Below are 56,789 nucleotides of genomic sequence, written 5' to 3' on the forward strand. Positions count from 1 at the left end.
CAGGTCGAGCGGATATTCCCTGGTTTCGGGGGGCTGTTTGTTCTGGGTTTCTTCTGACATGCCTGAATTGTCTCAGGCCACGCCAGCTGTTTGAGCCATGGGGTCGCCTGCCATCTTTTTCTGCGCTCAAATCGCTACAAAATCAATAGCTGACTGCGCGCTATTTCAGGGGGCCGCAGCCATTTTTCTTTGTCAATTTGGCAAAACGCATTAAAAAAGGGAGCCCTGCAACGCAGGCCTCCCTTTTTTGCATTGAATACCGCCGGCTTATTTCGCCGGCAGGTATTTGGCCGGGTCTACCGGTTTGCCCTGGCGGCGGATTTCAAAGTGCAGCTTCACGCGGTCAGCATCGCTGTTGCCCATCTCGGCAATCTTCTGGCCCTTTTTGACGGTCTGGTCTTCCTTGACCAGCAGGGTCTGGTTGTGCGCGTAGGCGGTCAGGTAGGTGTTGTTGTGCTTGAGGATGATCAGGTTGCCGTAGCCGCGCAAGCCGGCGCCAGCGTACACCACACGCCCATCGGCAGAGGCAACGATGGCGTCCCCGGCCTTGCCGGAGATGTCAAGGCCCTTGTTCTTGGCATCGTCAAACCCGGCGATCAGGCTGCCTTGCGCCGGCCAGATCCATGCAATCTCGTCTTCGCCTGCTGCAACCGGTGCCGGACTGCTTGCAGGCGCCGATGCCGGGCGCGCCGCTGCGCTGGCCGCCGGGGCTGGCGCAGGCGCTGCAGTCCCGCTACTTGCGGTGGCGGTGCCGGAGCTGACCGGCCGCGTTACAACCAGCGGGTTTTCAGCAGTAGGCGGCACCACACGCAGCACCTGGCCGACTTCGATCAGGTTGGGGTTTTCAAGGCTGTTCCAGCGCACGATGTCACGCCAGTTCTGGCCATTTTCCAGGCCGATGCGGATCATGGTATCGCCAGGTTTGACGGTGTAGTAGCCCGGCTTGCCGGCATTTTCAAAACCGGGAAGCTGCTTGACGCCGGCCGTGTCCACCGCGCCCGCGACAGACCGGGACATGCCGGTGCCGCGGTCTTCCACGGGCGCACGGTTCAGTGAGCTGGAGCCGCATCCGGCAAGCAGCAAAACGCCCACCGCCAACAGGCATGACAAGCCCAGGCGGCCGGCCCTTTTCGTCAACGCCTGTGCGGCGGCGGGTAGCGTGGTTGGGAAAGTTGCCATGTTGCACCCTGTCGTTTGATTCATTGCTTCTTTCATCTTCAATGCTGATCTGAATGTGACCAGGATCGCTTGTTAGCTTGTACCTGATTTTAGAGGCACAAAATGTACGGCCTCCAGCAAGGTCTGCCTGATTCCCTGCGGGGTCTTGTCTATCACCACCAGCGCCTGCACGCCGCTGGCGGCCTGCAGCGGGGCCACCAGCCGCCCACCGACCGCCAGCTGGTCAATCCAGGCCGTTGGTATCGCCTCCCCGCCAGCCGCCGCAATGATGGCGGCGTAAGGCGCGCCCTTGGCATAACCAATCATGCCATCGCCAAACAGCAGGTGCACATTGGGCAGGCGAAACGGTCTGAGGTTTTCGCGCGCCTTGTCATGCAGGCCGCGCAGCCGTTCGATGCTGTAAACCTCGCTCGCTAGCTGCCCCAGCACCGCAGCCTGGTAACCGCAGCCGGTGCCGATTTCGAGCACCCGGCCGAGTTTGGCCTTGTTGCCCTGGTCGCCACGCATCAGCAGCTCCAGCATGCGGGCCACCACGTTAGGTTTGGAGATGGTCTGCCCCAGCCCTATGGGCAGGCTGGTGTCTTCATAAGCCTGGTTGACCAGCGCACTGTCCACAAAACGGTGGCGCTCGACCTGGCCCATGGCGGCAAGCACCTGCGGATCGCTCACGCCCTGGGCGGCGAGCTTTTGCACCATGCGGGCACGTATGGCGTGCGAATCCAGTCCCAAACCGCTGGGAACCAGCCTCTGCAGCCCGTTTTTATCATGATTTATGGCCTTGGCCAGCGTGGAATGAGCACCACCAGCTATGCTTTTAGTAGCAGATGGCATGCCTGTTTGAGGCTTCAGGCGAACCGGAAAAGCGGGGCGGCTGCCAGCCGCACCCGCGGTTTTCGCCGGCGCACCGGAAGCTGGCTTGCCAGGCGCCTTCATGTGCGGGCTGACGCCAGGGCTGCGGCGCTTGCTGCGGCCTGGGAGAACGACTGCGCCCAGTAAGGCAGGCGCTCATGGTCCGTCAGGTCAACCTGCAAGGGCGTGATGGCTATAAACCGCTGCTTGGTGGCGTGAAAATCGGTGCCGTCGCCCTCATCCTTTGCCGGGCCGGCACCGCCTATCCAGTACATAGTCTCGCCGCGCGGGCTGGTTTGCGTGATCACCCGTTCAGCCGCATGGCGTCGGCCCAGCCGCGCGACCTTGACGCCCTGTATCTGCTCGTCGGGCAGATTCGGGATGTTGACGTTCAGCAGCCACGGCGGCACCGTGGGCGATTGACCTTCGGCAATGACTTCCAGCGACGGGATCAGCTGTACCACCATGTCGCGCGCGCGCCGGGCAGCCACATCTATATGCGCCCAGCCTTTCTCTGTTTGTGAAAAAGCGATTGCGGGAATGCCGAACAGGTAACCCTCCATCGCAGCACCCACCGTGCCTGAATAAATGGTGTCATCGCCCATATTTGCGCCATTGTTGATGCCGGACACCACCAGGTCCGGCCGGTACCCCAGCAAACCCGTCATGGCAATGTGCACGCAGTCGGCCGGCGTGCCGTTGATGTAGCGAAACCCGTTGGCGGCCGTCTGCACGTACATGGGGGAATGCAGGGTCAGTGCGTTGGATTTGGCGCTGTTGTTCTGCTCTGGCGCCACCACTTCGACGTCGGCAATGTCTTTCAGGGCCTCGTACAGGGCAACGATGCCCGTCGCCTGGTAACCGTCGTCGTTGCAGATAAGGATTTTCATCGCCTGATTTTAGGTCACACGGGTTACGGACGTGACAGCAAAGGGCTCTGCCGGCCGCTGTTTGCCCGTCAACCTGCCTATGATGCAACATCGATCAACAACTGACCACCAACAGAGAGATGGAGATGACCATGCATGCCTGGCTTTGCGAGAACCCCACGGGCGTTGACGCCCTGACCTGGAAAGAACTGCCCACACCGCAACCCAAGTCCGGTGAAGTGCTGGTGGAAGTCAAGGCGGCAAGCCTGAACTTCCCCGACCTGCTGATCGTGCAGAACAAATACCAGATCAAACCGCCCTTGCCTTTTGTGCCCGGCTCAGAATACGCCGGCATTGTGCGGACGGTCGGGGAAGGCGTGAAACACCTGCAGGTTGGCCAGCATGTCGCCTGCCTGTCGGGCACCGGCGGTTTTGCCACCCACACCATCGCGCCAGCTGCCCTGTGCATGCCCCTGCCCGCCGGTTTCCCTTTTGTGGACGCCGCCGCCTTCATCATGATTTATGCCACCTCGCACCACGCGCTGGTAGACCGCGCCCAACTCAAGGCCGGGGAAACCGTGCTGGTGCTGGGTGCGGCAGGCGGTGTGGGCACCTCGGCCATACAGATTGCAAAAGCGGTGGGCGCACGCGTGATTGCCGCAGCGTCGACCGATGAAAAGTGCGCCCTGTGCAAATCGATAGGCGCAGACGCCACCATCAACTACAGCACGGAAAACCTGCGTGAAGCCATCAAGGCCCTGACCGACGGCAAGGGCCCCGACGTGATTTATGACCCGGTTGGCGGTGACTTTGCCGAGCCGGCCTTCCGCTCCATCGCATGGCGCGGCCGCTACCTGGTGGTCGGGTTCGCATCCGGCCCGATCCCGTCACTGCCGCTGAACCTGACATTGCTCAAGGGCGCATCCATCGTCGGCGTGTTCTGGGGCGGCTTTGCCAAACAGGAACCCAAGGCCAGCGCCGCCGCACTCGCCGAGCTGGCCCAGTGGTACGCACAGGGAAAAATCAAACCCGTCATCGACCGCACCATGCCAATGCAGGAACTCAAGGCAGCCTATGCCCACATGGGTTCACGCGGCGTCAAGGGCAAGCTGGTGATGGTGAACTGACACCAGCCAGATCTCATCCGGCCAGCGTGGCCGGAAACAAAAAAGCCCGCTATCAAATAGATAGTGGGCTTTTAAATTTCTTGGGGTGGCTGATGGGGCTCGAACCCACGACAACAGGAATCACAATCCTGGACTCTACCAACTGAGCTACAGCCACCGCAGTCCTAAATTATAGCCGTTAGTTTGACCATAAATCGCGCACCGAAAATTACTGTGTCACGCCGCTGTCTGCCTGGGCCTGCTGGTCGGCACTTGCGCGTACCGGCTTGGCGACCTTGATATCGGCCTTGAAACGCGCTTTCAGTCCGTTGTAATAGGCCAGGCTCTCGGCAGAAGTCCACCATTGCGCATACTGGTTGCGCTCCTGTTTGGCACCGGCTTCCGGTGCCGGATCGCGCGGCAGCACCTTGACGATTTTGACAATCGCATAACCCTGCGCAGCCAGGTCCACGCCGCTGAAAACCGGCAGGCTTGCGGCATCCGTCTTGAGGGCAGCTTCCACCACTTTAGGCGGCAGCTTCTGGGTATCGGCACGCGACACCACCAGCGTCTCCTGCATGGTGGCGGAGGCGGGAGCAGCCTTCCAGGCGGCGAGTTTTGCCATGCCTTCCTTGCGGGCTTCTTCTGCGCCGCGTGTGTCCAGCCAGCGCTGGCGCACGATGTCCTTGACCTCTGCAAACGGCTTGGTACGTGAGGGTGTGTACTGCGTGATGCGACCGGAAATCAACTGGTTGGAAGCCACTTCAACAGCTTCGGTATTGCGCTTTTTCTCAATCGCATCGGGCGAAAAAATCGCGTTCAGGAACTTGGCATTGGCCAGCGCGCCGGTCACGCCGGGTTGCGGCTGGCGGGTCACGGCGGTTGCCGTCTTCACTTCAAGCTTCAGGCGGTCCGCAATCGGCTTGAGGCTGTCTGCCTGCTCGTACACGCCATTGCTGAAAGCTTCGGCCGTTTCGGAAAACTTCTTTTGTGCCTGCTGCTTTTTCACGTCGGCTTCAAGCTCGGGCTTCATTTCTTCGAAGCTGCGCTGCTTGGGTGCCTTGATGTCGGTCAGCTTGATGATGTGGTAGCCAAACTCCGACTCCACGACATCGCTGATATCGCCCTTTTTCATGGCAAAAGCGGCATCGGCAAAAGGTTTGACCATGGCGTCACGCGAGAAAAAGTCCAGGTCCCCGCCATTCGGCGCAGAACCCGGGTCCTGGGAGTTTTTGCGGGCAACATCGGCAAACGAGTCCGGGGCTTTTTTAAGCTGCGCAAGCAGCTCGGCGGCCTTGGCCCTGGCCTTCTGGCGATCTGCCTCAGGCGCGCTCTTGGGCGCTGCGATCAGGATGTGACTGGCGCGGCGCTCTTCCGTTCCGCTCAAGCGCGCGGCATTCTGGTCGTAATAGGCCTTGAGCTCCGCCTCATCGACGGTGATGCCTTTTTTAATCGTGTCCACATCCAGCAGCACGTATTCAATGTTGGCCTGCTCGGGTGCCTGGAACAGGTTCTCGTGGGTTTTGTAAAACTGCTCGAGATCGGCATCCGTGGGTTTGAGTTTGGCGGCGTACTCGGCAGCCGGAAAGCCGGCGATCTGGATCTCGCGCCGTTCAAAATAGGCATTGAGCGCGGTGTCGGCCACCTGGTTGGAGGCAAAGCCGCTGCCTGCCACGCCCATCAGCACCTGGCGATTGGACAGGTCCTTGCGCACGTTGGCTTCGAATATCTCGGGGCTCATGCCCTGGCTGCCGAGCATCTGGCGGTAACGCTCCATGTCGAGCGTGCCGTCTGCGCGGCGCAGTGCGGCAATGTCAGGATTCTCATGCAATTCGCGCGCCAGGCGCTGGTCGCTGGTATTGAGTTTCAGTTTGTTTGCGGCTGCGGCCAGCACGCGGTCACGCACCAGGCGCTCCAGCGTGGCGTAGCGTGCCTCGGGCGAATCCAGCAGCTTGGGGTCCAGCGAAGGCATGGAGGCACGCAGCCTTTCGGCTTCCTGCTGGTGCGCCCTGTCCCACTCCGTCTGGGTGATGTCCTGGCCGTCGACCTTTGCAACCACGGCAGCCTGGTCCTTCGAGCGGTTGTAGCCATCCAGTCCAAACAGAATGAAGGACGGAACAATCAGCAAAAACAGCAGCGCCATGGTCCACTTGGTGTGCTTGCGAATGAAATCAAACATCTCGATTTTCCTGTACGGCCGACAAGGGGCAAAAAGAAGGGACTGGCTGAAAACCAGATGACAAGCCAGGTAAAAATTTCCGCGAGCCCAAAAGAAAAAGGCGAACCATCTGTTCGCCTTCGTTCGGATTGACTCCGGATTATCCCAGTCTGTGGTGGGTGCTGACGGGCTCGAACCGCCGACCTACGCCGTGTAAGGGCGCTGCTCTACCAACTGAGCTAAGCACCCCACAAACTTTTCAAACCATATACATCAGTTCAAAGCGTCTTTGAGCGCCTTGCCCGGACGGAACTTTGGAACCTTGGCTGCCTTGATTTTAATCGCATCGCCGGTACGCGGATTGCGGCCCGTGCGCGCAGCACGTTTGCCCACTGCAAAAGTACCAAAACCCACCAGAGACACCGAGCCTCCTTTTTTCAGGGTTGTTTTGACGGCACCAATGGTAGCTTCCAGGGCGCGCGTTGCGGCGGCTTTGGAAATATCGGCGTGTTTTGCAATGTGTTCGATCAGTTCAGTCTTGTTCACAAGGGACCCCTCGTTGATAAAAGTTAATCTGGTTGTCTCTAAAAAATATCTCCCGGGATATCGATGAGCGATATCAGCGGGAGGCGGCAGGCGCAGGTTATCTGCTGATCACATTAGAGCCATGGACTTCCAAGGTGTCAATACAGCATCGGGTTTTTACAACGTGCGGACGCGGATTCTAGCCTCATTTTTCACGCTTTCACGGCATGACTGTCTGTACACGTTGCAATTTTCCTGCCTTGCAAAAAAGACAGATCAACCAAGCGCAGCGGCAATCGCCTTGCCGACATCCGCTGTGGAGGCACTGCCACCCAGGTCGGGCGTGCGCGGTGCACCACTCTGGGGAGCAAGCACTTTTTCGATGGCAGCCAGGACCGCATCGTGCGCGTCCTTGTGCCCGAGGAACTCCAGCATCATCGCGCCACACCATATCTGCCCGATGGGGTTGGCCACCTGGCGGCCGGCAATGTCAGGCGCAGAACCGTGCACGGGCTCAAACAGCGAAGGAAATTTCCGCTCCGGATTCAGGTTGGCGCTGGGTGCAATGCCAATCGTGCCGGTGCATGCCGGACCGAGGTCGCTAAGGATGTCGCCAAAAAGATTACTGGCCACGACCACGTCAAAAAAATCGGGCCTCTGCACAAAATGCGCCGTGAGGATATCGATATGGAATTTATCGAGCGTGATGCCCGGATAGCCCCTGGCCATCTCCGCCACACGCTCATCCCAGTAAGGCATGGAGATTGAAATGCCGTTGGACTTGGTGGCGCTGGTCAGGTGTTTTTTCGGCCGCGACTGGGCCAGCTCGAATGCGAACTTCAAGACACGGTCCACGCCTATGCGCGTGAACACCGACTCCTGCAGGACGAACTCCCTGTCGGTTCCCGGAAAAGCCTTGCCGCCTATGCTGGAGTACTCGCCCTCGGTGTTTTCACGAACAATGTAAAAATCGATTTCCCCGGGCTGGCGCGGGCTGCCGTCACGGCGCACCACAGGCGCGATGATGCCGGGCATCAGGCGAGCCGGGCGCAGGTTGATGTACTGGTCAAACTCGCGGCGAAACAGCAGCAGCGATCCCCACAATGAAACATGGTCGGCAATCTTGTCCGGCCATCCCACGGCGCCGAAATAAATCGCGTCGTGCCCGCCGATCTGGTCCTTCCAGTTGTCGGGCAACATTTTTCCGTGTTTTTCGTAGTAGTCCCAGCTTGAAAAATCGAAGTGGTCAAACTGCAGGTCTATGCCGAATTTGCGCGCAGCAGCGTCCATCACGCGTATGCCCTCTGGCATGACTTCCTTGCCAATGCCGTCACCAGCGATCACTGCGATTCGTTTTTTACCCATGCTCATGGTGTGTTCCTCGGTTCAGGTTTTGAAAAAATTCAGGGCTTGTGCAAGCAGCAACCCGGGTGCTTCTTCTGCAATGTAATGTCCGCAGGGCAGGCTTGAGCCTGACACCGCCTCGGCACGCTCGCGCCAAAGAGCCAGCACATCAAAACACTTGCCTACCGCACCGTGTTCGCCCCACAACACATGCAGCGGCTGCAACAGCTTGCGACCGGCGGCCACATCGGCCCGATCATGCACAAGATCCAGGGTGGCCGAGGCACGGTAGTCTTCACAGATGGCGTGCGCCGTGCCTGGAATCTGCGCGCAACGTTCATATTCGGCAAGCGCCTGCGGCGCAAATGCCGTCATTCCCGCATGGCGCTTGCCCATCACGCCATGCAGGTAACGAACCGGGCCGGACTCTATCAATGCTTCCGGCAGGGGCGGCGGCTGGATCAGGAAAAACCAGTGCCAGTAAGCCGTGGCAAAAGCCTCGGTGGTGTTGCTGTACATTGCCAGCGTGGGCGCAATGTCGAGCAGCATCAAACGTTCAACGGCTTCGGGATGGTCCACCGCCAGGCGATGCGCAACCCGCGCGCCCCGGTCATGTGCCAGCACCTGAAAGCGACCAAACCCGTGGTGCTGCATCACGGCCACTGCATCCCGCGCCATTTCCCTTTTTGAATAAACCGCATGCTGCGCGTCACCAGGAGGCCTTGCAGAGTCGCCATAACCACGCAAGTCCATCGCAACGACCGTGAAATGCTCCGCCAGCTTTGGCGCAACCTGGTGCCACATCACATGCGTCTGCGGGTGACCGTGCAGCAAAAGCAAAGGCTGGCCGCTGCCGCCGCGCAGTGTGTGGATCCGGCCAGCGGGGCCCTGGACCGTGCCTGCAACAAAATTCTCAAACAAGATGGCGGCTTTCCGGATAAAAAAGTTCAACCGTTTTATTCAACGTTGTCATGCCCTGATGATGCCCAACGGGGCGGCCGTATTCAAGCAATAATAAATACTTTTATTATTTCCAAAAAGGAACTAATGGAGCGAAGCGATCTTGAACTGGTGCTGGCAGTGCGCGACCACGGCAGCCTGGCCGCGGCGGCCCTCAGCCTGGATATTGCGCCACCCGCGGTGACAAAGCGGCTCGCCGCACTTGAAGCAAGCCTTGGCCAAAAGCTGTTTCAGCGCACAACCCGCCGCGTCAGCCCGACGGCGGAAGGCGAAACCGTGTGTGACCGCGCAATCGTGCTGCTGCAGGGCTTCAGGGACCTGGAAGCCGAGCTGCAGGAAAGGCAGAAAGAGCCGACCGGGAAAATCCGGCTGGCGGCCACGTTCGGGTTCGGCAGGCTCTGGCTCGGGCCAGCGCTGGCACGCTTCCAGGAGCGTTACCCCAAACTGGAAGTGCAGCTGCAATTGACGGAACAATTGCCCGACCTGGCAGCAGAAGGGTTTGATGGCGCCGTCTGGTTGTGGTCGCTGCGCGGCAGCCAGGCTGCGCAATGGGTCTCCAGGCGGCTGGCACGCAACCAGCGTGTTCTCGTGGCCTCTCCGGCGTATCTCAAGGCGCATGGCGAACCTCAGGATGTACAGGCCTTGCAGCAGCACGCCTGCCTGATCGCACGTGAAAACAGCAATGCAGCCGGGCAGCCGTTTAACGTATGGCAGCTCAAAAGAGAAAAAGACAAACGGGATACTGAACGCAGCGAAGCCCGTGTGCGTGTCAACGGCCCGCTGACAAGCAATTCCGGCGAACTGGTGCGGGACTGGTGCCTGGACGGGCGCGGCATCATGCTGCGAAGCCTCTGGGACATTGCGCCGCAACTGGCCTCTGGAGAGCTTGTACGGGTGTTGCCGTCCTGGTCGATGCCCGATGCGGACATCCACTGGCTGGCGCCTTACCGGGCCGATGCGCCCCGGCGCATCCGGCTGCTGATTGATTTCCTGCTGAGCCAGTTCACAGGGGAGCCATGGAAGGTCAACCGGCCTTCAGCTTCGGCTGGGCGGCGCGCACTACCAGGCTCACACCCAGCGCCGTCAGCGCCGTCCCGATCACGGTCGAGGTCGTGATCGGTTCATCAAACAGGACCCAGGCCATCAGCGCGGTGGTAGGCGGCACCAGGTACAACAGGCTGGTGACCGCCGTGGCGGCGCCGCGCTGGATCAGCAAATACAGCAGCGAGCTGCCGCCCAGTGTCAGGGCAAGCACAGACCAGGCCATGGCACCCACGAATTGATGGTTCCAGACAATGGCCTCGTGCTCCAGCAAGGTCAAGGGCAAAGTCACCAGCAGCGCCGCGCCCAGCTGGATCGCATTGGCGCTGCGCACGTCGGTGGGCTGCACAAAGCGCTTCTGGTAAAGCGTTCCGGCCGTGATGCTGAGCAGCGCAACCACGGTAGCCGTCAGCGTCAAAGCCGTGACCTCGTGGCCGGTACCGAACTTGCGTGACACCACCAGCAGAAGACCACCCAGCCCAAGCGCAAGCCCCAGCCATTGCCGGGACGTTACTTTCTGCGCCTGCGGGCCATCGTTTCCCGAGGCAAGCCAGGACACCCACAAGGCGGTCAGAACCGGCTGCAAACCCACAATCAATGCCGTCAGACCTGAGCCCATGCCGGCCTTCACGGCTATCCAGACACCGCCCAGATAACCCGCATGCATCAGCACACCGGTCACACCAAGGTGCAGCCATTGCTGACGCCCGCGCGGCCAGGAGGCGCGTGCCAGCTGTATCCAGACCAGGAAACAGACGATGGACAAAAAATAGCGGATCGCCAGGAAAGTCAGCGGCGGCGCATAAGGCAGGCCGAATTTGGCAACGATGAAGCCGGTGCTCCAGATCAGGACAAACACGGCGGGCATGGCCCGGATCAGGGCGCTGTCGGAAGGCGTGGAACTCACGGGCGGCAGCTCATGAACAACCCGGTTTATTTGGCCCGCGCACGGATTTCCGGAATGGCTTTTTGCAGGTAATAAATCATGGACCAGACCGTGAGGATCGCCGAGATCCAGATCAGCCAGGTGCCCCACAGGTGGGTGTTGATCACGCCGAACAGCGTGCCGTCAAACAACAGGAACGGGATCGCGATCATCTGGACCATGGTCTTGACCTTGCCCAGCATGTGCACGGCCACGCTTTTGGTGGCGCCGATGATGGCCATCCACTCGCGCAGGGCGGAGATTGCGATTTCACGGCCAATGATGATGAGCGCGACAAAAACATCGGCCCGCTGCAAATGCACCAGCACCAGCAGCGAGGCACACACCAGGAACTTGTCGGCCACCGGGTCCAGGAAGGCGCCGAATGATGAAGTCTGGTTGAGCTTGCGGGCCAAAAAGCCGTCCAGCCAGTCGGTGGCGGCGAAGACCACAAACATCACCGTGGCGATCAGGTTGCGTTCAGCAGGGGCGAAGTTCAGGTAGAACACGCCCACAATCAGGGGAATCGCAACTATGCGAGTCCAGGTCATCAGGGTAGGAATAGTCCAGAACATCTTCATGCATTTTGGCATGAGCCGGACAACTCCGTGCGCCGCGGCCAAAAGTTCAATGCAGCGCGCGGTAAATTTCTTCAGCCAGTTCGCGCGAAATGCCGTCCACGGTCGCGATATCTTCAGCGCTGGCCGATGCAATCGCACGTATGCCGCCAAAACGCTGCAGCAGGCTGGCGCGGCGCTTGGGGCCTATGCCGGCAATGTCTTCAAGGCGGCTGGAGCCCGTGCGCACCGAGGCACGTTTGGCTCGCATGCCGGTAATTGCAAAACGGTGCGCCTCGTCGCGTATCTGCGCAATCAGCATCAACGCCGCCGAGTCGCGGCCAAGGTAAATCTTTTCGCGGCCATCTGCAAACACCAGTTCTTCCAGGCCCACCTTGCGGCCCTCGCCTTTTTCAACGCCGGCAATCAGGCCCAGGTCCAGGCCGAGTTCAGTGAACACTTCCCGCGCCATCGATACCTGGCCCTTGCCGCCATCGACCAGCACCAGGTCCGGCAACCTGGCCTCGTTGTTGCGGGCGGCCTCGGCCAGCTTGCTGTAGCGGCGCGTCAACACCTGGCGCATGGCGGCATAGTCGTCGCCGGGGGTGATGCCTTCGATGTTGTAGCGGCGGTATTCGGCGCTTTGCATCTTGTGCCCGTGGAACACCACGCACGAAGCCTGGGTTGACTCGCCGGCCGTGTGTGAGATATCAAAACACTCGATGCGCAACGCCGCCAGGTCTTCCATCTTCAGGTCCAGCGCCTCGGCCAGCGCGCGCGTGCGGGCCTGTTGCGAACCCTGCTCGGCCAGCAGGCGCGCCAGTTGCAGGCCGGCATTTTTCTCCGCCATTTCCAGCCAGATGCGGCGCTGTTCGCGCGGCTGGTGAACCGCCGCGATGCGCGTGCCGGTTTGTGCAACCAGCGCGGCAATCAGGTCCTTGTCCACCGGCTCGCTGCACACCAGCGTGGGCGGCACGGGCACGTCAATGTAGTGCTGGGCGATAAAGGCTTCCAGCACCAGTGCTTCGAGGGATTTGGCATTTTTCGCGGGACGTGTTTGCGTTGCCGGGCTTGCCGTTGCGCCGGATTCAGCAGGTTCAACCGGTTCGGCATCCAGCTCCGCCACATCCACGGCGTTTTCAATGTGGGTCGGAAAGTACGGCCTGTCCCCCAGGTGCCGGCCGCCGCGCACCATGGCCAGGTTCACACAGGCCTTGCCGCCCTGCACCTTCACAGCCAGGATGTCCACATCCTTGTCTCCGCCTGTCTCCATGGACTGCTGGTGCAGCACCTTGGACAGCGCCGACATCTGGTTGCGCAGTTCGGCGGCCTGTTCAAACTCCAGCTTTTCCGCGTGTTGCAGCATCTTCTGCTCAAGCCCGTTCAGGATGTCCTGGGTTTCACCCCTCAGGAAACGCTCGGCATTGGCCACGTCCTGTGTGTACTGCCCGGCCGTGATGTGGCCGACGCACGGCGCCGAGCAGCGCTTGATCTGGTACAGCAGGCAGGGCCGCGTGCGGTTGTTGAACACCGTGTCTTCGCAGGTGCGCAGCTTGAAAACCTTTTGCAGCAGCAAAATGCTTTCCTTGACGGCCCAGGCGCTGGGGTAAGGCCCGAAGTAGTGGTGTTTTTTCTCGACCGCGCCGCGGTAATAGGCAACCCGCTGAAAAGCCGGCGCCGACAGGGCCCCGCCCCCCTCTTTGGCATGCGGGCCGGTGATCTTGAGGTAGGGGTAGCTTTTGTCGTCCCGGAACAGGATGTTGAACTTCGGGTTCAGCGTCTTGATGAGGTTGTTTTCCAGCAGCAGCGCCTCAGCCTCGGAACGCACGACCGTGGTTTCCATGCGGGCTATCTTTGTCACCATGTGGCCTATGCGCGTGCCGCCATGGTTTTTCTGGAAATAATTCGAGACGCGTTTTTTCAGGTTGCGCGCCTTGCCCACATACAGCACCGCACCGTCCGCATCGAAATAACGGTAAACCCCCGGCAAGGCCGGCAGCGCCGCTACCTCGCTCAGCAATTGGGGATCGAATTCGTGTGCTTTGGTCATGGAATCAAAAGGGCGCCGATATCAGGAAACCCGTATTGTGGACAATCCTGTCATGAATCGCAGTTTGGTTACCCGGCAATGGGACATTTTTTGCAAGGTCATCGACAACTTTGGCGACATCGGCATCTGCTGGCGCCTGGCCGCAGACCTGGCTTCACGCGGGCAGCGGGTCCGGCTCTGGGTAGACGATGCGAGTGCGCTGGCCTGGATGGCACCGACGGGCTGCGAGGGCGTTCGTATCCTGCCGTGGCGCGAGCCGCTGGCCCCGGCCGACCTGGAGTGCCTCAACACAGCTCCCACCGACGTCCTTGTCGAGGCCTTCGGCTGCGAAATTGCTACTGAATTCATAGCTACCTGCGCGCATGCAGCGGAGGCCAGGGGCATAAAACCCGTATGGATCAACCTCGAATACCTGTCTGCCGAGGTTTATGCAGAGCGCAACCATGCCCTGCCCTCGCCCGTCCTGCGCGGCCCGGCGGCCGGCTGGACCAAGTGGTTTTTTTACCCGGGCTTCACGGCACAAACCGGCGGCCTGCTGCACGAGCCCGGCCTGGCCCAACGCCAGGCGGCGTTTGACCGGGCGGGCTGGTTAAACCGCCAGGGCCTGGAGGGCATAGCCAGTCACGGTGAAACACTGGTGTCCCTGTTTTGTTACGAACCACCGGCGCTGGCCTCCCTGCTGCGCCAATGGGCCGATTCGGGCCTGAACGGCCGGCCCGTGCACCTGCTGGTCGCTGCGGGGCGCGCGCATCTTGCAGTCAAGGCCGCAATCGCCGCTGAAAACCTTCAGTTTAATGACAAAAAAGGCCTGCAGCCCCCGGCTGATGCGCGCAACCAGCTATCAATTTCATACCTCCCCTTGCTGACCCAGGTCGATTTTGACCACCTGCTTTGGGCCTGCGATCTCAACTTTGTGCGCGGCGAGGACTCCATCGTGCGGGCCCTGTGGGCTGGCAAACCCTTTGTCTGGCATATTTACCCACAGGATGACGACGCGCACCGCGCCAAGCTGGATGCGTTTCTGGACATGCTTGGGGCTCCGCCTTCCCTGCGCGCCGTCCATCACATCTGGAATACCGGCAACCCGACTGATCTGGCGGAAAAACACCCGGCGGATGGCCTGGCCAGCCTTATGGCGGATCTGCCGGCCTGGCAAAAAACGGTGCTAAAGGCGCAAGCCAGGCACCTGGCACAGGAAGATTTGACCGGCGTCCTGCTGAAATTCGTGGAAAAAACCCGTTAAAATCAAAGGCTTTGCAGAATTTGCCGGGTGATTTCACTTTCAGGCAGGCTTTGCACTCCGCCGCAGAACATGCACCAGGCACTGACGCATTGCGCATCAGGCACTGACGCGTTGAGCGGCCTACTTCAAAAATACCGCAAGCTATTGCGTTAATACTGACATGAAAATCGCTCAAGAAATCCGCGCAGGCAACGTCATCATGCACGGCAAGGACCCCATGGTCGTGCTCAAGACCGAATACAGCCGCGGCGGCCGCAACTCGGCCACCGTCCGCATGAAGCTCAAGAGCCTGCTGAACAACTTCAACACCGAAGTCGTGTTCAAGGCCGACGACAAGATCGACCAGGTCATCCTCGACAAGAAGGATTGCACCTACTCCTACTTCGCAGACCCGATGTACATCTGCATGGACTCCGACTACAACCAGTACGAAGTCGAAGCCGAAAACATGGGCGACTCGCTGAACTACCTGCAGGACGGCATGGAACTCGAAGTCGTGTTCTACGACGGCAAGGCCATTTCGGTTGAGCTGCCCACCAGCGTCCAGCGCGAGATCACCTGGACCGAGCCCGCCGTCAAGGGCGACACATCCGGCAAGGTGCTCAAGCCCGCCAAGATCGCCACCGGCTTTGAAATCGGCGTGCCTATCTTCGTGGCGCAAGGCGATGTGGTCGAGATCGACACCCGCACCGGCGAATACCGCAAGCGCGTCTAAGCAAACCGCATCAAAGGCCGGACGCACCGGCCCCCTCAACAAAAGGCTCCCCAGGGAGCCTTTTTTCTGGCCTGTACAAGGCACACCGCTCCCCGCCAATCGTTGACAATGGCGCATGGACCAAACACAAGACTTATCTGGAAGCCGCCTGGCGCACGCATGGGCCGAACTGCAAGCCCATGCCCGCGATGAAACACCGCTGGACGCCGACGCCTACCGCCTGGCTTTTGCCGACCCCGAATTTTTGCTGCGGCGTGAAACCCGTGGCATCCGCTTTCAGCTTGAAATGCTCAAGCCCGATCTGGCGCAGCATGAACAAGGCATTGAAAACACCATCGTGGTGTTCGGCAGCGCCCGCTTTCCCGCGCCGGAGCAGGCCAACGAGGCCCTGAAACAAGCGGAGGAATCCGGTGACCAGGCCGCGCTGGCCCTGGCAAAACGCCACCTGCGCAACGCGCATTACTACGACCAGGCCCGCCTGTTTGCACGGCTGGTCGCAGGCCACAGCAATGCATGCCCGCCGGCGGAACGGTTGTTCATCTGCACCGGCGGCGGCCCGGGCATCATGGAAGCGGCCAACCGGGGTGCACAGGAAATGGGTGCGCCCACCGTAGGACTCAACATTGTTCTGCCGCACGAGCAGTCATCCAACCCCTATGTCTCACATTCCCTGAACTTCAAGTTCCACTACTTTGCCCTGCGCAAGATGCATTTCATGATGCGCGCCAAGGCCCTGCTGGCCTTTCCGGGCGGCTTTGGCACGCTGGATGAGCTGTTTGAAGTCATCACACTGGTGCAGACCCGCAAGGCCAGGCCGGTGCCCATCATCCTGTTCGGCTCCGAATACTGGAAAAGGCTCTTCAACTTTGAGGTGATGCTCGAAGAAGGCGCGATTTCACCCGAGGACCTCAAATTGTTCCAGTATGTTGATGACCCGCAAGTTGCCTGGGACAGCATCAAAAGGTTTTACAAACTCTAGAGGTCGCTCAACCCGGGCGGCTCACCTGCCGCTCAGGCCTTCAGGCCCCTTACGGCCCAGGTGCCGGCCGCGACCACGCCGCCGACAATCCAGAACAGGCCGGCCACGCCCGTCAAGGCACCCGCAGCGCCGAACAGCATGGGCATCAACACGCTCGATGCGTTGATGGTCATCAGACGAAGGCCCAGGGCCTCTCCGTGGCGTTCATGCGGTGTGATCTGGTGCAGCATGCTCATCACCATGGGTTGCACCGCACCCAGTGCGAGGCCCAGCACGATGGAGCACAAGGCCATACCCAGCGCCGAGTTCATCAACGGGTAGGCCGCAAACATCAGCGCAGTTAGGATATTCGAGATGGTGATCACGTTGCGCTCGCTCAGGCGCGAGGCAACCAGCGGCAGCAACAGGCGAATGGCGGCCGCGGCCACCGCAAACGCGCCAAGGATGGAGCCAATGACAGAAGCGCTGAGGCCGCGTTCATGTCCAAGCAGCGGCAGCACAAAAGTGTGTACGTCCCATGCCGAGGACTGCAGCCAGTTGACGAACAGCAGGCGCCGGAACATGGGCTCGCGCAGCAAGTCCCATGCGCGTTGCTTTGGCGCATCGACCGCAGGCTTCTGCATGGGAAGCTCCCTGGTCCGCCGCACCATCAGCCAGCAAACCAGCGGCAGGAATGCCAGCAACATGAAGGCCACACGGTAACCCGTCAGGTCGCCTGCAGCGGGGCCAGCGTGATCGATCAGCAAACCAGCCGCAAAAGGTCCAACAAAGTTGGCCGCCGCGGGCGAGATGGCCAGCCAGCTGAACACCTTCCTGAGCTGGGTCGTCCCCGCAGCCGCACGGCCTACATGCCGCTGCAACGCGATAACTGCAACGCCGGTCGCACCCCCGGTCAGCAAGGCCGCCAGGCAAAGCACAGGAAAAACCGGAAACACGGCTGCCAGCGCCGAACCGCCGGATGCCGCACTCACGGCAATCACCAGCGGCAGGCGCAAGCCATGCCGGTCGGCAAAACGGCCGGCCGGCAAGGCCAGGAAAACCTGTGTCAGCGCGAACAGCGACAGCAACACGCCCACGGCAGCAGCGCTGTAACCCTGCTGCAACGCGAGCAAGGGCGCCGCCAGCCGCATGCCGGTCATGGCCGCATGCAGGCACACCTGCGCCACAATCAAACGAAGCAGCTCAGGTGTCATTTTTCATGGGAAACCGTGCCGTGGCCCAATCATTACAAGCAGGAAAAGCTATCAAAAAAGTAGCACGCATAACTCAGGGCGCGTCGTCTTCACGGTCGCTGTCGCCATCGACTGAAGGCAACAGCGCCTGCGCTTGCGCATCAGGAAGCGCCTCCACACTTTTAAGCGCGCGGCGCATCTGCCGCTGCCGCGTGTCGGCCTTGTCTATGGTGTCGGACGCCTTGGCAACCTGCTCCTTGATGCGCTCAACCCATTCGCCAAACCGGTTGAATTCGGTCTTGACGGCACCCAGCACCTTCCACACCTCGGAGGCCTGCTGCTCCAGCGCCAGGGTGCGAAAACCCATGTGCAGGCTGTTGAGCATGGCCAGCAAAGTCGTTGGCCCGGCCAGCGTCACACGGTGCTGGCGCTGAACTGCATCCATCAGGCCGGGGCGGCGCAGCACTTCGGCGTACAGGCTTTCCACCGGCAGGAACAGGATCGCAAAGTCGGTCGTATGCGGCGAAGCCAGGTAGTTCTCGGCAATGGATTTCGATTCACTGCGGATGCGCGCTTCCAGGGCCTTGCCGGCAAGCTCTACACCGGCCGGATCGGCACGCTCGTGCGCGTCAAGCAGGCGTTCGTAATCGTCGCGCGGAAACTTCGCATCTATCGGCAGCCAGACCGGGGAACCGTCGGCGCTGCGCCCCGGGAAGCGCACCGCAAAATCCACGCGCTGGCCGCTGCGCGGCTTGGTCTCCACCTGCTTGCCGTACTGCTCGGGGGTCAGCACCTGTTCCAGCAGGGCCTCAAGCTGGACCTCGCCAAAAATACCCCGCGTCTTGACGTTTGTCAGCACCCGCTGCAGGCTGCCGACGCCAACGGCCAGTGTCTGCATTTCACCCAGGCCCTTGTGCACCTGGTCGAGCCGGTCGGCCACCTGCTTGAAGCTCTCGCCCAGCCGGGTCTCCAGCGTCGTCTGCAGTTTTTCATCGACCGTCTTGCGCATCTCGTCCAGCTTGGCGGCATTGGTCTGCTGCAGCTGCGCCAGTTGCGTTTCGAGGGTTTCGCGTACCTCGACCATGCGCCGCGCATTCGATTCGCTGACCGACTGCAATTGTGTGGTCAGCGTGTCCGACAGGGTTTTCTGCAGCAGGGTCAACTGCTGCGCAAAGGCGTCTATCTGCGTGTTCTGCGTGCGTATGGCTTCCGAGCTTTGCTGCACCAGTGTCTGCTGGAAGGTCGCAAAAGTCGTTGCCAGTTCCTGCCGGCTGGCGCGCGAGTTGTCGCCGATCTCGCGCCGGAGTTCGCGCTCAAGCTTGTCGTTGCCCTCGGCCATGCCCGCAAGCAGTTCAGCCCGCGACTGGCCGTTGTCGGCCGGCTTGCGAAGCAGCAGCCAGGCCACAAGCAGCAGATTCACCAGCAATAGCAGGATGATCAGCCAGAGTTCCATCAGATACGCCCTTGCATACTGTCTTTCGCCATTTATTTGCCTGCCAGCTGCGCAGCATTGATGGGGGATGGAGGCACTTTTCCTTCAAAAAAGGCAATCAGGTTGTCGGCCGCCAGGCTGGCCATGGCCAGGCGCGTCGGCATGGTGGCGCTTGCAATATGGGGCGTCAGCACCACGTTGGACAGCGCGAGCAGGTCCGGATGTACCTTGGGCTCGCCCTCAAACACGTCCAGGCCCGCTGCAGCGATGCGCTTGTCGCGCAAGGCGGCTGCCAGCGCCACATCGTCCACAATGCCGCCGCGTGCGATATTGACCAGCGTTGCAGTCGGTTTCATCATGGCCAGTTCTGCCGCGCCTATGGTGTGGTGCGATGCGGGGGAATAAGGCACGACAAGCACCACGTGGTCGGCGGTCTTGAGCAGCTCTTCCTTGCTCACATAACTGGCCTTGCATTCGGCTTCAAGCGCGGCGTCCAGACGCGAGCGGTTGTGGTAAATCACTTTCATGCCGAAACCGTGCGCACCGCGCTTGGCAATGCCCTGCCCGATGCGGCCCATGCCCATGATGCCCATGGTTGAGCCATGGATGTCGGAGCCCGCAAACATGTCGTAACGCCACTTGTTCCACTTGCCGGCACGCAGGTAATGCTCACTCTCCGTCAGGCGGCGGGCCGCCGCCATCACCAGTGCAAAACCGAAATCGGCCGTGGTTTCGGTCAAAACATCGGGGGCATTCGTGGCCAGCACGCCGGCCTCCGTCATGGCGTCAATGTCAAAGTTGTTGTAGCCCACCGCCATATTGGCGCAGATCTTCAGGTCCGGGCAGGCCGCCAGCACATCGGCGTCAATGCGGTCGCTGCCTGTCGTGAAAGCCCCCTGCTTGCCCTTCAATTTTTCTGCAAGCTGGGCCTTGCTCCAGGTTTCGTCGGCCTGGTTCGACTCGACATCAAAGTACTGCCCAAGCCTGGTGATGACTTCCGGGAAGACGGCGCGGGCGACAAGTATTTTTGGTTTGCTCATAAATGGTTATCGACTTTCTTGCGTGTTATTTGAACCAGATAAAGGTCATGATGATAAAAAGCGGAATCAGGATCGCGACCGACCATGCCATATAGCCAAAAAAGCTGGGCATTTTGATGTCGCGGTCTTCGGCAATGGCCTTGACCATCAGGTTGGGTGCATTGCCAATGTACGTGTTGGCGCCCATGAACACCGCACCGGCAGAAATCGCCGCCAGGGTCGGTGCCAGCGTGGTCATCAGGGTCTGCGCATCACCACCGGCCGTGTTGAAAAACACCAGGTAGGTGGGCGCATTGTCAAGGAATGAGCTCAACAAGCCCGTGGCCCAGAAATACATGGCCGGATCGGGCTGGCCGTCGGGCCGGGTCACCGCGGACACCACCGCACCGAAAGGACCGTTCAGGCCCGCCTTGAGCATGGCGATCACCGGGATGATGGTCAGGAAAATGCCGGCAAACAGTTTGGCCACTTCCGCCATCGGCCCCCAGGAAAACTGGTTGTCCTTGTGCACCTTGTCGGCCGTCATCTTCAGCGAAAGCAGGGTGATGGCCACCAGGCCGGCGTCACGCACCAGGCCTGGCAGGCCGACTTCGGTGCCGTACACGTCAAACACCACGGACGACTTCCAGAAACCGCTGAGCAGCACCAGCCCGGCCACGCCCGCCAGCAGCCAAAAATTGAAAACGCCATCAAAACCGAAACGTGGCGTATCCGGTGTCGGGTCGACAGGCAACACGCCTTCCTTGCGGTAGTACCAGCTGTCCAGCAAGTAAAAAATGACCAGCAGGCTGCCGGTCAAAAACAGGGTCTCGGGAAAGATGTGTTTCACGGTCCAGAAAAAATCAATCCCTTTCAGGAAACCCAGGAACAGGGGCGGGTCACCCAGCGGGGTCAGCGAACCGCCCACGTTGGAGACGATAAAAATAAAGAAAACAACAATGTGTGCGGCGTGACGCCGGTTGTCATTGGCCCGGATCAAGGGGCGAATCATCAGCATGGAGGCACCAGTGGTGCCCATGAAGCTGGCAAGGACTGCACCGATCAGCAACAGCCCGGTATTCAGGCCGGGGCTGCCATGCAGGTTGCCGCGTATAAAAATGCCGCCAGCCACCGTGAACAGGGCTGTCAGCAAAATGATGAAGGGGATGTATTCTGCGACCAGCGCATGCACCAGGCTGCTGCCGGCCATCGCCGGACCGAAGGTCAGCGTGAAGGGCAGGAAAAAAGCCAATGTCCAGGCCGCAGAAATCTTGCCGAAATGGTGGTGCCAGAACGCCGGCGCCAACAGCGGGAAGACGGCGATGGACAACAGAAGGCCGGCAAAAGGGATGCCCCACAAAGGTGAAAGCTGGCCGCCATCAAAGTCTGCCGCCAGGGCGATGCCGGGCAATAGAAGCAGCCCGGCCAGGACCGCACAGCAACGCGAAGTTTTCATGATTTTTCCATGCTTGTTGTTATTGACCTGATCAGGCCCGGCTGAGCCGATTCCCGGTCATGCAATTTCAAAAACCTGCCGCAGGTAGGCCAGGTATTTTTCGTCATCGCACATGCTCTTGGACGGCGTGTCCGACAGCTTGGCAACCGGCTGGCCATTGCAGCGGACCATCTTGATCACGATCTGCAGCGGCTCATAACCCAGGTCATTGGTCAGGTTGGTGCCAATGCCGAAAGCCAGCAGGCAACGTCCCCTGAAGCGCTGGTACAGCTCGATGGTGCGCGGCATGGTCAGGCCGTCGCTGAAAATCAGGGTCTTGGTCAGGGGGTCCACGCGGTTCGCCGCATAATGCGCAAGCATGCGTTCGCCCCACTGGAACGGGTCACCGCTGTCGTGACGCGCGCCATCGAAGAGCTTGCAGAAATACATGTCGAAATCGCGCAGGAAAGCGCTCATGCCGTACACGTCCGACAATGCAATGCCCAGGTCGCCCCGGTACTCCTTGGCCCAGGACTCAAAACCAAACACCTGGCTGTCGCGCAAACGCGGACCCAGGGCCTGACAGGCCTGCAGGTACTCATGCGCCATGGTCCCGAGCGGGATCAGGCCCAGCTTCATGGCATACAGCACATTGCTGGTGCCCGCAAGCTGCCCCTGCCGCCCCGTACCCAGGCGTGTCATCAGGGTCCGCAACACCTCTTCATGCCAGGCCTTGCTGAAACGCCGGCGCGTGCCGTAATCGGCAATCTTGAGCTCGCGCAAGCCATCGGCCTGCAGCTCCAGTATCTTGGCGTTCAAGCGTTCGCGGCCCTGGCTCAGATCGGGCGTCCTGTAGGTATTGCGAAAGTAGACCTCGTTGATGATGGCCAGCACCGGAATCTCAAACGGGATGGTGTGCAGCCACGGCCCCTTGATGGAGACCTCGATCTCGCCGGTCGGCAGGGCCGTGACCTCGACATATTTTTCGTTGAGCTTGAAGATGCCCAGGAAATCAACAAAATCACTTTTGATAAACCGCAGGCTCTTCAGGTAGGCCAGTTCGGCATCCTGGAAACGCAGGCTGCAAAGCCCGCGAATCTCTTCACGGATCTCATTGACAAACGGGGCCAGCGGCGCAATGCCGGGGGCGCCCGCATTGCGACACTTGAACTTGTACTCGACCTCCGCAGCGGGAAACTGATGCAGGACAGCCTGCATCATGGTGAACTTGTAGAGGTCGGTATCGAGCAGGCTGGTGATGATCATGGGCACTTCATAAATTCATTTTTCGGGCGAATTGCTGCGTTGTGGTGTGCTCGCAATCCTCATGCACACAAGTGCATTCCGGTTGCTGCGCGCACCACGCCTTGCACTTCATCCCGAAAATCTGAATTTCTGGAAGTGCCCATCTCGCGCGCAAGCCAAGGTTTACCCTAAAAAGTCCACTTCGAACAGCAAGGTTGCGTTCGGAGGAATCACACCGCCTGCTCCGCGCGCGCCGTAACCCAGCTCTGCCGGGATGACCAGGCGACGCGTGCCACCTACCGACATGCCCTGCACGCCTTCGTCCCAGCCGCGGATGACCTGGCCGGCACCCAGTGAAAATTCGAAGGGCTGGCCGCGGTCCTTGCTGGAGTCGAACTTGGCGCCCTGCACGCCGTCCGTGTACAGCCAGCCGGTGTAGTGCACCCTGACGTTCTGGCCGGCCTTGGCGATGGCGCCTGTGCCGAGAACAGTGTCTTCGTACTGCAGGCCGGAAGGAGTGGTGGTGGTGCTCATGGCATGGTCTTTCTTGAAATGAAATGGCGTCTCTGCCCGCCCCGCATGGAGCCGGCCTGAAACGCTCGGTAAAAAAATGAAACGAAAAGCAGCAATTGCAGGCTTTTCATGAACCCCTGACTTTACCTGCAACCAGCACAATCAGCCGGTCGGCGACAGCGGCAAGCAACTGGTTTTGTTCGGCGACCAGCATGGGCATGCCGCCGGCCTTCAGGGTCAGCAAGGCGTCGCGAATGGACTCGACCAGCACCGGGGCAATGCCTTCGCAGGGCTCGTCCAGCAACAGCAGCCTCGGGCCGGTCATCAGCGTGCGGGCAATCGCCAGCATTTGCTGCTCGCCACCACTCATGTGCGCCGCCGGGCGCCTGAGCATGGTTTTCAGGACCGGGAACAGGTCCAGCACCCTCGCCTCCTGCGCCTGGGCGTCCCTGCCGGCTGCGACCTGCAGGTTTTCACGAACGGTCAGGCCGGTGAACAGCCGCCGGTCTTCAGCCACATAACCCAGGCCGGCCCGGGCCCTGATGTGTGTTTCCCAGCGCTGGATGTCCGTGCGCCCGGCCTGTGCCTGGTAGCTGATACGGCCGCGAGTTGTCACCTCCAGGCCCATCAGCGCCTTGAGCAATGTGGACTTGCCCGCGCCATTGAGCCCCTGCAGAACGACAAATTCACCGGCCCGGACCTGCAGCGACACATCAAACAGGGCCTGAGCCGGCCCGTAAAAGGCATTGAGTTTTTCCACTTCAAGCATGAATAGCTCCTGCACCGGACTCACCCAGGTAGCGCCTGCGCACGGTGCTGTCACGGGAAATTTCTTCAAAAGAGCCCTGCGCCGCAAGCCGGCCTTCAATCAGCACCAGCACACGGTCGGCAAGCCCCGCCACGGCATCCATGTTGTGCTCGGTGTAGAGTACCGCCATGCCCTGGCGCGCAAGGTCTTTCACCAGCCGCATCAGGCCGGCACGCTCCTCTTCGGCAAGGCCCGCTGCGGGCTCGTCCAGCAGCAAGAGGCGCGGGCCGGCGGCCAGGGCCACGGCCAGTTCCAGCCGCTTTTTGGCGCCATAAGGCAAACTCAACACATCCTGGTCCGCCAACGTCTGCAGGCCGGTTTTTTCCAGCAGCGCCATCGCCGCATCATGCGACTGCGTGTCCAGCGGTTTGAAAGCAGAAATGGCCCACAGCCGGCGTGGAACCTGCGCAGCGAGCTGCACATTTTGTAGCACGGTCAGCGCCTCAAAGACCTGCGCGACCTGGAATGTACGGGCGACGCCCTGACGCAAACGCGCCGCGGGCGCCAGTCTGTTCAGTAGCTTGCCATCCCAGGCGATGGTCCCGGCGGTGGGCTGGTACTGGCCCGCCAGGCAGGCAAAACAGGTGGACTTGCCGGCGCCGTTGGGGCCGATCAATGCCACGCACTCGCCGGCAGCAAGCTCAAAGCTCACGCCATCCACGGCCTTGATGCCGCCAAAGTGCTTGACCAGGTTTTGAACTTGCAGCATCAGCCTGCCCCGCCCGAAGAAACAGCGCGCCGGCCCGCACCGCGCAAGCGGTTCAGCAGCGACAGCAGGCCGGACGGCGCGGCCACCATGATCACCATGATGAACACGCCCAGCAGGCCGCGCCAGTAAGTCACGTCACGGCCCAGCTCAGCGCCGGCATAGCTCAGCAGTGCACTGCCCGCCACCGCGCCCCATAGTTGGTGCACCCCGCCGAGCAGCACCACCAGCAAGGCATCCACCGAGGTGGCCACTGCCGCCACCGAAGGAAAAACCGCACCCTTGTGCGCGGCAAACAGGCCGCCGGCAAGGCCTGCCAGAACGGCACTCTCCACGAACACCCGGTATTTAAGCCACCCCACCGACAGGCCGGATGCGGCTGCGCGCAAAGGCGCATCGCGCAAGGCCTGCAGGGCCGCCCCCATGACGGACCGGCCGAGCAGGCGCAACGCAAAAACAGAAAGCAGCGCCAGCGCCACCAGCAATGCGTAGAACAGCGGTCTGCCCTCATCACCCACCAGCGTGAGTCCGATCAGCCCATTGTCCCCGCCGGTCAGGCTGACCCATTGCGTCGCACTGGCCCAGACCACCTGCGCCAGTGCCAGCGACAGCATGGCCAGGTAAACCCCGGCGCTGCGCACCACAGCCGCGCCGAACACAGCAGCCACCAGCAGCGCAGCAGCGCAACCCGCCGCCAGCGCCACCGGCAAGGACGCGCCCCACAGGCTGTGCGACAGCGCCGCACCATAGGCGCCCAGCCCAAAAAACGCAGCATGCCCAAAACTGATCAAGCCGCCAAGGGCCATCATGGATTGCAGGCTAATACCAAAAATCATCAGGATCAGCGCATCGGCAGCCAGCGTTTGCCAGTAAGGCCCGCCCAGCCAGGCCAGACCTGCCAGCAGCACAAAAACCAGGACGATGGCCGCCGTCGGGACCGGCCCCAGGCGAAGGCCACGGAATTTTTGCGCCGCCTCGCGCGAAACCTCCAGCGAAGACAGCGACAGGCCAAACAATCCCTGCGGGCGAAACACCAGCACCACCGCCATGGTGAGGAACACCAGCACCAGCGTGGCCTGCGGAAACACGCTGATGCCGAATGCGTGAACCATCCCTATCAGCAGCGCTGCGACAAACGCGCCGCCTATGCTGCCAAGGCCGCCCGTGACGACCACCACAAAAGTCTCCACAATCACGTTCATGTCCATCTGCAGGTGTGCGGGTTCACGTGGCAACTGGAGCGCCCCGCCCAGGCCGGCCAGCGCACAGCCAAGCACGACCGCGCCCAGCATCAGGGGCTTGGGATTCACGCCCAGCGCGGCAAGCATGTGGCGGTCATGCGTGGCAGCGCGCAAACGCCTGCCAAACAGCGAATGTTTCAACAGGAGATGCAGGCCCAGCCAGACCAGCGGGCCCAGCACGATCATCACAAGCTGGTACACCGGGAAAAAATCCTCGCCGATCTGCACCGCGCCCTTGAGCCCGGGGAAACGCGGCGCAAACACCTCGTCAACGCCAAACGCCCACTGCATGGCATCGTGCATGGCCAGCGTCAGGCCGAAGGTCGCCACCAACTGGTACAGCTCGGGTGCGCCCGCCATTCGCCTCAAGAGAAAGAACTCGGCCAGAGCCCCAGCAGCAGCAGCGCAGGCCGCTCCCAAAACAATAGCTAAAAGGTAGAGCGGCGCGCTCTCACCCCAGGCCGGGAACCAGTTGGTCACCCAGTGCGCGGTGAACAGCGCACCCAGCATGAAAAAACTGCCATGGGCAAAATTGACGATGCGCGTGACCCCAAAAATAAGGGTCAGGCCGGCCGCCATCAGGAACAGGGTGGTGGCGTACGACAGCCCACCCAGCAATTGGATGACGGAAAACGTCATGCGCTCAACTTAGCCCTGTGTACACCCGCCATCAATCTAGTCCAGCCAGGTGGTGAACTCACGGGCACTGACGCGCGGCGTACGGAAGGTGTTGACCAGCGCGGTTTCGTCGGCATAGCCGAGCGACATGCCGCAGACCAGCATCTCGCCCTCGCCTGCACCTATGTGCGGCAGGATGATTTTGGCAAAGCCGTTCCACGCGGCCTGCGGGCAGGTGTGCAGGCCATGACCGCGCGCGGCGACCATGATGTTTTGCAGGAAGGCTCCATAGTCCAGCAGGCTGCCGCGGCCCATGACCCGGTCCATCGTGAACATCAGGCCCACAGGCGCATCGAAAAAGCGGTAATTGCGCTGGTGCTGCGCATGCATCTTGTCCTTGTCGCCCTTGGTGATGCCCAGCAGGCCATACAGGCCCCAGCCGTTTTCACGGCGCCGGTCAATATAGGGCGACACCCATTTTTCGGGGTAGTAGTCGTATTCCTCCTTGTACTCGGCGGCCAGCTCGGGATTGGCGCGCAAGGCGTCGTGGGCCTGACAGACTTTGTCAGCCAGCTGTTCCTTGCTGGCGCCCTGCAGCACATAGGCTTTCCAGGGCTGTGTGTTGGTGCCCGAGGGTGCGCGGCTGGCGACTTCCAGCAGATGTTCAATAGTCGCACGGGGCACAGGCGCCGGCAGGAACTCGCGCATGGACTGGCGGCTTTCTATCGCGTGGTCCACCGCATTGACGGGAGGGGAAAACACACTGCCCGAGGCATCTGCAGCGGCAAAATCGCCGGCAAGCACCGGGGCTGGGGAATTAGCAGTTGGTTTCACTTCAATGTCTCCAGTACAGAAAGCAATTCGGGCGGCAAGGCCACTGGCCTGCGCGTGCTGCGGTCAACATACACATGGATGAAATGGCCCCTGGCCGCGCAGGTCTGGCCCTCATCGGCCGGGAACAGCCCCACCTCGTAACGCACGCTGGACGAGCCGATGTGCGCCACGCGGATGCCCGCCACCACGGCCTCGGGAAAAGCCAGCGGAGCAAAGTAGTTGCATTGGGTTTCAATCACCAGGCCGATCACGCCGCCTGAGTGAATGTCGATCGCACCCCGCTCAATCAGCAAACCGTTGACGGCCGTATCAAACCAGCTGTAGTAGACGACATTGTTGACGTGGCCGTACAGGTCGTTGTCGGACCAGCGGGTGCCAATGTTGCGGAAGGCTTTGTAGGAACTGCGGGGTTCGGCTTGGGGGCGCGCGGAAGAAGTCATGAGGAACCATTTTGCCATCTGGCCCAGTACTCGAGCGCAACCCGGTAGGTGTTCACCTGTACCTGCACGGTTTCATCGATCTTCACGCCATAACCACCAGCCATTGAAAACGCCAGTGGAATGCGGCGTTGCCAGGCCCAGTCAAAGACACGCCGGTCACGTGCCTCAAGGCCGTCGTAACTCAGCTTGAGGCGGCCCAGGCGGTCGCCTTCAAACGGGTCGGCCCCGGCCAGGAACAGCACCAGCCCGGGTTCAAAACGCCGGCCCAGTTCATCCAGGGCATGCTCCAGCGCCTGCAGGTAAGGCGCATCGGTACAGCCGTCGGGCAGCGCCACATCCAGGTCACTGGACTCCTTGCGGAAGGGGAAATTCTTTTCCCCGTGCAGGGACAGGGTGAACACGCTGGGGTCATTCAAAAAAATGCTGGCCGTGCCGTTGCCCTGGTGCACGTCCAGATCGATCACGGCCACCTGCAGCGGCTTGCGTTCATGTTTAAAGCGGCGCGCCCATTCCGCCTGCATGAGCCGCGCCGCGACGGCCGCGTCGTTGAACACACAAAACCCGCCGCCCTTGTGTGCATACGCGTGGTGCGTGCCGCCGGCCATGTTCGCCGCGATGCCCTCGTACCGCCCGTTGGGACCGGCGCCCAAAGCCGCCCGCGCAGCAGCCACGGTCGCTCCCGCCGAGCGGCGCGCACGCTCAGCCATACCGGGGCTCCACGGGAACCCGATTTCACGCTGCGCCGTGGCCTCAAGCGTGCCGTGCGTGATCGCGCTTATATATGCAGGGGTGTGCGCCAGCGCCAGTTCGCCATCACTGGCTGCGGGCGCCTGGGCCATGCGCACACCAGGCAGTTCGCTGACAACGCGGTCGCGCAGCAGCCTGTACTTGGCCATGGGAAAGCGGTGCCCCGCCGGCAGCGGCAGGACAAAGTTATCGGCGTAGAAGGCTTGCAAGAGGTCGTGTGTTCTGTATCTGGAAACCCGATTGTGGCCGGTCCCCGAAAGCCTGGCGTTCAGCCCGAAATAGGGGGTTACAACTAAAATGCTGCAGCGCAACAAAAACGCTTGCAATCAACCGGAGCAGTCCCTATACTTCAGGTCATGTTGCAGTGCAGCAATTCAGCGCAAAGCAACTATTGAGAACCCAACCACCACCCGGAGATTAATTATGTTGACCGCTGAACAAATCATCGCTTCCCACAAGGCAAACATCGAAACCCTGTTTGGTCTGACCCACAAGGCCTTTGAAGGCGTTGAAAAACTGGTCGAACTGAACGTGCAGGCCACCAAGGCTGCCCTGGCAGAAACCGCCAACCACACGCAAGCCGTGCTGGGTGTGAAAGATGCACAGGAACTGCTGGCTCTGCAAGCCGGCCTGGTCCAGCCCCTGGCCGAGAAAACCGCCGCTTACAGCCGTCACCTGTATGACATCGCTTCTGCTGCCGGCGCCGATATCGGCAAGACCTTTGAAGCCCAGACCGCCGAAGCCCAGAAGAAATTCACCGGCCTGGTCGACAACGCCGCCAAAAACGCTCCTGCCGGTTCCGAAACCGCAGTGGCCGTGCTGAAAAGCGCCGTGGCTGCTGCCAACAACGCTTTTGAATCCGTTCAAAAAGCCGTCAAACAAGCTGGCGATATCGCTGAAGCCAATTTCAACACCGTGGCAGCCTCTGCAGTGAGCGCCACCAAGACCGCCACCAAAAAGCGTTAATTCGCTAATGGCGCCTGTCTCCGGGACGCTGCCCCATCAAGTGCGGGCAGATCCCTGAACCAGTTGTCTCCTCGGGTCCTTCACGAAATCCATTTTCACGGACCCCTTAAAGCCTGACCGAAAGTTCAGGCTTTTTTTTGCCTGGACTCTCCCCTCCACAAGGCTCTCGCGCAGCCGCCTTATGGCGCCAGCATGCTGGAGCTGCCCAGCGCCGCCGCCTCGGCTGCGCAGTCACGCCCTGGCGTGCTGCCCTGCGCACGTGCCCTGGCGACCTCAAGGCGGGCGGCGTCAACCTGCGCATTGAACACCGGGTTCGCATGCAGCCTGGCCACCGTCGCGGCGCCTATCAGCCGGCCCGCCTCGATATCGCTTTGCCAGTGCACGCCGCAAATGCCGCGGCTTTGGGAAAAGGCCCGGCCGCGCTGCAGCAAGGCGTCACTGCGCTCGGGCGCAACTTCCGTCAACACCATCGCCCAGGCCCAGCCGGCAGCCGAATGGCCCGAAGGATAGGAACCATCCTTGGCCAGTGCGGCTTCCTCCCTGGGTGTGCAACTGGGCGCCTTGAAAACAACAAAGGGCCTTGTCCGCTGGTACTTGTCCTTAGCCTTGTAGGTGGCGATGCCCGCGTCGGTGAGCGTGCGGCGCAGCAGCATGTTCAGGTTCGGCGTGGCCTCCTCCGAGATCGGCAGGCCAAGCGCACAGGAAAAGGTTTCGGCAGCCTTGGGGAAACGCAGGTTGGCATCCTGCACGGCAAGCGCGCCGCGCGGCGTGCCCTGCAGCGCGGTCAGGGTGCGGAACGTGGCAGCATCGGCTGCAAGCGCAGCCGAGCCTTCGGCCGGTGGCGGTGGCAGCAGCGCCAGGCTGTCCGGCAACTCGGCAGGTGCCAGGTAGCCTTTCAGGTAACCGGAACCGGCCCGCACTTCGCCGACTTCGGCTGCAGAAATGGGTGCAACGGTTCGCGTGGCCGTACTGCAGGCGCTCGCGAGCAGTGCTACAGCCAGCATGGCTGCCGACAGGGAAAATTTCATGGTGTCTCTCTTTATGTTTTAAGTTGTTGGCTGCGCAGGGGGAGCTGCACACAAACAAGAATAACAAAGTCCTAGTGGCCAGCCGCTGCCGCTGTCCCGGCATTCAGCCTGGCCTTCAGAGCCGGTAATGCAGCCAGCATCGCGGCCCGGCCTGCATCGATGGCGCGCTGCCGGGCTGAAAAATCGGCACTCTTCAGGCCTGCCAGCGCCGGCCGCACCACCACATCGGCATCCTTCAGTTCAAACTGGTTGATGCTTTTGCCCATGATTGCAAAGGTCTGCAACAGGATTTGCAGCGTGTCGCTGGCAGGGTTGGCTTCGGGCGGGCTGGAAATATCCACGGCCACCACCACGTCGGCACCCATCTGCCGGGCAAAACGCACGGGCACGGGCGACACCAGGCCGCCGTCAACATATTCGCGGCCGCTGATCTTGACCGGCACAAACACCGCCGGCACGGCACTGGAGGCACGCACCGCCGTACCGGTGTCGCCACGCTGGAACAGCACGGCCTGCCCGTTGTTCAGGTCGGTCGCCACAATGCCCAGGGGAATCGCCATGTTTTCAATCAGGCGCCCGGCCACCAGGTCGTTGACGTAGCGCGCCAGCGCATCGCCCCTGAACATGCCGCGGCCAAAAATCGGCAGCATCCAGTCGGTGATGGCCACCTCCTCCATGTTCAGCGCCGTTTGCTGCAACTGTGCGCTGGTCTTGCCGCTGGCATAAAGCGCGGCCACCAGGCTGCCGGCCGAGGTGCCGACCACCAGTTGCGGCCTGAGCCCGGCTTCTTCGAGCACGGCAATCACGCCCACATGGGCAAAACCGCGCGCCGCCCCGCCGCCCAGCGCCAAGCCTATCCTGAGCGGTTTTTTGACGATCTCAAACGGTGCAGGCGTCACAGGCACAGGATTGTCCCGGCTCACAGGCAACGTGGTGGAACAGGCCGCCAGCATCAAGGCAGCGCCCAGGCAGGCAAGCCGCCGGCCGCAGGGAATCAGGGAGCGAATCATCCCCCGGATCGCAGGGACTCTATCAAGAATGATTCTCGTTTGCTTTATCATGGCCAGCGTTTGTAACAAAGAGGATTGTCTGCATGTTGAAAAAAATCACGCTGTCGTCGTTATTGCTGGTCGCAGGTTTTGCGTCTGCCCAGGAACAGGTGGTGAACCTGTATTCTGCACGCCACTACCAGACCGATGAAAAGCTCTATAGCGACTTCACCAAGGCCACCGGCATCAAGGTCAACCGCGTGGACGCCGACGATGCAGGCATCCTGGCACGCCTGAAAGCCGAAGGCGCGGCCTCCCCCGCCGACGTGATTTTGCTGGTTGACGCCGCCCGCCTCTGGAGAGGCGATGTGGACGGCCTGTTCAAGCCGATCAAGTCGCCCGTGCTGGAAGCCGCCATCCCGGCCAAGCTGCGCGCCAAAGAAACGGCCGAGGGCACGACCTGGTTTGGGTTCTCCACCCGCGCCCGCGTGGTGGTCTACAACAAGGTCAAGGTCAAAAAGGCCGACGTCGACACGTATGAAGAGCTGGCCGATCCGAAAAACAAGGGCCTGCTGTGCACGCGCTCCGGCGCGCACCCCTACAACCTCTCGCTGTTTGGCGCAGTCACCGAGCACATGGGCGAGGCAAAAGCCGAAGCCTGGCTCAAGGGCCTGGTCGCCAATATGGCGCGCAATCCGCAAGGCGGCGACAGCGACCAGATCAGGGCTGTGGCCAGCGGCGAGTGCGGCATCGCACTGACCAACACCTACTACCTTGCCCGCATCATGCGCTCCAATGCGCCTGAGGACAAAGTGGTGGCCGACCGCGTGGGCGTGGTGTTCCCGAACCAGGAAACCTGGGGAACGCATGTGAACATTGCCGGAGCCGCAGTCGCCAAAAACGCCAAGAACACGGCCAACGCCATCAAGTTCATGGAATACATGGCCAGCCCCGGCGCACAGGAATACTTTGCCAACGGCAACAACGAATGGCCTGCCGTCCCCGGCCTGGCCATCAGCAACCCGGCACTCAAGGCCATGACCGGCATGGGCAACGGCAGCTTCAAGTCCGAAACCATTCCCATCAGCGCTGTTGGCAACAACCAGCTCAAAGTCCAGCAGATGCTCGACCGCGTCGGCTACAAATAAAACCGGTGTAAAACAAAAAGCCCGTGAGTCACTGACTTCGCGGGCTTTTTTTATGGGTCATAATTTACTTTTACGTAAACGTCAACTCCGGGCCGCAGCGCCCTTCAATCAAGGAAGCATCTCATGGATATCGCAGGCAAAGTATTCATCGTCACCGGCGGCGCATCAGGTCTCGGTGAAGGCACGGCGCGCATGCTGGCCGGCAACGGCGCCAAGGTCGTGATTGCCGACATGCAGGCCGAAAAAGGCGAAGCGATTGCAAAGGAAATCGGCGGCGCCTTTGTCAAATGCGACGTCAGCCAGGAAGCCGACGGCCAGGCGGTCGTTGCCAAGGCGCTGTCGCTGGGCAAGCTGATGGGCCTCGTCAACTGCGCCGGCATTGCACCGGCCGAAAAAACCGTGGGCAAAAACGGCGCGCACAACCTGGGCGTGTTCACCAAATGCATCACCGTCAACCTGGTGGGCAGCTTCAACATGATTCGCCTGGCAGCCGATGCCATGTGCAAGAACGAGCCCGAAGCCACCGGCGAGCGCGGCGTGATGATCTCCACCGCCTCCGTTGCAGCCTATGACGGCCAGATCGGCCAGGCCGCCTACAGCGCGTCCAAAGGCGGCATCGTCGGCATGACATTGCCGATCGCCCGCGACCTGGCCCGCAACGGCATCCGCAACATGACGATCGCTCCCGGCATTTTCGGCACGCCCATGATGTTCGGCATGCCCAAGGAAGTGCAGGACTCGCTGGCCGCGTCCGTGCCCTTCCCAAGCCGCCTCGGCACGCCGCAGGACTACGCCAAGCTGGCCAAACACATCATTGAAAATGAGATGCTCAATGGTGAAGTCATCCGCCTGGACGGCGCGATCCGGCTGGCACCACGCTGATTGGAGAAAGATGGAAAAAGAGCGGGCGCAGGTCCGCTCTTTTTTTGATAGCTGGTCGCGCGCTCAGGACGCCGGCCACAGGCCTTAAGCGCTCTTGAAATGCGCAATTTCAGGCCCAAAGAGGCGCGCATGCCGCCAGCCGGCATCGCAAGATGCCTCGGCGACGTACCATCGCAACTCACGCCAAACAGATGGGATTGCATGAAACGCCTGACCAGTTCGCTCGCCCTCGTTTTTATCCTGGCGGCCTGCAGCAGTCACGGCACCGCCCCGGACAACTTCAGCTACACCGCCCCGGCGCAGACGCAGCCCGAAGGCGCCTCCGGCTACACCACCAAGTCCGGCTGGGCTACCACCCGGTTTGCCGTGGCCGCCGCCAACCCGCTGGCTACCGACGCGGGTTACCAGATACTGAAAGCCGGTGGCTCGGCAATCGATGCGGCGGTTGCCGTGCAAATGGTGTTGGCGCTGGTGGAGCCGCAGTCCAGCGGCATTGGCGGCGGCGCTTTCCTGATGCATTTCAACGGCAAGGATGTGGAAGCATTCGATGGCCGCGAAACCGCGCCAGCGGCAGCCACAGACAAGCTGTTTACAGGCACTGACGGCAAACCCATGTCGTACTACGACGCGGCCGTGGGCGGCCGTTCTGTAGGTACGCCGGGCGCAGTGCGCATGCTGGAAATGGCGCATAAACAATACGGCAAACTGCCCTGGGCGCAACTCTTGCAGCCGGCCATCACGCTGGCTGAAAATGGTTTTAATGTCAGCGCCCGCTTCCACACCCTGCTGGTGCCGGAAGTCCACCTGAAAAAAGACCCGGTCGCCCTCGCCTATTTTTACGACAGCCAGGGCCAGCCCTGGCCTGCCGGCCACCTGCTGAAAAACCCTGAGCTGGCAGCGGTGCTCAGGCTGATTGCGACTGACGGCTCAAAAGCACTGCTGGAAGGTGAAGTGGCGCAGGCCATTGTGGACAAGGTGCAAAAACACCCCGGCAATCCTGGCCTGCTCACGCTTACTGACCTCGCCGGCTACCAGCCCCAAAAGCGCGCGCCCATTTGCCACGATTACCGGGCCTTGAATAAGGACTACCGCCTGTGCGGCATGCCGCCGCCCAGCTCAGGCGCGATTGCCATAGGGCAGATCCTGGGCATCCTTTACAACACCAAAGCGGCCACACTCCAACCCGAAAACGGCCTGCCCGGCCCCGACTGGCTGCACCTGTACACAGAGGCATCACGACTGGCCTATGCCGACCGCGCACAATACCTGGGTGACCCGGACTATGTGCAAGCGCCGGCCGGCAACTGGATGAGCCTGCTGGACCCGGCCTACCTGGCCGGTCGCGCAAAACTCATAGGCGCGCAAAGCATGAAAAGCGCAGCACCGGGCAAGCCGCCGGGCACGCAGACCAGCCATGCGCCCATGCCGCAGCAAGACGAATACGGCACATCGCACATCTCCATCGTCGATCCCTACGGCAACGCCATCGCCATGACCACCACGATTGAAAACGTCTGGGGTTCACGGCAGATGGTGAACCGCGGCAAGGGCCTGGCCGGCGGCTTCCTGCTCAACAACGAGCTCACTGATTTCAGTTTTTCCCCGACCGATGCAGCCGGCACACCGATTGCCAACCGCGTGCAGGGCGGCAAGCGCCCGCGCTCATCGATGGCGCCCACACTGGTGTTTGACAAGGCCACGGGCCAGCTTGTCATGACCACCGGCAGCCCCGGCGGCGCGGTGATCATCCACTACACCGCCAAAACACTGTACGGCGTACTCAACTGGGGACTGAACGTGCAGCAAGCCATCAACCTGCCGAACTTCGGCTCGCTCAATGGCCCGACCCTGCTGGAAAAAGGACGTTTTCCGGCAGCAACCATGCAAGCCCTGCGCGCCCGCGGCCACGAGGTGCGCGAGCAGGACATGAGCAGCGGGCTGCAAGGCATACAGCGCACGGCAAGCGGATTTTTTGGCGGCGCCGACCCGCGCCGCGAAGGCATTGTGATGGGCGATTGATGCCTGCCCCGTGCCCGCATTTGCTTATAAATATTCTGGCGAAGTCAATGCACCGCCAGAGCTTTACCATTCGGACATCCGGCTCAAGTTTGTGCGAACATCGATTGATGGCGCGCGCCTGACAATTCCCTCTCAATTTCTGGAGTCAAAAATGCTGAACGTCTTTAAAAAACACGGTGTCACGGCCTGCGCCGTATTGAGCCTTGCCGCCATGGCAGCCCCGGCCCATGCCGGCAAAACACTGGACGCCATCAAGGCGCGCGGCCAGCTGGTGTGTGGCGTGAGCAGCGGTGTCGCCGGTTTTTCGCAGGCCGACAGCGCTGGCAAATGGTCCGGACTCGATGTAGACATTTGCCGGGCGATTGCCGCCAGCGTGCTGGGCGACGCCAACAAGGTGAAATGGGTGCCTTTGGTCTCGCAGCAACGTTTTGCCGCACTGCAATCCGGCGAGATCGACATCCTGTCGCGCAACACCAGCTGGACGCTGACACGTGATGCCTCGCTGGGCCTTGTCTTCACTGGGACAACCTACTACGACGGCCAGGGTTTCATGGTGCCGGCCAAAAGCAAGGTCAAGAGTGCCAAACAGCTGAAAAATGCCACGGTCTGCGTGCAGTCCGGCACCACGACAGAAAAAAACCTGAGCGAGTTTTCGCGCATCAACAACCTCAGCCTGAAACCCGTGGTGTTCGAAAAGTTTGACGCTGCCAACGCCGCCTACTTCTCGGGCCGCTGCCAGGCTTACACTACCGACGCATCGGGCCTCGCCTCCATCCGCAACAAGGAAGCCAAAACCCCGGCAGAACACGTCGTGCTGCCCGAGCTGATTTCCAAGGAGCCCTTGAGCCCCGCCGTTCGCCGTGGTGACGACGAGTTTTTTGCGATTGCCAAGTGGGTGGTGTTTGGCCTGATCGAAGCCGAGGAGTATGGCGTGACGCAGGCCAACGTCGATGCATTGCAAAAAGACAGCAAGGACCCCAACATCGGCCGCCTGCTCGGCACCACGGAAGACACCGGCAAGCTGCTGGGCCTGGACAAGGACTGGCTGGCACGCGCCGTCAAGGCCAGCGGCAACTATGGCGAGATCTTTGAACGCAACGTCGGCCCCAAAAGCCCGCTGGGCCTGCCGCGCGGCAGCAACAAGCTCTGGTCGCAGGGCGGCCTGATGTACGCGCCGCCCGTGCGCTGATGCCCGAGCCCTCAGTTCCCTTGATACCGCCGCGCCCTGCCCCTGCGGCAACGCGGCATTTCTCGTGGCGCGGCCGCAAGGCGCGCAGCGTGGCCTACCAGGTACTGGCCGTGCTGGCGATAGCGCTGCTGGGCTGGCTGCTGGTCAGCAACACGCTGGCCAATATGCGGCTGCGCGGCATACAGAGCGGTTTTGATTTCCTCTGGCAACCGGCGGGTTTTGACATCGGCGAAGGCTGGCTCAGCTATGACTCGGCCAGCCCCTACTGGAAAGCCTTTCTGGTCGGCATCGTCAACACCCTGCGCGTGGCGCTGATAGGCTGCGTGCTGGCGACTGTGCTCGGGACCTTGCTGGGTGTGGCGCGGTTTTCGCGCAACGCACTGTTGCGCGGCCTGAGTTATGGCTATGTGGAACTGTTCCGCAATATCCCCTTGCTGCTGCAACTGCTGATGTGGTACCTGCTCTTCATTGAATACCTGCCGCCGTCCAGCGAGGCCTTGAGCATTGGCAAGGCCATCTTCCTGAGCAAGAACGGGCTCTCGTTTCCATCCCTGGCATGGGAGCACGGGCAGTTGCAATTCCAGCTGCCTGTGGCCGGCGAAATGCAGGTCGAGGGCGGCAGCGCGCTCAGCCCTGAGTTCATGGCCGTGCTGCTGGGCCTGGTGCTCTATACCTCCGCTTTTATTGCCGAAGTCGTGCGCGCCGGCATTGCATCGGTGCCCAAAGGGCAACACGAAGCCGGTGCATCCATAGGTTTGTCGCGCGCGCGCTCCATGCGCCTGATCGTGTTGCCGCAGGCGCTGCGCCTCATCATCCCGCCGCTGACCAACCAGTACCTGAACCTGACCAAAAATTCCTCATTGGCCGTCGCCGTGGGCTACCCCGAGCTGGTGTCGATTGCCAACACCTCCCTGAACCAGTCCGGCCGCGCCGTCGAGTGCATCGCCATCATCATGCTGGTTTACCTGCTGCTGTCGCTCTTCACATCCGCTCTGATGAACTGGTTCAATCGCCGTGCGGCGATCAAGGAGCGCTGAGCCATGCCTGAAACGTTTCACCCCATTCCCCCCAGGCCCACGCCTGTGCACAGCATAGGCGCCATGGCCAGCCTGCGCCAGAATCTTTTCTCCAGCGTGCCCAATACCGTGCTGTCGCTGCTGCTGATGGCCTTGTTCGCCTGGCTGGTAGCGAAGGGTTTCAACTGGGGCATTGTGAATGCCGTGTTTGCGCCGGATGCAGACCGTTGCCAGGCAGCGCGCGGACTGGGCGCCTGCTGGGGTGTCATCAACGAAAAGGCCCGCTTTATCCTGCTGGGCCGTTACCCGCAAACAGAACAGTGGCGGCCCGTGCTGGCCACCTTTGCGCTGCTGGCGCCGGTGCTGGCCAGTTGCAGCACGCGCTTCTGGAAACCGTCGCTGGCCTTGATCTGGGCTGCCGGGCTGGCACTGTTTTTTGTGCTGATGGGCGGCGGTGTGGCCGGCCTCGAGAAAGTACCGACCGATGTCTGGGGCGGCCTGCCGCTGACCTTGATGCTCAGCGTGATCTCCATGGTGCTGGCCTTCCCGATCGCGGTGCTGGTGGCGCTGGGCCGGCGTTCGGACATGCCGGCGATACGCTCGCTGTGCGTGGTTTACGTCGAATTGGTGCGCGGCGTGCCGCTGATCTCGGTGCTGTTCATGGCGTCTTTCATGCTCCCGCTGTTTTTGCCGGTGGGCAAGTCGCCCGATGTGCTGGTCCGCGTGATTGTCGGCATCACGCTGTTTGCCGCGGCCTACATGGCCGAGATCATTCGCGGCGGCCTGCAGACGGTGGGCCGAGGCCAGGCGGAAGCCGCCGCCAGCATCGGCCTGAGTTACTGGCAGGCGCAGCGCAAGATCATCCTGCCGCAGGCGCTGAGTGCGGTGGTGCCCAGCATAGTGAACAATTTCATCTCACTGTTCAAGGACACCTCGCTGGTCACCATCGTCTCGCTTTACGAACTCACGGGCGCGCTCTCGCTCGCCCTGGGTTCGGACCCGAACTGGCGGCCGTTCAAGATCGAGGCCTACCTGTTTATTGCCGCCATCTATTTCGCCTTCTGCTACGCCATGTCGCGTTACAGCCTGCGGCTGGAAAAACGGCTGGCCAGGAACGGGAAATGACGGGAAATTACGGAAAAGAAGAGGACAAGAACGTGAGCAATCCCATCATCCGTTTCGACAAGGTCAACAAGTGGTTTGGCAGCTTTCATGTGCTGCGCGACATCGACCTGTCCGTCCAGCCGGGCGAACGCATCGTGATCTGCGGGCCCTCCGGCTCGGGCAAGTCCACGCTGATCCGCTGCATCAATGCCCTGGAGGACTACCAGGAAGGCACGCTGACGGTCGCCGGCTCGGTGCTGGGCGACAAGCTCAAGGCGATTGAAGCCGTGCGCCGCCAGGTCGGCATGGTGTTCCAGCAGTTCAACCTGTTCCCGCACCTGACGGTGCTGGAGAACCTGACACTGGCACCGGTCTGGGTGGCCGGCCTGCCGAAAAAGGAAGCCGAACAAATCGCCATGGCGCAGCTAGAGCGCGTGCGTATTGCCGAGCAGGCCCACAAATACCCGCTGCAGCTTTCGGGCGGCCAGCAACAACGGGTGGCGATTGCCCGCTCGCTGTGCCTCACGCCAAAAATCATGCTGTTTGATGAGCCGACTTCGGCGCTGGACCCGGAAATGATCAAGGAAGTGCTGGACGTGATCGTCAGCCTCGCCGATCAGGGCATGACTATGTTGTGCGTCACGCACGAGATGGGTTTTGCGCGCGCGGTGGCCGACCGCGTCATCTTCATGGACGAAGGCCAGGTCGTCGAAGAGAACACGCCGGACGCCTTCTTTGACGCCCCCAAAACCGACCGCGGACGGGACTTCCTGTCAAAAATCCTGGGGCACTAGGCTCTGGGCGCATTCAAACGCCAGAATCGTCATTTTTATAGAGAAAAGTGCCCATGGCCGTCGTAAATAGCGCGCGACCAGCTATCATTTAAATAGCAATTCAGCTGTCGATCGCAGCCGCCGACCCGGCCTGCTTGCGCAGCTCGAACTTCTGGATCTTGCCGGTTGAGGTCTTGGGCAACTCGCCAAACACCACGGCACGCGGCACCTTGAAAGCCGCCAGGTGTTTTTTGCAATGCGCCACGATGTCTTCGGCCGTTGTCTGTGCGCCGGCTTTCAGTTCAACAAAGGCGCAGGGGGTTTCGCCCCAGCGCGCATCGGGCTTCGCGACCACGGCCGCCGCCAGCACGGCGGGGTGGCGGTAGAGCACGTCTTCCACCTCAATCGATGAAATGTTTTCTCCGCCCGAGATGATGATGTCCTTGCTGCGGTCCTTGATCTTCATGTAGCCGTCGGGGTACATCACCGCCAGGTCACCCGAGTGGAACCAGCCGCCGGCAAACGCTTCTGCGGTCGCCGCGGGATTTTTCAGGTAGCCCTTCATGGCGATGTTGCCCTTGAACATGATCTCGCCCATGGTCTCACCGTCCATGGGCACGGGCTGCATGGTCTGCGGGTCCAGCACACGCACATCGCGCTCCAGGTGGTAACGCACGCCCTGTCGAGCATTGAGCCTGGCGCGTTCGCCGATCTCCAGTGTTTCCCAGCCGTCCTGTTTGGCGCATGCTGTCGCCGGGCCGTAAACCTCGGTCAGGCCGTAGACATGCGTCAAATCAAAACCGAGCGCCTCCATACCCTCGATCATGGATGCCGGCGGCGCCGCCCCCGCGACCATGGCCTTGACGCCCGCAGGCAGGCCCAGCTTCATCGCGTCGGGCGCATTGACCAGCATGCCGTGCACGATGGGCGCGCCGCAGTAATGCGTGACGCCGTGCTGGCGTATGGCGTCAAAAATCGCCTGCGCCTCAACCCTGCGCAGGCAGACATTGACGCCGGCACGCGCAGCCACGGTCCATGGAAAACACCATCCATTGCAGTGAAACATGGGCAGTGTCCACAAATACACGGCGTGTTTGGGCATGTCCCACTCAAGAATGTTGGACACCGCATTGAGCGCCGCGCCGCGGTGGTGGTAGACCACGCCCTTGGGGTTGCCGGTGGTGCCGCTGGTGTAGTTCAGCGCAATCGCGTCCCATTCATCGGCAGGCAGCTTCCAGGCGTAAGCCGCATCGCCCTGGGCCAGAAAGTCCTCGTAGGTGACGCTGCCGATACGCTCCACCGGCCCGGTGTACACGGCGTCTTCGACATCAATCACCAGCAGCGGCGTGCTCGCCTTGCGCAGGGTCAGCGCTTTTTTCATGGTGCCGGCAAATTCCGGGTCGACGATGACTACTTTGGCCTCGCCGTGGTCCAGCATGAAGGCAATCGTTTCCGCATCCAGCCGGGTGTTCAGGGCATTGAGCACGGCGCCGGTTACCGGAATGCCGAAATGCGCCTCCACCATGGGCGGTGTGTTGGGCAGCATCACGGCGACCGTGTCGCCCTTGCCGATGCCGTGGCGCTCCAGTGCGCTGGCCAGCCGGCGGCAGCGCGAAAAAACTCCGGCCCATTTGCGGCGCAGGCTGCCGTGCACCACCGCCAGCCGGTCAGGGTAGACCTCGGCCGTGCGCTCGATAAAGGACAAGGGCGACAGCGGGGCGTGGTTGGCCTCGGTACGCGGCAGGTCCTGGTCAAAAATACTGGGCATCTTTTCTCCTTTGTTTTTCTGAGGGGGCAATACGTGCATGGTAGCGCCACGGCATTTCCCGGCGAGCCGCCCCGCGAATGAAAGCGTCCCTTCGGACGCCAAGGCGTTGCACGAAGCGGGCGGGCGGTGAGCGAGGGTGAAGGCACAATATGGCCGTGTCCATTCCCCAATCATTTATCCAGGAGCTTTTAGCGCGCGCCGACGTGGTGGACATCGTCGGTCGTTATGTGCAGCTCAAAAAAGGCGGCGCCAACTTCATGGGCCTGTGCCCTTTTCATGGCGAAAAGTCACCGTCTTTCAGTGTCAGCCCGGCCAAACAGTTCTACCACTGCTTCGGCTGCGGCAAGAACGGCAACGCCATCAGCTTTTTGATGGAGCACGCGGGCATGACCTTTATCGAGGCCGTGAAAGACCTGGCCCAGCAATACGGCCTGCAGGTGCCTGAAGACGATGTCTCGCCGCAGGACCGGGCCAGGGCCGCTCAGATGCGCGAACAGCAGGCCACACTGACCAGCGTGCTTGAAAAAGCCGGCATGGCCTACATCAAGCACCTGCGCGGGTCCGAAAAAGCCATTGCCTATTTCAAGGGACGCGGCCTGTCGGGCGAAATCGCAAAAACCTTTGGCCTCGGGTATGCGCCCGAAGGCTGGCGCAGCCTGGCCAGCGTGTTTCCCGACTACAACGACCCGCTGCTGGTGGAAAGCGGCCTGGTCATCACCGGCGAGCCCGGCGAAGAAAACGCCCAGGGCGAAGCCAAACGCTATGACCGCTTCCGCGACCGGGTCATGTTCCCCATACGCAACGTCAAGGGTGAATGCATAGGCTTTGGCGGGCGGGTGCTGGGCGATGACAAGCCCAAGTACCTGAATTCGCCTGAAACCCCGGTCTTCAGCAAGGGCCGCGAGCTTTACGGCCTGTTTGAAGCCCGCACCGCCCTGCGCGAGCACGGCTACGCGCTGGTTACAGAGGGCTATATGGACGTGGTGGCGCTGGCCCAGCTGGGCTTTGCCAACGCCGTGGCCACGCTGGGCACGGCCTGCACGGCCGACCATGTGCAAAAGCTGTTCCGCTTCACCGACTCAGTCGTTTTCAGCTTTGACGGCGACGGCGCCGGGCGCCGGGCGGCACGCAAGGCGCTGGATGCCGCCCTGCCCTTTGCCACGGACGTGCGCACCGTCAAATTCCTGTTCCTGCCCGCCGAGCATGACCCGGACAGTTACATCCGTGAGCACGGCCAGGAAGGTTTTGCGGCCTATGTCGGCAAGGCCGTCCCCTTGAGCAAATTCATGCTGGAAGCGGCTGCCGAAGGCTGCGACCTCGACACCGCGGAAGGCCGCGCCCACATGGCCAGCAACGCCCGCCCGCTGTGGAGCCTGCTGCCCGACGGCGCCCTCAAGCGCCAGCTACTGGCCGAAATCGCCGACAAGGTGCTGATAGACATCCGCGACCTGATGCAGTTGTGGCAGCCCGCCTCCGCCGGCCATAAGAGCGGCTCCAAGGGTAGCTACAAAAACAATAGCGCGCCCCGCGCAAAAACAGGCGGCTCCAGCCAGAATACCCCTTCAAACTCATACCAGGCCCCGGCGCCCGAGGAGTTTTCCGGTTACCCCGAAGACCTGCACTACGAAACCGACTACGCCGGTTTCGAGCCGCATTTCCCCCCGCCTGCCGCCATGGAGCGCAGCTATACGCCCCGATCGGGCAATGCAGGCAGCCGGGCGCCTCGCCGCGCAGCAGGCCGCCTGCTGCCCGCCAGCCGGGAAGACCGCGTCCTGCGCCTGTTGCTGACCGAGCCGCAAACCTGGGACCGCCTGAGCAGCGAGGAGCATGTACTGCTGTCCGCCCTGCCCGCCCCGCATGGACCGCTTTTTACCTGGCTGGAAAGCCAGTTGCATGAGCACGGCCCGCTGCCCTGGGCTGCCTTGCGCGAAGGCCTGCGCGGTCACCCGAACGAACAGCATGCCATTGCGCAAATCTCGCAGATCCCGGAAGGCATAGAAGGCGACTGGGCTGAAATCCGGCGCATCCTGGACCAGCTCCTCAGGCTGGGCCGGCAAGAGGAAATGAAGGAACTGGCTGCCCGGGCGGCCACCGACCCCCAGGCGCTGCAACGCTACCGGGAACTGGCCGCCAGCCTGAAAACCATGGGCGAAAACGGGGCCTGAAAATAAACGCAAAAATCGCCCGTCAAGCCGCCTAAAAAACAGGCATCAGGGTATAATCCGACTTTCGACACGGCAAGCGCGACAGCAGCACCTCCGGCACCGGCCTTCCGCAAACACGGAAACCTCACACACGAGATGGCCACATTCCCGCAAGGACTGCACACCAAATGTTCGCCCACACAGCTTGCCTGCCCAATGTGTTTGGGCATTTTTTGCGCCCCGTGCTTTGATATCTTTTGAGGTCCTCCCTTCCGGAAGGCCTCAAGAGACGTAAAACGCCGGTGCCTTGTGTTTAAAGCGTTTTTTGACATCGGAGAGCCAGACATGCCTTTGCAGAAGTCCAGGAAGCCAGCCGTCACAACCGTCAAGTCAGCCCAGGCAAAAACTGCAGTTGCCGCCAAAAAGGCCGGCAAACCAGTAGCCAAGGTGCAGGCGGTTGAAAAAGTCAAAAAAACCGCCATATCCACCAAGGTACCAGCCGCCAAAGCCGCGATCAGCAAAGTGCCCGTGAAATCTGAAAAGTCCCCGAAGAAAGTCCCCACCGTGACCTCCAAGTCCAGCCAAGCCAAATTAACCGAAGCCGCCGATGCGCTGCTCGCAGCCGCAGCCCCGGCGAAAAAGAAACCCGGCCGTCCGCCCAAAAACCCGGCTGCAGCTGTAGAAGGTGCTGCCCCGGCCACCACCGGTGCAAAACGCGGCCGCAAGCCGAAGAGCGCCGCCAAAGCCGATGGCGACGAGGACATGTCCGATATTGAGGACGATCTGGCCGGTGAACCCGTGGTGGAAACGACCGAAAAGGTCAAACCGCTGCGCATGAAGATCAGCAAGGCGAAAGAACGCGCCTTGATGAAAGAGTTCGGCCTGGACGAAACCGTGCTGTCCGAAGAAGACATGCTCAAGCGCCGCATGCGCCTGAAAACCCTGATCAAGCTGGGCAAGACGCGCGGTTACCTGACGCACGGCGAAATTTCCGATCACCTTCCCGACAAGCTGGTCGATGCCGAGACGCTGGAAGTCGTGGTCAACATGCTCAACGACATGGGCGTGGCCGTGTACGAGCAGGCGCCTGACGCCGAAACCCTGCTGCTGAACAACACCGGCCCGACCGTTGCGACCGAAGAGGAAGCCGAGGAAGAAGCCGAAGCAGCCCTCTCCACCGTGGACAGCGAATTCGGCCGCACCACCGACCCAGTCCGCATGTACATGCGTGAAATGGGCACGGTTGAACTCCTGACGCGTGAAGGCGAGATCGAGATCGCCAAGCGCATCGAGGGCGGCCTCATGAAGATGATGGAAGCCATCTCCGAGAGCCCCGCCACGATTGCCGAAATCCTGCGCCTGGGCGAGGAAATCCGCGAAGGCAAAATCGTCATTTCGACCGTCGTTGACGGCTTCTCCAACCCCAACGAGGCCGACGATTACGTTGCCGAAGAAGACTTCGACGAGTTCGACGAAGAAGACGACGACGACGGCAAGGGCGGATCCAAGGCGCTGACCAAAAAGCTCGAAGAGCTGAAAAAGGAAGCCCTGACCCGCATAGACCGGATTGCCGGCCTGTTCGAGAAAGTCCACAAGACCTACGACAAGGAAGGTTACGGCACGCCGACCTACGCCAAGGCCCAGAAAGCCCTGAGCGACGAGTTGATGACCGTGCGTTTTACCGCCAAGACCATTGAAAAGCTGTGTGACCTGCTGCGCGGCCAGGTGCTGGACGTTCGCAAGAAAGAGCGCGAACTGCGCCGCATCATCGTCGAGAAATGCGGCATGCCCCAGGAAGTTTTCATCAAGGACTTCCCGCCCAACCTGCTGAACCTGAAGTGGGTTGAAAAACAGGTCGCTTCCGGCAAGCCTTGGTCCGTCATCATGGCGCGCAACATTCCGCCCATCCAGGAACTGCAGCAAAAGCTGGCTGACCTGCAGGCACGCGTAGTGGTGCCGCTCAGCCACCTGAAAGACATCAACAAGCGCATGAACGAAGGCGAGTCCAACTCGCGCGACGCCAAGAAAGAGATGATCGAGGCCAACCTGCGCCTGGTGATCTCGATCGCGAAAAAGTACACCAACCGCGGCCTGCAGTTTCTGGACCTGATCCAGGAAGGCAACATCGGTTTGATGAAGGCCGTGGACAAGTTCGAATACCGCCGCGGCTACAAGTTCTCGACCTACGCCACCTGGTGGATTCGCCAGGCCATCACGCGCTCCATCGCTGACCAGGCCCGCACCATCCGCATCCCGGTGCACATGATCGAGACCATCAACAAGATGAACCGCCTGTCGCGCCAGCACTTGCAGGAATTCGGCTTTGAGCCGGACGCCAGCATCCTGGCCGAGAAGATGGAGATTCCGGAAGACAAGATCCGCAAGATCATGAAGATCGCCAAAGAGCCGATCTCCATGGAAACGCCGATTGGTGACGATGACGACAGCCACCTGGGCGACTTCATCGAAGACGGCGCCAACACCGCACCGCTGGAAGCCGCGATGCAGGCCGGCCTGCGCGATGTCGTGAAAGACATCCTCGACAGCCTGACACCGCGCGAAGCCAAGGTGCTGCGCATGCGTTTCGGTATCGAGATGTCGACCGACCACACGCTGGAAGAAGTCGGCAAGCAGTTCGACGTGACGCGCGAGCGCATTCGCCAGATAGAAGCTAAGGCGCTGCGCAAGCTCAAGCACCCTTCACGTTCGGACAAGCTGCGCAGCTTTATCGATACGCTGTAAGGCAACCCGCCCATAAAAAAGGCCAGCGCCCACAAGGGCACTGGCCTTTTTTTTGAGTGAACCTTATGGTGCCAGCAAACCGACCTTGCGCACAAATGCATCCAGCGGCACCGACCACATCCTGCCACCGTAAGTCAGCAGCGAATGGCCGTCATGGTCAGGCAAAGGACCCGTCTGTATGAACTGGGTGTCGCTGCCACCGGCCTTGAAAGCCGCATGCCACTGCCTGGGTGCTTCCGGGCCCCAGTACTGGTCGTTCTCTGCGTAAAACCAGAGGCTAGGTATCTTTGCCTCCTTGCCCAACTCGGCATAGGTGCTGGTGAGGTTCTCGGGCTTGCAGCTTTTTCCGGGAGAAACATCCGGGTAACCGCCAGCGCCACCGGCAAAATTGACGTCGGCAATCACCCCCGGCAGGTTCAGCACGGATGCCGCCACCGTGGTCAGGCCGCCCACCGACTGGCCCTCCAGCAAGATGCGGTCCTTCCGGACCCACGGTTGCTGGACAGACCAGGCATGCACGGCCACCACCACCTGGCGCGCATTGCGGGCCACCGTCATGAAGTCGGGGTTGCCGGTGCAGGTGTTGCCGCTCCAGCGTGAAAAGGAGTCTTCGCGGTCTGCACCGCCGGTCTCGCCATACCCGGGGCGCACGGGCGCAAGCACCGCGACGCCTTTGCGCAACCAGTAGTTGGCATGGCCGACCAGCACCGGGTATTGCAGTTTGGCCCGGTCCGCCCGGGCCGCAGCGCGCCCATGCGAAAAGATGACAAGCGGAAACGGGCCAGCTCCTTCCGGCTTGTACAGATGTGTGGTGACCTCGCGCACGCTGCCGTCTATCAGCAGCGGCAGCTTGATGATCTCGGGGCGCTTTTGCTCGGCAGGCTGTGCGCCCGCTGCGCCGCCCAGCAACAGGCATAGGGCCAGCAAGGAGCCAATGCCCATGCCCGGTAAAACTCGTGAACGCATGAAAACTCCCTGCTACGGATCAAAAACACCAGGCTCAGCCCGATTTTTCAATCATTTTGGCATACAGCCGGCGCAAAATGCGCGCGGCCAGCTATCAAAAATATAGCAGGGAGAAAGGCATTGCAGCCTAGCGCGAAACGCCCAGCAGGCGGTCCACCAGCGCCGGCTGCTCGCGCAGCTCCTGCGCGGTACCGGCATGCACCACCGTCCCGCGGTCCAGCACCACGGCGCTGTCGGAGATCGCGAGAATTGCCTGCGGATGCTGCTCGACGATGATGGCAGACAGGCCCTCATCACGCGTGATGCGGCGAATGGCCTTGAGCAACTCCTCAACGATGATGGGCGCCAGGCCTTCTAGCGGCTCATCCAGCAACAGCAGTTTGGGATTGAGCACCAGCGCACGCCCGACGGCCAGCATCTGCTGCTCACCACCCGAGAGTTGTGTGCCCAGATTGGTTTTGCGTTCGGCCAGCCGCGGGAACATCTCGTACACCCGCGCAGGCGTCCAGGCGCCGGCCCGCGCCACTGCTGTCAGGTTTTCATCGACCGTCAGCGACTTGAAGATATTGCGCTCTTGCGGCACCCAGCCGATGCCCACGCCTGCCCGCTCATGCGAAGGCAGCTTGTGCAGCAGCGTGCCACCCAGCGTGATGCTGCCGGCGTGCTGGCGGGTGGCGCCGGCCAGGGTATTGATCAGCGTCGTTTTCCCCGTGCCGTTACGGCCCAGCAGCGCCAGGGTTTTTCCTTCGTCCAGGCTGAGGGAAATGTTGTTGAGTACCACGGCCTCGCCATAACCGGCGCTCAGGGCTTCAACTTTCAGCAACTCAGCCATGGCTGACCTCCTCACCGTGGCCAAGGTACACGGCCTTGACTTGCGGATCATTGGCGATCTGCTCGGGGTCGCCTTCCGTCAGGACAGTGCCGTTGACCAGCACCGTCATGCGGTTGGCAAAACTGAATACCAGGTCCATGTCATGTTCAATCAGCAAGATAGACACATCTGCGGGCAAGGCCGCAACGGTCTGCAACAACTCTTCACGCTCGCCGGCAGGCACGCCCGCCACGGGCTCGTCCAGCAGCAATACGCGCGGCTCGCAGGCCAGCGCAATCGCGATTTCCAGCAGGCGGCGCTTGCCATAGGCAAGCACCTTGGTTTGCTGGTTCATGACCTCGGTCAGGTGGAACTGTTCCAGCAACTGCTCGCAACGCTCGACCACATGGCTGTTGCTGCCCAGAGCTTTCCACCAGGACGTTCCCAGCCCGTTCTGCTGTGACACCGTGAGCGCCAGCGTTTGCAGCGGCGTGAGCGAGTCAAACAGCTGGTTGATCTGGAAGGTGCGCACCATGCCGCGCTTGACGCGCTGGTTGGGCGCCACATTGGTGATGTCCTGCCCCAGCAGCGTGATGCGCCCTTCGGTAGGTTGCAACACGCCGGTCAGCAGGTTGATCAGGGTCGTCTTGCCCGCGCCATTGGGGCCGATCAGCGCATGGCGTGCGCCTTTTTTCAGGTTCAAGGTGACGTTGTTGGTGGCCGTGATGCCGCCAAAACGCATGACCAGCCCCTCTGCCAGGAGCACCGTTTCTACACTGTCAGTCATGCACCGCTCCGCTTGAACCAGGTCCATGGGCGCATCAATTTCTCGCGGCCCACCAGCATCAGAATCACCAGGAAGAGGCCGATCCAGAAAGTCCAGTACTGCGGCGTGATCGATGAGATCACATCCTGCATCAGCTTGAACACAATGGCGCCCGCAATACCGCCGTAAAGCCAGCCGGTTCCGCCGATCACAAGAATCAGCATGATGTCGGCGGAACGGTCAAAGGCAAACACATCCAGCGAGGCAAAACCCGTCGTCTGCGCCAGCAGTGCGCCTGCTGCACCGGCCAGGGCGGCAGCGATGGTGTAGACCACGGCCACGCGCGACGACACCGGGATGCCGATGGCCATGGCACGCAGCCGGTTGTCACGAATGGCCATGAGCGTGGCGCCAAAAGGTGAGTTGGTCAGCCTGCGCGCCAGCACGAACAGCACCAGCGCCACCAGGATGGAATAGCAAGCTGCAACCTGGCCCGTCAGGTCAAACTCAAACTTGCCCAGCAACGGCCCCATCACCACACCCTGCAGGCCATCGGCACCGCCGGTGAGCCAGTCAAGCTTGTTGGCAAGCTCCAGCAGGATCAGTGCAACGCCCAATGTCACCATGAGGCGCGTCAGGTCGCTGCCGCGCAACACGGTCAGGCTGCAAATCGCACCAAGCAGGGCGGAAACGACAATGGCCACCAGCAAGCCGACCAGGGGGTCAGGCATCACCAGCTTGGCGAACAGGGCCGCCACATAGGCGCCCATGCCGAAAAAGGCAGCATGCCCCAGCGACACGATGCCGCTGTAACCCAGCACCAGATCCAGCGAAATGGCAAACAGCGCGACGATGGCGATCTCATTGATGATGAGCGCATGCGACGACAGCACAAATGGCGAGGCGAGTACTACCAGCCAGAAAACCGGTTCCCACAGTTTCCAGCGGCTGGTGTTGCGCAAGGCGTCATGAACTTGTTTTGTCATTTTCCGCCCTTGCGTACAAAGAGTCCTTGTGGACGCCAGATCAAAATGGCAATCATCAGGCAATAAACAATAAAGGCCCCCATTTTGGGGATGTAGTATTTACCAGCCACGTCCGCAATACCTAGCAGCAGGGCCGCCAGCAGAGGACCGGTAATCGAAGACGTGCCGCCCACGGCGACGACGATCAGGAAGTAAATCATGAACTTCAGGGGGAAGGTCGGGTCCAGCCCCAGCACCTCGGCGCCCAGGGCACCGCCCAGGCCAGCCAGCCCGGAGCCCACGGCGAACGTGGACAAAAACACCACGTTGACGTTGATGCCAAGCCCGGCCGCCACGCGCTGGTCATCCACCGACGCACGCAGCATGCTGCCGAAGCGCGTTTTTGCCAGCACGTACTGCAAGGCGATGGTGAGTGCCGCACAGACGGCAATGATGAACAGGCGGTAGTGGCCCATGCCCAGCATCCAGGCGCCATCACCGATTTCGGTACGGCCCTTGAGCCACTCCGGCAATTGCATGATCTGCTGGGTTGAACCGATGAAGTAGTCGGCGCTGGCCACGGCCATGAAGGTCAGGCCGATGGAAAACAGCACCTGGTCCAGGTGCGGCTTGCGGTACATGGGCCGGTACAGGGTGCGTTCCAGCACCCCACCCAGAAGCGCTGACCCGAGGAAGGCCAGCGGCAAACACACAAGGAACGGCACACCCAGGCGCTGCATGAGCAGCACCGTGATATAGCCGCCGACCATGGCGAACGCACCGTGCGCGAGGTTGATGAAATTCATCAACCCCATCGTCACGGCCAGACCGACGGCCAGGATAAACAAAAGCATGCCATAGGCAATGCCGTCAAAAAGAATAGTCAACATGGCTGTCGGAAATCTATGGCTTTACTTGCTCTTGCCCGGATCTTTCATGTCCTTGATCACATCGAACTCCACGTTGTAGAGCTGGCCGTTCTTCCGTTCGACCTTGCGCAAGTACATGTTGTGCACCACGTCGCGGGTCTGTGCATCAATAAACATCGGGCCGCGCGGGCTTTCAAAGATCTGGCCCTTCATGGCAGCCAGCAGGGCCTCGCCGCCGCCCTGGCCTTTGGTGGCCCGCAGCGCTTCGTAAATCACGCGCATGCCGTCATAACCGCCCACGGCCATGAAGTTGGGACGCATGCCCTTGTTGGCCTTCTCGAAAGCCTCGACAAACTTCTTGTTCATGGGAGAAGGATGGAAGGCCGAATAGTGATGGGACGTCACGACGCCGAGTGCGCCGTCACCCATGTCATTCAACTGGTCGTCATCGGTCAGGTCGCCGGTGCCGATCAGCTTGATACCGGCCTTGTCCATGCCGCGCTCCAGGAACTGCTTCATCACTGCGGCACCCGCGCCGGAAGGCACAAACACAAACAGCGCATCAGGCTTGATGTCGCGCACTTTTTGCAGGAAAGGAGCGAAATCCGGGCTGCGCAAAGGAACGCGCAGGGACTCCACAACCTGTCCGCCGTTGAATAGCAGGCGGTCCTTGAAATACCGTTCCGCGTCAATGCCGGGACCGTAGTCGCTGACCAGCGTGACCACTTTTTTGATGCCGTTCTTTGGAGCCCAGTCGGCCATGGCCACGGAAGCCTGCGGCAGCGTGAAGCTGGTGCGCACAACATAAGGCGATGCCTCGGTGATGCTTGACGTGGCGGCGGCCATCACCACCAGCGGCGTCTTGGACTGCGTTGCGATGGGCGCGGCGGCCAGAGCAGCGGGCGTGACGCCAAAACCGGCCATCACATTGATCTTCTCGTTGACCACCAGTTCCTGCGCCAGGCGCTTGGTGACATCAGGCGTTGCAACGTCGTCCTTGACGATCAGCTCAATTTTCTTGCCAGCAACCGTGTCACCGTTTTGTGCCATGTAAAGGCGTGCGGCGGCTTCAATCTGGCGCCCCGTCGAGGCCTGCTGACCCGTCATGGGGATGATCAGGCCGATCTTGAATTTGTTGTTGTCCTGCGCCAGAGCAGTGCCAGCGGCCAGCGTAGCCGCGGCAACAGCAATTGTTCCGAGAAAATATCGTTTCTTCATCATGATGTCTCCAAAAGGTTCAGAGGGAAATGCTAAGCGCGTGAAGGCAGTACTGTCGCTTTTCCCAAAAGGATGCGCAAGCGATATTTCTGACTGTCAGCTATAGCAATTTTACATACCAAGGTCGCCGACGCATGCTAGATGCGTTAGGGTTTCCCGGGGGTATGCATGAGGAAACGGGCACGGCGCGTGGCAATACGCCAGCCAGCCTCGTCCCGGTGAAAGCTGTCGTCAAACTCACCAAGAATCAGCGGCTGCTCCACCGGGTAACCGGATGGACCGCACACTGTCCTGCTGTCGCAGCCCCACAGCGTCACCAGGCTGGTGGCGCGGCAGCTTTGTGCGGACACGTCGAAAAAAAGCGTGTTGGACACCACGTGCCGGGTCATGCGGTGCGCAGGGCGCGCACGGTAGGCGGCAAGAATGGCGTCCGGCCCGCTCAAGGAGCTTCCATCCGGTCGCACCAGCAGGCCATCGGCAGTGAACAGCCCGCAGAACGCGGCGTAATCGCCCGCATCCACACGGGCTGCGGCGAGGTATATCAGGCGCTGGCAGGCGCCCTCGATCCGCGCCTGTTCTTCAAACGAGAGTGCCTGCATTGTCCTATTTGCCGGACTTGCCCGGATCTTTCACATCCTTGAGCATGTCAAATTCGACGTTGTAAAGCTGGCCGTTGACGCGCTCGACGCGGCGGATGTAGACGTTCTGCACGATGTCGCGTGTCTGTGCATCTATATAGATGGGGCCGCGGGGGCTCTCGAATATCTGTCCCTTCATCGCGCCTACAAGTGCAGTGCCGTCGCCCTGCCCTTTTGTAGCCTTGACTGCTTCATATATGACACGCATGCCATCGTAGGCAGCCACGCCGAAGAAATTGGGCCGCACACCCTTGCTGGTTTTCATGAACGCTTCGACGAATTTCTGGTTCATGGCCGACTTGTGCGCCACTGAATAGGGATGGGACGTCACCAGGCCAAGCGCCACATCGCCCATGTCGTTAAGGATTTCATCATCGGCCACGCTGCCTTCGCCGATGAGCTTGATGCCGGCCTTGTCGAGGCCGCGTTCCGCAAACTGCTTGAGCAGGGCCGAACCCGCGCCGGCAGGCACAAACACAAACAGCGCATCGGGCTTGAGGTCGCGCACCTTCTGCAGGAAAGGTGCGTAGTCCGGGTTGCGCAAGGGCACGCGCAACGACTCCACAACTTGCCCGCCATTGAAGGTAAAGCGGTCCTTGAATGTCTTTTCAGCATCCAGGCCAGGGCCGTAATCGGTCACCAGCGTGACGACTTTTTTAATCCCGTTTTTTGGCGCCCACTCGGCCACACCGAGCGTAACCTGCGGCAAGGTCATGCTGGTGCGCACGATGTACGGCGATGCCTCGGTGATGATCGAGGTAGCTGCAGCCATGATCACCATCGGTGTTTTGGACTGGGTCGCGATGGGCGCGGTCGACAGCGCCAGCGGCGTCAGCCCGAAACCTGCGAGCACATCGACCTTGTCGGTCACCACCAGGTCCTGGGCCAGGCGTTTGGTGACATCCGGCAGCCCGGTATCGTCCTTGAAGATGAGCTCGACCTTGCGGCCTGCCACGGTGTCGCCGAACTGCGACATATAAAGCTTGACGCCGTTTTCAACCTGCTTGCCGGTAGAGGCGAAAGGCCCTGTCATGGGCAACAGGAAGCCGATCTTGAAGGGCTTGCCGGCCTGCGCCGCAGCCAGGCCGGTCTTTGCGGCCAGGGCTATGGCCGTCGCGTTGCGTAAAAATACCCGTTTGGTTGAATCCATGGTTTGTCTCCTGTTACAAAAAAATGACGTTTTCAAACTTGCAATATCACTCTTGCGATTTTTTCAGTTCCGCTTGCGTATCAGCCGCACCCCGGGCATCTGGCCCAGCTCATGATTCTGCAGGGTTGCATGCAGGTTGCGCTGGGCAATGCGGGAATGCTCGCGCATGATGGCTTCGGCGCGCGAACCCTCACGCTGCTCAATGGCACCCAATACCTGGCGATGCTGATCCTGCGCCACTATCAATATGTCTCGGGCCTGGGGTGAATTGGCCTGCAGCACGACAAAGGCAGACGGCGATGCAAACGGCAGGTTCACCACGCGGTCAAGCTCGCGCGCAATCACCGCACTGCCCGCCATTTCGCTCAGCAGGTTGTGGAATTTCTGGTTCAAGCTGACATAACGCAGGAATGCGTCATCGTCGAGCGCAGGCTGCCTCAACACCGAGTCAACCTGATCAAGACAGGCGCGCGCCTCATTCAACACGACGGTAGCCACGCCTCTTTCGGCCGCCAGCCGGGCCGACAAGCCCTCCAGCGTGCCGCGCAATTCAATCGCCTCGGAAACATCGCGCTCGGAAAATGTGCGGACCGCATAGCCCCCATTGGCCAGCGCTTCGAGCAGGCCCTCCTGCTCCAGCCGCATCAGGGCTTCGCGAATCGGCGTACGCGAGACCCCAAGCTTTTCGACAATGGCCAGTTCGGTAATACGCGCACCGCTGGGCAGCTCGCCGGCAAGAATCATCTCGCGCAAACGCAACTGTGCCTTGACAGCCTGCGAGGCCCCCGGCTCCAGAACCTCAACCATTGGGAAAGAGGATGTTTGCTTGCTCATATGGGTTTTGAGTGTATACATTATTTATACAAAACTCCATGAAAACTGGCACTTTAAGCCGAATTTTCATAAATTCAATCAATCATCGGCCAAACTTCAAACATCAATGTATACAAGAACAAAGTTTTTTTGCATAATAAAGATTCAGTTCGCAAGCAGGATAAACCCGCACGTCCTGCCAGAAACAAGTCCACCCCACTTACTTCACCCCCACTGGAAGAAACCATGTTCCCCAAAAATACCTGGTATGTAGCCTGCACGCCCTCTGAAATCGACGACAAGCCGCTCGGTCGGCAGATTTGCGGAGAAAAAATCGTTTTCTATCGCGGCCCTGAAGGCAAGGTCGCGGCCCTCGACGATTTCTGCCCCCATCGCGGCGCGGCGCTTTCGCTCGGTACGGTATGCGAAGGCAAGCTGGTCTGCGGCTACCACGGCTTGGTGATGAATTGCGACGGAAAGGTTGCATCAATGCCCGGACAGCGCGTGCAGGGCTTCCCGCGCACCCGCAGCTTCCCGGTGGTGGAGCGTTACGGTTTTATCTGGGTCTGGACCGGTGACGAAAAACTGGCGGACCCGGACCTGATCCATCCGCTGGAATGGGCCGACAACCCCGAATGGGCCTATGCCGGCGGCCTGTACCACGTCAAGTGCGACTACCGCCTGATGATCGACAACCTGATGGATCTGACACATGAGACCTATGTGCACACCAGCAGCATAGGCCAGAAGGAAATCGACGAAGCGCCCGTGAACACCAAGACCGAAGGCGACATGGTGGTCACCAGCCGCTACATGGAGAACGTCATGGCACCGCCTTTCTGGCGCGCCAACCTGCGGGGCAACAACCTGGCCGACGATGTGCCGGTCGATCGCTGGCAGGTCTGCCGCTTCACGCCGCCCAGCCATGTCATGATCGAAGTCGGCGTTGCGCATGCCGGCAAGGGCGGCTACCACGCCGACCCCAAGGACAAGGTGCACAGCATCGTGGTTGATTTCTGCACACCTGAAACCGAAACCACGATGTGGTACTTTTGGGGCATGGCACGCAACTTCAACCCCAAGGACAAGGCGCTCACGGCACAGATCCGCGAGGGACAAGGCAAGGTTTTCGCCGAAGACACGGTGGTGCTGGAAGCGCAGCAGCGCAACCTCAACACCTTCCCCGAGCGCAAGCTTCTGCTGCTCAACATCGATGCCGGCGGCGTACAGTCCCGGCGCATACTTGACCGCCTCATCGCGGAAGAACAACCCCAAACACAAACTGCCTGATCATGGAAACCATAACAGTCAAGGTCGTGCGCAAGACCAGTGAAGCCGAGGATATCGCCAGCTTTGAACTGGCGCGCCCGGACGGTGCGCCCCTGCCGGCGTTCAGCGCAGGTTCGCATGTCGACGTACACATACCGGGCGGGCTGACTCGCCAGTATTCGCTGTGCAATGATGCAGGCGAGCAGCACCGCTACAGGATTGCGGTGCTGCGCGACCCGGCCTCACGCGGCGGCTCCGTTGGCATGCATCAGGCGGTCAATGAGGGCGACGAAATCACCATCAGCGCGCCAAAAAATCATTTCCCCCTGCAGCATGCGGCGCAAACGCTGCTGTTTGCAGGAGGCATCGGCGTGACACCGCTGCTGTGCATGGCACAACGGCTTGCCGCGACAAGCGCTGACTTCACGATGCACTACTGCACCCGGTCGGCAGAGCGCACAGCCTTCCTGAAGGAAATCAACGCCTCGGCATTTGCCGACAAGGTGCAGTTTCACTTCGACGCAGGCGCCGCGGAACAAAAGCTCGATATAGGAACTGCGCTGGCCGCCCCCAAGGCGGACAAGCATCTGTACGTATGCGGCCCATCCGGCTTCATCGACCACGTGATCAACGCGGCAAAAGCTGCAGGCTGGGGCAAGGACCAGATCCATCTGGAATATTTTGGTGCGGCACCACAGGACACCTCCAGCGATGGCAGCTTTGACGTCAAGATCGCCAGCACGGGAAAGACCTACACCATCGGTGCGGAGCAGAACATCATCCAGGTCCTGAAGGAAAACGGCATAGAGATCCTGACCTCCTGCGAGCAAGGCGTGTGCGGCACCT

At 61.0% G+C, this 56,789-nt stretch carries 52 protein-coding genes and 2 tRNA genes (2 of these 54 only partly in view); 17 read left to right on the plus strand and 37 right to left on the minus strand.

Going from position 1 to position 56,789, the window contains the following annotated elements; all coding sequences use genetic code 11:
* From rlmD to surE, 4 genes are all read right to left on the minus strand, one after another.
* On the minus strand, window positions 1–60 hold the 5' portion of the coding sequence (rlmD, locus tag ACFQND_RS21490) for a 23S rRNA (uracil(1939)-C(5))-methyltransferase RlmD (RefSeq protein ID WP_371439587.1). The gene continues 1,404 nt to the left of window position 1, outside the view; 60 of the gene's 1,464 nt are visible here — the first part of the coding sequence; it begins with the start codon at window positions 58–60; the stop codon falls past the left edge of the window.
* A gap of 207 nt (window positions 61–267) precedes the next feature.
* A complete protein-coding gene (locus tag ACFQND_RS21495) occupies window positions 268–1,179 on the minus strand; it encodes a peptidoglycan DD-metalloendopeptidase family protein (protein WP_371439588.1) in 912 nt (303 codons plus the stop codon).
* Window positions 1,180–1,251: 72 nt separating this feature from the next.
* Window positions 1,252–2,010, minus strand: a complete 759-nt coding sequence (locus ACFQND_RS21500) for a protein-L-isoaspartate(D-aspartate) O-methyltransferase (protein ID WP_371439589.1) — start codon at window positions 2,008–2,010, stop codon at window positions 1,252–1,254.
* A gap of 98 nt (window positions 2,011–2,108) precedes the next feature.
* Complete coding sequence (gene surE / locus ACFQND_RS21505) at window positions 2,109–2,918, minus strand: 5'/3'-nucleotidase SurE (protein ID WP_371439590.1); 810 nt, start codon at window positions 2,916–2,918, stop codon at window positions 2,109–2,111.
* Between the two features lie 131 nt (window positions 2,919–3,049).
* On the opposite strand from surE, the gene ACFQND_RS21510 reads away from it, so the two are divergent.
* Entirely contained in the window at window positions 3,050–4,024 is a 975-nt protein-coding gene (locus tag ACFQND_RS21510; RefSeq protein ID WP_371439591.1) for an NADPH:quinone oxidoreductase family protein, read from the plus strand.
* Window positions 4,025–4,105: 81 nt separating this feature from the next.
* On the opposite strand, the gene ACFQND_RS21515 is transcribed toward ACFQND_RS21510, so the two are convergent.
* The 6 genes from ACFQND_RS21515 to ACFQND_RS21540 all read right to left on the minus strand — a co-directional run bounded on the left by ACFQND_RS21515 (window position 4,106) and on the right by ACFQND_RS21540 (window position 8,951).
* Window positions 4,106–4,181: transfer RNA gene (locus ACFQND_RS21515), tRNA-His, on the minus strand.
* A gap of 51 nt (window positions 4,182–4,232) precedes the next feature.
* Entirely contained in the window at window positions 4,233–6,182 is a 1,950-nt protein-coding gene (locus ACFQND_RS21520; RefSeq protein WP_371439592.1) for a SurA N-terminal domain-containing protein, read from the minus strand.
* Between the two features lie 152 nt (window positions 6,183–6,334).
* A tRNA-Val gene (locus ACFQND_RS21525) sits at window positions 6,335–6,410 on the minus strand.
* A 24-nt stretch (window positions 6,411–6,434) separates the two neighbouring features.
* Window positions 6,435–6,707 carry an HU family DNA-binding protein gene (locus tag ACFQND_RS21530; protein WP_371439593.1) on the minus strand — a complete coding sequence of 91 codons (273 nt, stop codon included), beginning with the start codon at window positions 6,705–6,707 and terminating at the stop codon, window positions 6,435–6,437.
* A 255-nt stretch (window positions 6,708–6,962) separates the two neighbouring features.
* Window positions 6,963–8,051, minus strand: a complete 1,089-nt coding sequence (locus ACFQND_RS21535) for a tartrate dehydrogenase (RefSeq protein ID WP_371440070.1) — start codon at window positions 8,049–8,051, stop codon at window positions 6,963–6,965.
* 21 nt (window positions 8,052–8,072) lie between these two features.
* Complete coding sequence (locus tag ACFQND_RS21540) at window positions 8,073–8,951, minus strand: alpha/beta fold hydrolase (RefSeq protein ID WP_371439594.1); 879 nt, start codon at window positions 8,949–8,951, stop codon at window positions 8,073–8,075.
* Window positions 8,952–9,077: 126 nt separating this feature from the next.
* Here ACFQND_RS21540 and ACFQND_RS21545 point away from each other — a divergent pair, with 126 nt between their 5' ends.
* Window positions 9,078–10,106: a LysR family transcriptional regulator gene (locus tag ACFQND_RS21545; RefSeq protein ID WP_371439595.1), complete on the plus strand. Its 1,029-nt coding sequence runs from the start codon at window positions 9,078–9,080 to the stop codon at window positions 10,104–10,106.
* Here the strand turns inward: ACFQND_RS21545 and ACFQND_RS21550 are convergent.
* The 3 genes from ACFQND_RS21550 to uvrC form a co-directional block, all read right to left on the minus strand.
* A complete protein-coding gene (locus ACFQND_RS21550) occupies window positions 10,015–10,899 on the minus strand; it encodes a DMT family transporter (protein WP_371440071.1) in 885 nt (294 codons plus the stop codon). The genes ACFQND_RS21545 and ACFQND_RS21550 overlap by 92 nt on opposite strands.
* Window positions 10,900–10,964: 65 nt before the next feature.
* Window positions 10,965–11,531: a CDP-diacylglycerol--glycerol-3-phosphate 3-phosphatidyltransferase gene (gene pgsA, locus ACFQND_RS21555; RefSeq protein WP_371439596.1), complete on the minus strand. Its 567-nt coding sequence runs from the start codon at window positions 11,529–11,531 to the stop codon at window positions 10,965–10,967.
* A 52-nt stretch (window positions 11,532–11,583) separates the two neighbouring features.
* Window positions 11,584–13,563, minus strand: coding sequence for an excinuclease ABC subunit UvrC (gene uvrC / locus ACFQND_RS21560; RefSeq protein WP_371439597.1), 1,980 nt, complete (start codon window positions 13,561–13,563; stop codon window positions 11,584–11,586).
* 52 nt (window positions 13,564–13,615) lie between these two features.
* Between uvrC and earP the strand changes: the two genes are divergently transcribed.
* From earP to ACFQND_RS21575, 3 genes are all read left to right on the plus strand, one after another.
* Window positions 13,616–14,806 carry an elongation factor P maturation arginine rhamnosyltransferase EarP gene (gene earP / locus ACFQND_RS21565; protein WP_371439598.1) on the plus strand — a complete coding sequence of 397 codons (1,191 nt, stop codon included), beginning with the start codon at window positions 13,616–13,618 and terminating at the stop codon, window positions 14,804–14,806.
* Window positions 14,807–14,966: 160 nt separating this feature from the next.
* The gene (efp, locus tag ACFQND_RS21570) at window positions 14,967–15,521 is read left to right on the plus strand and encodes an elongation factor P (protein ID WP_371439599.1); all 555 of its coding nucleotides are present in this window, start codon (window positions 14,967–14,969) and stop codon (window positions 15,519–15,521) included.
* Window positions 15,522–15,636: 115 nt separating this feature from the next.
* Complete coding sequence (locus ACFQND_RS21575; RefSeq protein WP_371439600.1) at window positions 15,637–16,500, plus strand: LOG family protein; 864 nt, start codon at window positions 15,637–15,639, stop codon at window positions 16,498–16,500.
* 32 nt (window positions 16,501–16,532) lie between these two features.
* On the opposite strand, the gene ACFQND_RS21580 is transcribed toward ACFQND_RS21575, so the two are convergent.
* From ACFQND_RS21580 to ACFQND_RS21635, 12 genes are all read right to left on the minus strand, one after another.
* Window positions 16,533–17,693, minus strand: coding sequence for an MFS transporter (locus ACFQND_RS21580; protein ID WP_371439601.1), 1,161 nt, complete (start codon window positions 17,691–17,693; stop codon window positions 16,533–16,535).
* A 73-nt stretch (window positions 17,694–17,766) separates the two neighbouring features.
* Window positions 17,767–19,125, minus strand: a complete 1,359-nt coding sequence (gene rmuC / locus ACFQND_RS21585) for a DNA recombination protein RmuC (RefSeq protein ID WP_371439602.1) — start codon at window positions 19,123–19,125, stop codon at window positions 17,767–17,769.
* Window positions 19,126–19,157: 32 nt separating this feature from the next.
* Window positions 19,158–20,144, minus strand: a complete 987-nt coding sequence (locus ACFQND_RS21590) for a 2-hydroxyacid dehydrogenase (protein WP_371439603.1) — start codon at window positions 20,142–20,144, stop codon at window positions 19,158–19,160.
* A 25-nt stretch (window positions 20,145–20,169) separates the two neighbouring features.
* Window positions 20,170–21,579, minus strand: coding sequence for a sodium:proton antiporter (locus ACFQND_RS21595; protein ID WP_371439604.1), 1,410 nt, complete (start codon window positions 21,577–21,579; stop codon window positions 20,170–20,172).
* A 57-nt stretch (window positions 21,580–21,636) separates the two neighbouring features.
* The gene (pncB, locus tag ACFQND_RS21600; RefSeq protein ID WP_371439605.1) at window positions 21,637–22,824 is read right to left on the minus strand and encodes a nicotinate phosphoribosyltransferase; all 1,188 of its coding nucleotides are present in this window, start codon (window positions 22,822–22,824) and stop codon (window positions 21,637–21,639) included.
* Between the two features lie 162 nt (window positions 22,825–22,986).
* Window positions 22,987–23,337 (minus strand): FKBP-type peptidyl-prolyl cis-trans isomerase, encoded by a 351-nt coding sequence (locus ACFQND_RS21605; RefSeq protein WP_371439606.1) that lies wholly within the window; start codon window positions 23,335–23,337, stop codon window positions 22,987–22,989.
* A 106-nt stretch (window positions 23,338–23,443) separates the two neighbouring features.
* The gene (locus ACFQND_RS21610) at window positions 23,444–24,085 is read right to left on the minus strand and encodes an ABC transporter ATP-binding protein (RefSeq protein WP_371439607.1); all 642 of its coding nucleotides are present in this window, start codon (window positions 24,083–24,085) and stop codon (window positions 23,444–23,446) included.
* Window positions 24,078–24,833, minus strand: a complete 756-nt coding sequence (locus tag ACFQND_RS21615) for an ABC transporter ATP-binding protein (protein ID WP_371439608.1) — start codon at window positions 24,831–24,833, stop codon at window positions 24,078–24,080. The genes ACFQND_RS21610 and ACFQND_RS21615 overlap by 8 nt, the downstream gene beginning before the upstream one ends.
* The gene (locus ACFQND_RS21620) at window positions 24,833–26,710 is read right to left on the minus strand and encodes an ABC transporter permease (RefSeq protein WP_371439609.1); all 1,878 of its coding nucleotides are present in this window, start codon (window positions 26,708–26,710) and stop codon (window positions 24,833–24,835) included. Before ACFQND_RS21620 ends, ACFQND_RS21615 begins: the two co-directional genes overlap by 1 nt.
* Window positions 26,711–26,746: 36 nt before the next feature.
* The gene (locus tag ACFQND_RS21625) at window positions 26,747–27,451 is read right to left on the minus strand and encodes a nitroreductase (protein WP_371440072.1); all 705 of its coding nucleotides are present in this window, start codon (window positions 27,449–27,451) and stop codon (window positions 26,747–26,749) included.
* Window positions 27,452–27,519: 68 nt separating this feature from the next.
* Window positions 27,520–27,963, minus strand: a complete 444-nt coding sequence (locus ACFQND_RS21630; protein WP_371439610.1) for an acyl-CoA thioesterase — start codon at window positions 27,961–27,963, stop codon at window positions 27,520–27,522.
* Window positions 27,960–28,919, minus strand: a complete 960-nt coding sequence (locus ACFQND_RS21635) for a histone deacetylase family protein (RefSeq protein ID WP_371439611.1) — start codon at window positions 28,917–28,919, stop codon at window positions 27,960–27,962. The genes ACFQND_RS21630 and ACFQND_RS21635 overlap by 4 nt, the downstream gene beginning before the upstream one ends.
* Window positions 28,920–29,130: 211 nt before the next feature.
* Here ACFQND_RS21635 and ACFQND_RS21640 point away from each other — a divergent pair, with 211 nt between their 5' ends.
* The gene (locus tag ACFQND_RS21640; protein WP_371440073.1) at window positions 29,131–29,676 is read left to right on the plus strand and encodes a phasin family protein; all 546 of its coding nucleotides are present in this window, start codon (window positions 29,131–29,133) and stop codon (window positions 29,674–29,676) included.
* A gap of 179 nt (window positions 29,677–29,855) precedes the next feature.
* Here the strand turns inward: ACFQND_RS21640 and ACFQND_RS21645 are convergent, their stop codons facing one another.
* Together ACFQND_RS21645 and ACFQND_RS21650 are read right to left on the minus strand one after the other, a co-directional pair.
* Window positions 29,856–30,704, minus strand: coding sequence for an acid phosphatase (locus tag ACFQND_RS21645; RefSeq protein ID WP_371439612.1), 849 nt, complete (start codon window positions 30,702–30,704; stop codon window positions 29,856–29,858).
* A gap of 71 nt (window positions 30,705–30,775) precedes the next feature.
* Window positions 30,776–31,714 carry a patatin-like phospholipase family protein gene (locus tag ACFQND_RS21650; RefSeq protein WP_371439613.1) on the minus strand — a complete coding sequence of 313 codons (939 nt, stop codon included), beginning with the start codon at window positions 31,712–31,714 and terminating at the stop codon, window positions 30,776–30,778.
* An 83-nt stretch (window positions 31,715–31,797) separates the two neighbouring features.
* Here ACFQND_RS21650 and ACFQND_RS21655 point away from each other — a divergent pair, with 83 nt between their 5' ends.
* From ACFQND_RS21655 to ACFQND_RS21685, 7 genes are all read left to right on the plus strand, one after another.
* Window positions 31,798–32,841, plus strand: a complete 1,044-nt coding sequence (locus tag ACFQND_RS21655) for an extracellular solute-binding protein (protein ID WP_371439614.1) — start codon at window positions 31,798–31,800, stop codon at window positions 32,839–32,841.
* Window positions 32,842–32,964: 123 nt separating this feature from the next.
* Entirely contained in the window at window positions 32,965–33,723 is a 759-nt protein-coding gene (locus tag ACFQND_RS21660; RefSeq protein ID WP_371439615.1) for a 3-hydroxyacyl-CoA dehydrogenase, read from the plus strand.
* A 201-nt stretch (window positions 33,724–33,924) separates the two neighbouring features.
* Window positions 33,925–35,742, plus strand: coding sequence for a gamma-glutamyltransferase (gene ggt / locus ACFQND_RS21665; RefSeq protein ID WP_371439616.1), 1,818 nt, complete (start codon window positions 33,925–33,927; stop codon window positions 35,740–35,742).
* Between the two features lie 151 nt (window positions 35,743–35,893).
* Window positions 35,894–36,931 carry an amino acid ABC transporter substrate-binding protein gene (locus ACFQND_RS21670; protein WP_371439617.1) on the plus strand — a complete coding sequence of 346 codons (1,038 nt, stop codon included), beginning with the start codon at window positions 35,894–35,896 and terminating at the stop codon, window positions 36,929–36,931.
* The gene (locus ACFQND_RS21675) at window positions 36,931–37,968 is read left to right on the plus strand and encodes an amino acid ABC transporter permease (RefSeq protein WP_371439618.1); all 1,038 of its coding nucleotides are present in this window, start codon (window positions 36,931–36,933) and stop codon (window positions 37,966–37,968) included. The genes ACFQND_RS21670 and ACFQND_RS21675 overlap by 1 nt, the downstream gene beginning before the upstream one ends.
* A 3-nt stretch (window positions 37,969–37,971) precedes the next feature.
* Window positions 37,972–39,072, plus strand: coding sequence for an amino acid ABC transporter permease (locus ACFQND_RS21680; protein ID WP_371439619.1), 1,101 nt, complete (start codon window positions 37,972–37,974; stop codon window positions 39,070–39,072).
* Window positions 39,069–39,845 (plus strand): amino acid ABC transporter ATP-binding protein, encoded by a 777-nt coding sequence (locus ACFQND_RS21685; RefSeq protein ID WP_371439620.1) that lies wholly within the window; start codon window positions 39,069–39,071, stop codon window positions 39,843–39,845. The genes ACFQND_RS21680 and ACFQND_RS21685 overlap by 4 nt, the downstream gene beginning before the upstream one ends.
* Before the next feature lie 100 nt (window positions 39,846–39,945).
* On the opposite strand, the gene ACFQND_RS21690 is transcribed toward ACFQND_RS21685, so the two are convergent.
* Window positions 39,946–41,592: an acyl-CoA synthetase gene (locus ACFQND_RS21690; RefSeq protein WP_371439621.1), complete on the minus strand. Its 1,647-nt coding sequence runs from the start codon at window positions 41,590–41,592 to the stop codon at window positions 39,946–39,948.
* Window positions 41,593–41,747: 155 nt separating this feature from the next.
* Between ACFQND_RS21690 and dnaG the strand changes: the two genes are divergently transcribed.
* Together dnaG and rpoD are read left to right on the plus strand one after the other, a co-directional pair.
* On the plus strand, window positions 41,748–43,757 hold the full coding sequence (gene dnaG / locus ACFQND_RS21695; protein ID WP_371439622.1) for a DNA primase: 2,010 nt from the start codon (window positions 41,748–41,750) through the stop codon (window positions 43,755–43,757).
* Between the two features lie 324 nt (window positions 43,758–44,081).
* Window positions 44,082–46,478 (plus strand): RNA polymerase sigma factor RpoD, encoded by a 2,397-nt coding sequence (gene rpoD, locus ACFQND_RS21700; RefSeq protein ID WP_371439623.1) that lies wholly within the window; start codon window positions 44,082–44,084, stop codon window positions 46,476–46,478.
* Between the two features lie 63 nt (window positions 46,479–46,541).
* On the opposite strand, the gene ACFQND_RS21705 is transcribed toward rpoD, so the two are convergent.
* From ACFQND_RS21705 to ACFQND_RS21745, 9 genes are all read right to left on the minus strand, one after another.
* Window positions 46,542–47,444 carry a dienelactone hydrolase family protein gene (locus ACFQND_RS21705; RefSeq protein ID WP_371439624.1) on the minus strand — a complete coding sequence of 301 codons (903 nt, stop codon included), beginning with the start codon at window positions 47,442–47,444 and terminating at the stop codon, window positions 46,542–46,544.
* A gap of 127 nt (window positions 47,445–47,571) precedes the next feature.
* Window positions 47,572–48,276: an ABC transporter ATP-binding protein gene (locus tag ACFQND_RS21710; protein ID WP_371439625.1), complete on the minus strand. Its 705-nt coding sequence runs from the start codon at window positions 48,274–48,276 to the stop codon at window positions 47,572–47,574.
* A complete protein-coding gene (locus ACFQND_RS21715; protein ID WP_371439626.1) occupies window positions 48,269–49,042 on the minus strand; it encodes an ABC transporter ATP-binding protein in 774 nt (257 codons plus the stop codon). Before ACFQND_RS21715 ends, ACFQND_RS21710 begins: the two co-directional genes overlap by 8 nt.
* A complete protein-coding gene (locus ACFQND_RS21720) occupies window positions 49,039–50,007 on the minus strand; it encodes a branched-chain amino acid ABC transporter permease (protein WP_371439627.1) in 969 nt (322 codons plus the stop codon). Before ACFQND_RS21720 ends, ACFQND_RS21715 begins: the two co-directional genes overlap by 4 nt.
* Window positions 50,004–50,876: a branched-chain amino acid ABC transporter permease gene (locus ACFQND_RS21725; protein WP_371439628.1), complete on the minus strand. Its 873-nt coding sequence runs from the start codon at window positions 50,874–50,876 to the stop codon at window positions 50,004–50,006. The genes ACFQND_RS21720 and ACFQND_RS21725 overlap by 4 nt, the downstream gene beginning before the upstream one ends.
* 21 nt (window positions 50,877–50,897) lie before the next feature.
* Window positions 50,898–52,073 carry an ABC transporter substrate-binding protein gene (locus ACFQND_RS21730; RefSeq protein ID WP_371440074.1) on the minus strand — a complete coding sequence of 392 codons (1,176 nt, stop codon included), beginning with the start codon at window positions 52,071–52,073 and terminating at the stop codon, window positions 50,898–50,900.
* 146 nt (window positions 52,074–52,219) lie between these two features.
* Window positions 52,220–52,672 (minus strand): nuclear transport factor 2 family protein, encoded by a 453-nt coding sequence (locus ACFQND_RS21735; protein WP_371439629.1) that lies wholly within the window; start codon window positions 52,670–52,672, stop codon window positions 52,220–52,222.
* Window positions 52,673–52,676: 4 nt separating this feature from the next.
* Window positions 52,677–53,861, minus strand: a complete 1,185-nt coding sequence (locus ACFQND_RS21740) for an ABC transporter substrate-binding protein (RefSeq protein ID WP_371439630.1) — start codon at window positions 53,859–53,861, stop codon at window positions 52,677–52,679.
* Between the two features lie 63 nt (window positions 53,862–53,924).
* Window positions 53,925–54,695 (minus strand): GntR family transcriptional regulator, encoded by a 771-nt coding sequence (locus ACFQND_RS21745; protein ID WP_371439631.1) that lies wholly within the window; start codon window positions 54,693–54,695, stop codon window positions 53,925–53,927.
* A 225-nt stretch (window positions 54,696–54,920) separates the two neighbouring features.
* Here ACFQND_RS21745 and ACFQND_RS21750 point away from each other — a divergent pair, with 225 nt between their 5' ends.
* Together ACFQND_RS21750 and ACFQND_RS21755 are read left to right on the plus strand one after the other, a co-directional pair.
* Window positions 54,921–55,964 (plus strand): aromatic ring-hydroxylating dioxygenase subunit alpha, encoded by a 1,044-nt coding sequence (locus ACFQND_RS21750; protein ID WP_371439632.1) that lies wholly within the window; start codon window positions 54,921–54,923, stop codon window positions 55,962–55,964.
* Window positions 55,965–55,966: 2 nt separating this feature from the next.
* Window positions 55,967–56,789 carry the 5' portion of a PDR/VanB family oxidoreductase gene (locus ACFQND_RS21755; protein WP_371439633.1) on the plus strand. 134 nt of this gene lie beyond the right edge of the window, so only the first 823 of its 957 coding nucleotides appear in the window; its start codon is at window positions 55,967–55,969; its stop codon lies beyond the right edge, outside the window.

The organism is Polaromonas aquatica (assembly GCF_042659145.1).
GTDB classification, from domain to species: domain Bacteria; phylum Pseudomonadota; class Gammaproteobacteria; order Burkholderiales; family Burkholderiaceae_C; genus Polaromonas; species Polaromonas aquatica.

Bases quoted from the DNA above. Each gene is read 5' to 3' on its own strand.
- ACFQND_RS21495 (WP_371439588.1), bottom strand. From the start codon at position 1,179: ATGGCAACTTTCCCAACCACGCTACCCGCCGCCGCACAGGCGTTGACG.
- ACFQND_RS21500 (WP_371439589.1), bottom strand. From the start codon at position 2,010: ATGCCATCTGCTACTAAAAGCATAGCTGGTGGTGCTCATTCCACGCTG.
- surE (WP_371439590.1), bottom strand. From the start codon at position 2,918: ATGAAAATCCTTATCTGCAACGACGACGGTTACCAGGCGACGGGCATC.
- ACFQND_RS21510 (WP_371439591.1), top strand. From the start codon at position 3,050: ATGCATGCCTGGCTTTGCGAGAACCCCACGGGCGTTGACGCCCTGACC.
- ACFQND_RS21520 (WP_371439592.1), bottom strand. From the start codon at position 6,182: ATGTTTGATTTCATTCGCAAGCACACCAAGTGGACCATGGCGCTGCTG.
- ACFQND_RS21535 (WP_371440070.1), bottom strand. From the start codon at position 8,051: ATGGGTAAAAAACGAATCGCAGTGATCGCTGGTGACGGCATTGGCAAG.
- ACFQND_RS21545 (WP_371439595.1), top strand. From the start codon at position 9,078: ATGGAGCGAAGCGATCTTGAACTGGTGCTGGCAGTGCGCGACCACGGC.
- ACFQND_RS21550 (WP_371440071.1), bottom strand. From the start codon at position 10,899: ATGCCCGCCGTGTTTGTCCTGATCTGGAGCACCGGCTTCATCGTTGCC.
- pgsA (WP_371439596.1), bottom strand. From the start codon at position 11,531: ATGTTCTGGACTATTCCTACCCTGATGACCTGGACTCGCATAGTTGCG.
- uvrC (WP_371439597.1), bottom strand. From the start codon at position 13,563: ATGACCAAAGCACACGAATTCGATCCCCAATTGCTGAGCGAGGTAGCG.
- earP (WP_371439598.1), top strand. From the start codon at position 13,616: ATGAATCGCAGTTTGGTTACCCGGCAATGGGACATTTTTTGCAAGGTC.
- efp (WP_371439599.1), top strand. From the start codon at position 14,967: ATGAAAATCGCTCAAGAAATCCGCGCAGGCAACGTCATCATGCACGGC.
- ACFQND_RS21575 (WP_371439600.1), top strand. From the start codon at position 15,637: ATGGACCAAACACAAGACTTATCTGGAAGCCGCCTGGCGCACGCATGG.
- ACFQND_RS21580 (WP_371439601.1), bottom strand. From the start codon at position 17,693: ATGACACCTGAGCTGCTTCGTTTGATTGTGGCGCAGGTGTGCCTGCAT.
- rmuC (WP_371439602.1), bottom strand. From the start codon at position 19,125: ATGGAACTCTGGCTGATCATCCTGCTATTGCTGGTGAATCTGCTGCTT.
- ACFQND_RS21590 (WP_371439603.1), bottom strand. From the start codon at position 20,144: ATGAGCAAACCAAAAATACTTGTCGCCCGCGCCGTCTTCCCGGAAGTC.
- ACFQND_RS21595 (WP_371439604.1), bottom strand. From the start codon at position 21,579: ATGAAAACTTCGCGTTGCTGTGCGGTCCTGGCCGGGCTGCTTCTATTG.
- pncB (WP_371439605.1), bottom strand. From the start codon at position 22,824: ATGATCATCACCAGCCTGCTCGATACCGACCTCTACAAGTTCACCATG.
- ACFQND_RS21605 (WP_371439606.1), bottom strand. From the start codon at position 23,337: ATGAGCACCACCACCACTCCTTCCGGCCTGCAGTACGAAGACACTGTT.
- ACFQND_RS21610 (WP_371439607.1), bottom strand. From the start codon at position 24,085: ATGCTTGAAGTGGAAAAACTCAATGCCTTTTACGGGCCGGCTCAGGCC.
- ACFQND_RS21615 (WP_371439608.1), bottom strand. From the start codon at position 24,833: ATGCTGCAAGTTCAAAACCTGGTCAAGCACTTTGGCGGCATCAAGGCC.
- ACFQND_RS21620 (WP_371439609.1), bottom strand. From the start codon at position 26,710: ATGACGTTTTCCGTCATCCAATTGCTGGGTGGGCTGTCGTACGCCACC.
- ACFQND_RS21630 (WP_371439610.1), bottom strand. From the start codon at position 27,963: ATGACTTCTTCCGCGCGCCCCCAAGCCGAACCCCGCAGTTCCTACAAA.
- ACFQND_RS21645 (WP_371439612.1), bottom strand. From the start codon at position 30,704: ATGAAATTTTCCCTGTCGGCAGCCATGCTGGCTGTAGCACTGCTCGCG.
- ACFQND_RS21650 (WP_371439613.1), bottom strand. From the start codon at position 31,714: ATGATTCGCTCCCTGATTCCCTGCGGCCGGCGGCTTGCCTGCCTGGGC.
- ACFQND_RS21655 (WP_371439614.1), top strand. From the start codon at position 31,798: ATGTTGAAAAAAATCACGCTGTCGTCGTTATTGCTGGTCGCAGGTTTT.
- ACFQND_RS21660 (WP_371439615.1), top strand. From the start codon at position 32,965: ATGGATATCGCAGGCAAAGTATTCATCGTCACCGGCGGCGCATCAGGT.
- ggt (WP_371439616.1), top strand. From the start codon at position 33,925: ATGAAACGCCTGACCAGTTCGCTCGCCCTCGTTTTTATCCTGGCGGCC.
- ACFQND_RS21670 (WP_371439617.1), top strand. From the start codon at position 35,894: ATGCTGAACGTCTTTAAAAAACACGGTGTCACGGCCTGCGCCGTATTG.
- ACFQND_RS21675 (WP_371439618.1), top strand. From the start codon at position 36,931: ATGCCCGAGCCCTCAGTTCCCTTGATACCGCCGCGCCCTGCCCCTGCG.
- ACFQND_RS21680 (WP_371439619.1), top strand. From the start codon at position 37,972: ATGCCTGAAACGTTTCACCCCATTCCCCCCAGGCCCACGCCTGTGCAC.
- ACFQND_RS21685 (WP_371439620.1), top strand. From the start codon at position 39,069: ATGACGGGAAATTACGGAAAAGAAGAGGACAAGAACGTGAGCAATCCC.
- ACFQND_RS21690 (WP_371439621.1), bottom strand. From the start codon at position 41,592: ATGCCCAGTATTTTTGACCAGGACCTGCCGCGTACCGAGGCCAACCAC.
- rpoD (WP_371439623.1), top strand. From the start codon at position 44,082: ATGCCTTTGCAGAAGTCCAGGAAGCCAGCCGTCACAACCGTCAAGTCA.
- ACFQND_RS21705 (WP_371439624.1), bottom strand. From the start codon at position 47,444: ATGCGTTCACGAGTTTTACCGGGCATGGGCATTGGCTCCTTGCTGGCC.
- ACFQND_RS21710 (WP_371439625.1), bottom strand. From the start codon at position 48,276: ATGGCTGAGTTGCTGAAAGTTGAAGCCCTGAGCGCCGGTTATGGCGAG.
- ACFQND_RS21715 (WP_371439626.1), bottom strand. From the start codon at position 49,042: ATGACTGACAGTGTAGAAACGGTGCTCCTGGCAGAGGGGCTGGTCATG.
- ACFQND_RS21720 (WP_371439627.1), bottom strand. From the start codon at position 50,007: ATGACAAAACAAGTTCATGACGCCTTGCGCAACACCAGCCGCTGGAAA.
- ACFQND_RS21725 (WP_371439628.1), bottom strand. From the start codon at position 50,876: ATGTTGACTATTCTTTTTGACGGCATTGCCTATGGCATGCTTTTGTTT.
- ACFQND_RS21730 (WP_371440074.1), bottom strand. From the start codon at position 52,073: ATGAAGAAACGATATTTTCTCGGAACAATTGCTGTTGCCGCGGCTACG.
- ACFQND_RS21735 (WP_371439629.1), bottom strand. From the start codon at position 52,672: ATGCAGGCACTCTCGTTTGAAGAACAGGCGCGGATCGAGGGCGCCTGC.
- ACFQND_RS21740 (WP_371439630.1), bottom strand. From the start codon at position 53,861: ATGGATTCAACCAAACGGGTATTTTTACGCAACGCGACGGCCATAGCC.
- ACFQND_RS21745 (WP_371439631.1), bottom strand. From the start codon at position 54,695: ATGAGCAAGCAAACATCCTCTTTCCCAATGGTTGAGGTTCTGGAGCCG.
- ACFQND_RS21750 (WP_371439632.1), top strand. From the start codon at position 54,921: ATGTTCCCCAAAAATACCTGGTATGTAGCCTGCACGCCCTCTGAAATC.